The following is a 51269-nucleotide window of genomic DNA, read 5'->3' as shown; positions in this document are numbered from 1 at the left end:
GCTCGACGTCCTCAGCCGCCAGCACAGCGGCGAAGGCGGCCACCTCCAGATGAAGCAGGTCGCCGACGCCGTCGTCCTCAGCCAGAGCGCCACCACCCGGCTCGTCACCCGCCTCGAAGACCGTGGCCTGCTCTCCCGCTACCTCTGCCCCACCGACCGCCGCGGCATCTACACCGACATCACCGAAGCAGGCCGCCGCCTCCTGGAAGCGGCACGGCCGACCAATGACAAGGCCCTGCGCGAGGCCCTCGACAAGGCCGCGGAGAACCCCCAGCTGGCCCCGCTGGTCCGCGTCGTGGAGTCGCTCTCGGCGCCCGCATAAGGTGCGGTCATGGGAGATCTTGAGATACGAGCCGCCGTCGCCGATGACATCCCCGCGATCGTCGGCATGCTCGCGGACGATCCGCTGGGCGCCCAGCGCGAGTCAACGGACGATCTGACGCCGTACCTGACCGCATGGGAAAGGCTCAGCAGCGACCCGAACCAGCACCTGGTCGTCGCCCTCCGCGAGGGCCGCGTCGTCGGCACGCTCCAGCTCACGGTCATTCCCGGGCTCTCCCGCAAGGGCGCGACCCGCTCCATCATCGAAGGCGTGCGCATCCACACCGACGAGCGCGGCAGCGGCCTGGGCACGGAACTCATCGAGTGGGCTGTCGCTGAATCCCGGCGTCAGAACTGCCAGTTGGTGCAGCTGACCTCCGACAACACCCGTACTGACGCCCACCGCTTCTATGAGCGTCTCGGCTTCACGGCCTCACACGTGGGCTTCAAGCTCCAGCTGTGACCCGGAGAGGTGCCTGTTTCACGTGAAACAGGCACCTCTCCGGACCGTCAGAACGAACCGCTCCCCCGCCACCCGTCCGGATCCACTCCGCCCGGCACGGCAGCCCCCTCGTCGTACGGCTGGCGCGTGAAGACGAACGACCCGAGGTCCAGGTGGTCCACCGCCCCGTCCGGGCGTCGTACAGCCTTCAGGAGCTCGCCGGCGTAGTACCCCTCCAAGCCCGTCCATGTGCCGTCACCGTTGGGCCGGAATCGCGAGCGGCGCCCCTTGCCGGACAACGGCTCCAGCGAGACCAGTCCGTCGGCGGTCAGTCGCAGGGCGAAGGCATACGTCCCCCAGTACCACTGGCCGGCCAACTCCAAGAGTCCCGCGTCGGCTTCGGGCATCGGGCGCCAGGGCTCGGGGATGCGCGGCTCGGCGTCGGCGACGATACGGACCAGGTCGGCGGCGACCGAGAACGCGAGGGGCCCCGATGTGCAGTTGGCCATGACGACGGCGGCCAGGTCGTCCTCCACGCTCACCATGAGGCAGGCGAGGAAACCCGGGAGCGATCCCGTGTGGCCGACGAGGGTCCTGCCGTCCTGATGCCGGATCTCCAGTCCCAGGCAGTACGCATAGCCACTCGCCACGTCCGCCGCCTCCGGCGGAGCCGCCGGCGTCCTCATCTCCCGCAGCGAATCGGCGCTCAGCACACGGTCGTCGCCCTTGATCAGGAAGGCCGCGAACCGGGCCAAGTCATCGGTCGTCGACCACAGTTGACCAGCCGGTGCCATACGGCCGAGGTCTTCGATGGGCTCGGGCATCATCACATCGGCCCAGGGATGCACCGCCCAGCCACCCGCGTGCGGCGCCTGCGGCCGTGTACTCGTCCGGCTCAGCCCCAGCGGTTCGAGCACCTCACACCGGAGCACGTCCTCCCACGAGGCCCCTCTCACCTTCTCGACCAGTGCGCCCAGCAACGTGTAGCCGGGGTTCGAGTAGTGGAAGCGGCGGCCGGACGGATGCACGAAAGGCTGTTCACCCAGGACATCGGAGAGCTCGGGCCGTAGGGATCCAGGGGTCCGTTCCCACCAGGGCCCTGGTGACTCGGCCGCCAACCCGCTGGTATGTGCGAGCAGTTCGGCAATGGTGCACTCCCCGGCACCGGTGCCCGGAAGGTGCTTCTCCAGCGGGTCACCGAGGTCCAGCAGGCCCTCGTCACGTAGTCGCATGACGAGAACGGCGGTGAAGGTCTTGGTGATCGAGCCGATGCGGTACTGCACGTTCTCGTCCGGGGCGTGCCCGTCCATCGAGGTACGCGATCCATGCCACACCGCGCGGCCGTCCCGAACAACCGCGGCGACCAGCGAGGGCGCACGTCCTTCGGCCTGGGCCACGGCGATACGGTGCAGCAACGCCCGGCGCGTGGCGGGGAGCAGCGCTTCCTGAGGTGTCGTCATTCCCCCAGTCCACCCTGCCGGCCAGAGGGAGTCGAGTTCATATACCGAAGCTGGATCCGGGAACTCATACTGCCGGGTGCGGTCCGCGATCAGGTCTGCGCCATGTCCACGAATCGTGAGTAGTGGCCCTGGAAGGCAACCGTGATCGTCGCCGTGGGGCCATTACGGTGCTTGCCCACGATGATGTCCGCCTCGCCTGCCCGGGGCGACTCCTTCTCGTAGGCGTCCTCGCGGTGCAGCAGGATCACCATGTCGGCGTCCTGCTCGATGGAGCCGGACTCACGCAGGTCGGACACCATCGGCTTCTTGTCCGTGCGCTGCTCGGGGCCACGGTTGAGCTGCGAAAGCGCGATCACCGGGACCTCGAGCTCCTTCGCCAGAAGCTTGAGGTTACGGGACATGTCCGAGACCTCCTGCTGACGGCTCTCGGAACGCTTCGAACCACCGGCCTGCATGAGCTGCAGATAGTCGATGATCACGAGCTTGATGTCATTGCGCTGCTTCAGCCGACGGCACTTCGCTCGGATCTCCATCATCGACAGGTTCGGGGAGTCGTCGATGTAGAGCGGCGCCGCCGAGACCTCGGGCATCCGGCGCGCCAAGCGGGTCCAGTCCTCGTCCGTCATGGTGCCGGAGCGCATGTGGTGCAGGGCCACGCGCGCCTCGGCCGACAGCAGGCGCATGGCGATCTCGTTGCGCCCCATTTCCAGGGAGAAGATGACGCTCGCCAGGTTGTTCTTGATCGACGCCGCCCGCGCGAAGTCCAGCGCGAGCGTGGACTTACCCATGGCGGGACGGGCAGCGATGACGATCATCTGGCCCGGGTGCAGGCCGTTGGTGAGCGAGTCGAGGTCCGTGAACCCGGTGGGCACCCCGGTCATCTCACCGGTGCGGGAGCCGATCGCCTCGATCTCGTCGAGCGCGCCCTCCATGATGTCGCCGAGCGGCAGATAGTCCTCGCTGGTGCGCTGCTCGGTGACCGCGTAGATCTCCGCCTGGGCGCGGTTGACGATCTCGTCGACGTCGTCGTCGGCCGCGTACCCCATCTGCGTGATGCGGGTGCCGGCCTCGACGAGTCGGCGCAGGACGGCCCGCTCGTGGACGATCTCCGCGTAGTACTCGGCGTTCGCCGCCGTCGGCACCGTCTGGACGAGGGTGTGGAGATACGAGGCACCGCCGACCTTGTTGATCTCGCCGCGCTTGGTGAGTTCAGCGGCGATCGTGATGGGGTCGGCCGGCTCGCCCTTGGCGTAGACGTCGAGGATCGCCTGGAAGATCGTCTCGTGCGCAGGCTTGTAGAAGTCGTGGCCCTTGAGGACCTCGACGACATCGGCGATGGCGTCCTTGGACAGAAGCATGCCGCCGAGAACGGACTGCTCGGCGTCAAGGTCCTGCGGCGGCACTCGCTCGAAGGCCGAACCGCCGCCGTCCCACTGACCGCTGTCCCGGCCGCGATCATGCTGCTCGTCGCGTCCCCGGCCACCGTCACCACGCCGGCGGGAGGCGGGCAGACGATCACTGGGACCGCTGTCGGCCCACGGGTCGTCCAAGGGCTCGGAAATACTCACCGAGCCACCTCCTCCCGTCCGCCGAGCGGACCTCGCCGTGCCCCTCAGTTCTACGGCACGCCACTGACATTCGAGAGGCCCAACTCTGGTTCTGGCACGTCGGTTTTGTGAGGGTTTCCCGGCCGACGGACGGAGTGGGCGCCGGACCACGGTAGGCCCGCGGGCACCGTCAGCCAATCTGGTTATCCACAGGCCATGTGGACGACGGCCCGGATGCTGTGGAGAACTCCGCAAAACCTGTGCACGACACGGTGGACAGCCCTGTGAACAAGCTCCGATCGATTCCCACACTGCACCTCTGACCTGCGTGTTTACCGTCCACCGGCTGTGCAGAAGAAAAACTTTCCCGGTCGGACCAAGATCCCTTCGAACAGTGCGCGGAAGGACACACAACGAGACGTCAAGTAAGGGTCAGAACATCATTGCATCTCTTACCTGTGGACGATTAGATTGGTGGTCATGACACAGGCTCCCGCGACCCCCAAGGCCGCCCGGCGACAGCACGACCGAGAGATCGTCGCCTTGGCCGTTCCGGCCTTCGGCGCACTCGTCGCCGAGCCCCTCTTCGTCATGGCCGACAGCGCGATCGTCGGCCATCTCGGCACTGCACAGCTCGCCGGCCTCGGGGTCGCCTCAGCCCTTCTCATGACAGCCGTCAGCGTCTTCGTCTTCCTCGCCTACGCCACCACAGCGGCCGTTGCCCGACGCGTAGGAGCCGGCGACCTCCAGGCCGCCATCCGCCAGGGCATGGACGGTATCTGGTTGGCCCTGCTGCTCGGCTCCGTCGTCGTCGCGGTCGTCCTGCCCACGGCACCGTTCCTCGTGGAACTCTTCGGCGCCTCGGACACAGCGGCCCCGTACGCAACCACCTACCTACGGATTTCCGCACTCGGCATCCCGGCCATGCTCGTCGTGCTGGCCGCCACCGGCGTCCTGCGTGGACTACAGGACACCAAGACACCGCTCTATGTCGCCGGAGCAGGCTTCGTCGCCAATGCCGTCCTCAATGTGGTCCTCGTCTACGGCGCCGGCCTCGGCATCGCGGGATCCGCCTGGGGCACCGTCATCGCCCAGTACGGCATGGCCACGATATATCTCATGGTCGTCGTTCGCGGTGCCCGCGAGCATGGTGCCTCCCTGCGCCCCGACGCGGCGGGGATAAGGGCCTGCGCACAGGCCGGCGTACCCCTGCTGGTCCGCACCCTCTCACTGCGGGCGATCCTCATGATTGCCACGGCCGTCGCGGCGCGACTCGGAGACGCCGACATCGCCGCTCACCAGATCATCCTGTCGCTGTGGAGCCTGCTCGCCTTCGCACTGGACGCCATCGCCATCGCCGGGCAGGCCATCATCGGCCGGTACCTCGGCGCCGGCGATGCCGAGGGCGCCCGGGCCGCATGTCGCCGCATGGTGGAGTGGGGCATCGCAGTCGGCGTCGCACTTGGACTACTCGTGGTGATCTCGCGGCCGCTCTTCCTGCCCCTGTTCACCAGTGACGCGGTCGTCCAGGACACGGCCCTGCCCGCCCTTCTCATGGTGGCGATCTCCCAGCCGATCTGCGGCATCGTCTTCGTCCTGGACGGCGTCCTCATGGGCGCCGGCGACGGCCCCTACCTCGCCTGGGCGATGGTGCTCACTCTGGCGGTGTTCGCTCCGGTCGCGCTGCTCGTCCCGGCGCTCGGCGGCGGCCTGACCGCGATCTGGGCGGCCATGACGCTGATGATGACGATGCGCATGCTGACGCTCTGGATGCGCTCCCGCTCGGGCCGTTGGATAGTCACGGGCGCGACGCGCTGACTGTTTCACGTGAAACACGCTGTTTCACGTGAAACAGACGCGCTTCTGCTGCCTGGGACACAGTCCGCTCTCCACACAGCGAAGGGGCCGTACCCGAGCGGGTACGGCCCCTTCATTCAGCTGTACAAGCCGAACGCAGCGGTCAGGCCGCGACGACCTCGATGTTGACCTTGGCGGCAACCTCGGGGTGCAGACGCACGGACGTCTCGTGAGCGCCCAGGGTCTTGATCGGCGTGCCGAGCTCGATGCGGCGCTTGTCGACCTCGGGGCCACCAGCAGCCTTGATCGCGGAAGCGATGTCGGCCGGGGTGACGGAACCGAAGAGACGACCGGCGTCGCCGGAGCGGACGGCCAGACGAACCTTGACCGCTTCGAGCTGGCCCTTGACCTGGTTGGCCTGCTCGATGGTCTGGATCTCGTGGATCTTGCGAGCACGACGGATCTGCTCGACGTCCTTCTCGCCACCCTTGGTCCAGCGGATAGCGAACTTCCGCGGGATCAGGTAGTTGCGAGCGTAACCGTCCTTGACGTCAACGACGTCGCCCGCGGCGCCGAGGCCGGAGACCTCGTGGGTGAGGATGATCTTCATGTCTCGGTCACCCTTCCCTTATCGCGCGGTGGAGGTGTAGGGCAGCAGCGCCATCTCACGGCTGTTCTTGACGGCCGTGGCGACGTCACGCTGGTGCTGCGTGCAGTTGCCGGTCACGCGGCGGGCACGGATCTTGCCGCGGTCGGAAATGAACTTCCGCAGCATGTTCGTGTCCTTGTAGTCCACGTACGTGACCTTGTCCTTGCAGAAAGCGCAGACCTTCTTCTTAGGCTTGCGCACAGGCGGCTTCGCCATGGTGTTTCTCCTGTGTGATCAAGAAGTTTGGGTACGACCCGCCCTTTGACCCGGACCGGCCCGCAGGCCTGGCCCGAAGGCCTAGAAGGGGGGCTCGTCCGAGTAGCCGCCGCCACCGCCGCCGCCGGAGTTTCCACCCCAGCCGCCACCGCCGCCGCCCTGCTGGCCACCGGCGGGAGCACCGGTCGCCCACGGGTCGTCGGCGGGAGCACCGCCACCGCCCTGCTGGCCGCCACCGGAGCCACCGCCCCAGCCGCCGCCACCGCCGCCGTAACCACCCTGGCCACCGCGAGCGCCACCGGAGGTCTTGGTGACCTTGGCCGTGGCGTTGCGGAGGCTGGCGCCGACTTCCTCGACGTCCAGCTCGTAGACCGTGCGCTTGACGCCCTCACGGTCCTCGTAGGACCGCTGCTTCAGCCGGCCCTGCACGATGACGCGCATGCCTCGCTGGAGCGACTCGGCGACGTTCTCCGCCGCCTGACGCCAGACCGAGCAGGTCAGGAAGAGGCTTTCGCCGTCCTTCCACTCGTTGGTCTGACGGTCGAAGGTGCGGGGGGTGGACGCGACACGGAACTTCGCGACCGCCGCACCGGACGGGGTGAAGCGCAGCTCGGGGTCATCGACAAGATTGCCGACGACCGTGATGACGGTCTCGCCTGCCATGGGGGAACCTCTCGGCGGGTTTGCTGCTGGCTGCTTGTGCTGCTACTCGAATCCCGAGATCAGCTGAGCGGGAAAGCTCAGTGGGTCTCGGGGCGGAGGACCTTGGTCCGGAGGACCGACTCGTTCAGGTTCATCTGGCGGTCGAGCTCCTTGACGACCGCAGGCTCGGCCTGCAGGTCGATGACCGAGTAGATGCCCTCAGGCTTCTTCTTGATCTCGTACGAGAGACGACGACGGCCCCAGGTGTCGACCTTCTCGACCTTCCCGTTGCCCTCACGGACGACGGAGAGGAAGTTCTCGATCAGAGGGGCGACAGCGCGCTCCTCCAGATCGGGGTCGAGGATGACCATCACCTCGTAGTGACGCATGTGGAACCCACCTCCTTTGGACTCAGCGGCCACGGTCGTTCCGTGGCAGGAGGGTCGTGATGCGTACGCAACGGTATCGGCCGCCACTGACAATCGGGGGTGACCTCGCGGTTTCCCCGAGCTGGCCCGGGCAGACACCGGTGCAGACGCTACACAGTACCCGCACACCGGCGTCCGGTTGAAATCCGGCCGCTGTCGCCCACAATCTGTACACATCGGGTGTGTATGGCGCTACGATGCGCCGCCTTCCGCAGGAGGTGCCCTATGGCACAGGCATTGCGACCCAACACCGTCGGAGGTCTTTTCGCCACGGACGGAAAGCCCCACCCTCTCCAGGACACCCTGCTCGTGGTGACCCTGGTGCTGGGCATCACGGCCTTCGTCACGGCGATGTTCCACAACCTGCACCTGCTCAGCTCCTGGACCGGCCTGGTGGGAATCCTCACCGGCGCGTACGGGCAGTGGATCTCGGTGACGACCCGCGAACGCTTCGGACTGATCATCGGCCTCGGCGCCTCGGCGGTCGGCTTCTTCCTCGGCATGGCGCACGGCGGCCTCTTCGGCGGGGTCTTCTGACGCCAGGGGCACTGCTCTCCCCACACCGGCCACGGAGTTTGTCCTCCGAACACCGGTAGAACACCGAATAGCGCTCCATCGAACGCCTCGGCGGCCACCAGGCCGGGGCGAAGCTGCCGTACGCCCAGTCGGGGCGCTCGAAAGGCGCAGTAGGCTTCGGCGCGAGAGCCGGAGCCCCTGTACCCATGGGGACACACCAGCCCGAGGAGCGCCCCGAATGAGCCTGACCCTGAGGACGATCAGTCGCGAGCAGCATCTGGCATACATCCAGAGCCTGCCGTCGGCGAGCCACATGCAGGTCCCGGCCTGGGCGGACGTCAAGGCGGAGTGGCGCTCGGAGAGCCTCGGTTGGTTCGACAAGAGCGGTGAACTCGTCGGCGCGGGGCTCGTCCTCTACCGGCAGCTGCCCAAGATCAAGCGCTATCTCGCCTATCTGCCCGAGGGCCCGGTCATCAACTGGTTCGCGCCGAATCTGACCGACTGGCTGGAACCGATGCTCGCGCATCTGAAGAACCAGGGCGCCTTCTCCGTGAAGATGGGCCCGCCGGTGATCATCCGGCGCTGGGAGGCGGGCTCCATCAAGCAGGGCATCCAGAACCCGGACGTGAAGCGGCTGCGCGACATCGAGGCCGACTTCATCGAGCCGCGCGCCTTCGAGGTCGCCGACAAGCTGCGTCGTATGGGCTGGCAGCAGGGCGAGGACGGCGGGGCCGGCTTCGGCGACGTACAGCCCCGCTATGTCTACCAGGTGCCGCTGGCCAACCGGTCCCTGGAAGAGGTCCACAAGAACTTCAACCAGCTGTGGCGGCGCAACATCAAGAAGGCCGAGAAGGCCGGCGTCGAGGTCGTCCAGGGCGGTTACGAGGACCTCGCGGAGTGGCAGCGCCTGTACGAGATCACGGCCGTGCGCGACCACTTCCGGCCGCGCCCGCTGTCGTACTTCCAGCGCATGTGGACGGCCCTCAACACCGAGGACCCCAACCGCATGCGGCTGTACTTCGCCCGGCACAACGGCGTGAACCTGTCGGCGGCGACCATGCTGATCGTCGGCGGACATGTCTGGTACTCCTACGGCGCCTCCGACAACATCGGCCGTGAGGTCCGGCCCTCGAACGCGATGCAGTGGCGGATGCTGCGAGACGCCTACGCGCTCGGCGCGACCGTCTACGACCTGCGCGGCATCTCCGACTCGCTGGACGAGACCGACCACCTCTTCGGCCTGATCCAGTTCAAGGTGGGCACCGGCGGGCAGGCTGCCGAGTACCTCGGGGAATGGGACTTCCCGCTCAACAAGCTGCTCCACAAGGCGCTCGACATCTACATGTCGCGTCGCTGACCTCGCGCTCTCTGCTTCGATACCGTCAGCAGCTGCACCGTCGATAGCTTCCATACCTCTGATACACCGCAGCCACGAGAAAGGTTCCAGGTCCGGCCATGGCGCTCACGCTCTACGTCGACACCGCGCGCTGGCGGGCGCATCACAAGCACGTGCAGGAGCAGTTCCCGGGCCTCGTCCCGGTCTGCAAAGGCAACGGCTACGGGTTCGGGCACGAGCGGCTGGCGGAAGAGGCCACGCGTCTGGGTTCCGAGGTCCTCGCCGTCGGCACGACGTACGAGGCCGCGCGCATCAAGGACTGGTTCGGCGGCGACCTGCTCGTGCTGACGCCGTACCGGCGCGGCGAGGAGCCGGTGCCGCTGCCGGACCGGGTCATCCGCTCGGTGTCGTCGGTGGACGGCGTGTACGGCCTCGTGGGCGCCCGTGTCGTCATCGAGGTGATGTCCTCGATGAAGCGGCACGGAGTCAGCGAGCACGAGCTGCCGCAGCTGCACGCCGCCATAGAGAACGTCCGGCTCGAAGGCTTCGCCATCCACCTGCCGCTGGACCGCACCGACGGCTCGGACGCCGTCGAGGAGGTCATCGGCTGGATGGACCGCCTTCGGGCGGCCCGGCTGCCGCTGCACACGATGTTCGTCAGCCACCTGAAGGCCGAGGAACTCGCCCGCCTCCAGCAGCAGTTCCCGCAGACCCGCTTCCGCGCCCGCATCGGCACCCGGCTGTGGCTGGGGGACCACGAGGCCACCGAGTACCGCGGCGCGGTGCTGGACGTCACGCGCGTCTCCAAGGGTGACCGCTTCGGCTACCGGCAGCAGAAGGCGGCCTCCGACGGCTTCCTGGTGGTCGTCGCGGGCGGTACGTCGCACGGGGTGGGTCTGGAGGCCCCCAAGGCCCTGCACGGCGTCATGCCGCGCGCCAAGGGCGTGGCCCGGGCCGGCCTCGCCACGGTCAACCGGAACCTTTCGCCCTTCGTGTGGGGCGGCAAGCAGCGCTGGTTCGCGGAGCCGCCGCACATGCAGGTCTCCATCCTGTTCGTCCCCGCGGACGCCCCCGAGCCGAAGGTCGGCGACGAGTTGGTCGCCCATCTGCGCCACACCACGACGCAGTTCGACCGGCTCGTCGACCGCTGAGCGTCCGCCGCTCGGAACGCCGTAACAGCGAAAGGCCGTACACGGAGGAACCCGTGTACGGCCTTTCGCGTCTGCTCCCTACGACCTGTTCGCTCAGAGCGAACCGTCGCTCGTCGCCCCCCGGCCGCCCCACTCCACAGGCGGCCCGTCGAAGTGGGCCGCGTGCCGCGGAGGATGGGCCGCGGGGCCGAGCACGAACACGTCCTCCGCCCTGTCGAGGACCCCGCCCGAGGGATCGTCGTCGCCGCTCCGGCGCACGGGATCGCGCTCCGGCATGAGGATGTCCCGTACGACGACGGCACACAGGTACAGCGTCCCCAGCAGGTGTACGGCGATGGCCCAGTGGTAGCCGTCGGGCGGCAGTCCCTTGTGGGCGTTCCCGCTGGTCGTGTACGCGAGGTACAGCCAGATCCCGAGGAAGTACGCCACCTCGCACGCCTGCCAGATGAGGAAGTCCCGCCACCTCGGCCGGGCCAGCGCGGCCAGAGGGACCAGCCACAGGACGTACTGCGGCGAGTAGACCTTGTTGGTGAGGATGAACGCCGCGACGATCAGGAAGGCCAGCTGGGCGAAACGTGGACGTCGCGGCGCGGTGAGCGTCAGCGCGGCGACGCCGACACAGCACAGCAGCATCAGCAGTGTGGCGAGCGTGTTGACGGTCTCCGTGCTCAGCGGATCGGTGGAGTTCTGGGCCATGATCAGCCAGAAGGAACCGAAGTCGACGCCCCGCTCCTGGCTGAACCGGTAGAACTGCGACCACCCGTCCCAGGCGAGGAGCATCACCGGGAGGTTCACGACCAGCCAGGCGACGACGGTACCGCCCAGCGCCTTCCCGAAGTCCCGCCACTTGCCCGCACGCCAGCACAGGACGAGCAGCGGGCCCAGCAGGAAGACGGGATAGAGCTTCGCGGCCGTGGCGAGCCCCAGCAGGATGCCGAAGGCGAGAGCGCGGCCGCGCGACCACATCAGCATCGCGGCTGCCGTCAGGGCGACGGCCAGCAGGTCCCAGTTAATGGTCGCGGTCAGCGCGAAGGCGGGCGCCAGGGCGACCAGCAGTCCGTCCCAGGGGCGCCGGGCGTGCGTGCGCGTCACGCAGACCGCGATGGCGGCCGCGCACGCCATCAGCATCCCGGCGTTGACCATCCAGTACCACTGCTCCTGGTGCTGGATGGTGCCGCTACCGGTCGTGAGCCAGGAGGCGACCTCCATGAACACACCGGTCAGCACCGGGTATTCGAGGTACTCCATGTCGCCGGGGAGCTTGTCGAAGTACGGCACGAGCCCGTCAGCGAAGCCACGCCCCTGGAAGAGGTGCGGGATGTCCGAGTAGCAGGCATGCGTGTACTGCGAGCTGGCGCCGAAGAACCAGGCGCCGTTGTAGCAGGGCGCCTTCTGGACCAGGCCGAGGGCGAACATGCCGATCGCCACGAGCGCGATGATCCGCACGGGAGTCCACCAGGACGTCCCGAGCAGGGCACGCCGCCCGATGGGGCCGCCGATCAGCTCACTCCCGTTGGCGGCGACCTCGTCCTCCTTGGTCGGCCGCACCATGTCGGGCTCGTGCACGCTCGTGGGCGTCGTCTCTGCACTGGGCATGGGGCACATCCTGCCGTACCAGTCTGAGAACAGTGCGGGGGCGATGGGCGCGCGATGGCTGAGTGTTTCACGTGAAACCGACGTTTCACGTGAAACAGGCCGCCGTCTGGTGGGCCGTAGGAGCGGCAAAGGCCGGTGGCCGGCACCCTGTGTCGTGGGTGCCGGCCACCGGCCTTCTCGCGTCGCGTGAGCCTGCCGATCTAGCCTGACGACCCGCCGAAGATGCCTCCGTTGCCGTTGGCATTACCTCCCGAGTTGTCTGTCTCCGTCTCCGTGGGTGTCGGCGATGAGGTCGCGCCCCCGTCTGAGCCGCCGTTCTGTCCGCCGTTGGCGTTGTTGCACTGCCAGTCGAACTCGCCGCAGGTCTCGGTCGCCGTAGGCGACGGCGACGTCAGCGACTCGGACGGCGTCGGCGTGGGGCTCGGACTCTCCTCCACGGTTTCCGTGGGAGTCGGAATCGCGCTCGGGGTCGGGGTGTCGTTGATGATTTCACCGATGGGCTGGGCCGGCGGGAAGGCCTCGGGAGTGACTCCCTTCATGGCCTCGACCATGTAGTCCTTCCAGACCTGTGCCGGGATGTCACCACCGTGGATGGACGTCACACCACCCGTGCCGTTCATGGACAGCAGCTTGCCCTTGGCGGGGTCCGTGCGGAACAGCGTCACGGCCGTGGACAGTTCCCTGGTGTAGCCGACGAACCACGCCGACTTGTTCTCGTCGGTCGTACCCGTCTTGCCGGCCACCGGGAAGCCGATGTCCGCGACCTTCTTGCCGGTGCCGTTCTGGACCACGTTCTCCAGGACGTCCGTCACGTTGTGCGCGACGTTCGCCTCCATGGCGGGCTGCTCCTCGGGCTTTTCGAACCCTTCGAGCGGCTTACCCTCGTGGACCACCTTCGTGACGGAGTACGGCTCGAAGTGCTTGCCGTCGTTAGCGAAGGCGCCGTACGCGTCCGCCATACGGATGGCGCTGGGCGTCGACGTACCGAGCGAGAAGGACACGTTCCTGAGGTTGGCCTTGTCGAAGAAGGCCTCCGAGATGCCCATGTCCTTGGCCATCTCCTGGGTCCTGGTCAAGCCGACGTCGATACCCAGCTGCGCGAACGGGCTGTTGATCGACTGCTCCATGGCCTTCCTGAGCGTCACCTCGCCCCAGGCGGTGGTGCCCTCGTTCTTCTGGCGGAACGGCTTTCCGTTATCGCCCATGATCGGGTCGCCGTTCTGGTCCTTGATCTCAAGGAGGTCGTTGCCGTTGTACTTGGCCAACGGCGAGAGTGCCTTTCCGTTGGTCTCGTACGTCCCGTACTTCATCGCGGCGGCCAGGACGATGGGCTTCCAGGTCGATCCGACCGGCACACCCAGGGTGTTGGCGTTGTTGGAGTAGTGCCCCTTGTTGTAGCCCTCTCCGCCGTACAGCGCGACGATGGCTCCGGTCTTGGGGTCGACCGACGCGCCGCCGAACTGGACGTACTTGTCCTTCTCGCGCTTCTTGGGGTCGAGGAAGCTCTTCTGCGTCTTCTCGACGGCCGCCGCCAGCTCGTTGACCTTCTGCTTGTCGAAGGTCGTGTAGATGCGGTAGCCGCCCTTCTCCAGGTCCTCGGGGGACAGACCCGCCTTCTTGGCGACGTACTCCTTGGCGATGTCGATGAGGTAGCCGGACTGACCGGACAGGTTGGAGCTCTGCTTCTTGAACGTGGGGAAGTCGCCGACCTCGGCCCGCTCCGCCGGAGTCATGCGCTTGACCTCGACCATGCGGTCCAGGATCCACGCCCAGCGTTCCTTGGCCCGCTTGGTGTTTGCCTCCTTGGAGGCATTCGCTCCCACACCGCCGTCGGGGTTGTAGAAGTTCGGGCCCTTCAGTACGGCAGCGAGGAAAGCGCACTGCGAGGGAGTGAGCTTCTCGGCGTCCACACCGAAGTACGCCTGGGCCGCAGCCTGGATGCCGTAGGCGTTGCGGCCGTAGTAGGCGGTGTTGAGATAACCCGCGAGGATGTCGTCCTTGGTCATCTTCTGGTTCACCTTGATGGAGATGAACAGCTCTTTGAACTTCCGGGAGAGCGTCTGCTCCTGGCTCAGGTAGGCGTTCTTCACGAACTGCTGGGTGATGGTCGAACCACCCTGCGTCTCGCCACCCCTCGCCATGTTGGCGACGGCCCGCGCGATACCGGCCGGGTCGATGCCCTTGTCGTCATAGAAGGACGCGTTCTCGGCGGAGACCACCGCGTTCTTCATCTCTTTCGGGATCTCGCCGTTGCTCACGAGCTGGCGGTTCGTCTGACCGCCGGTCGCCGCCATCTGCTTGCCGTTGGACCAGTAGAAGACGTTGTTCTGCGCAAGGGCGGTGTCCTGGGCCTTCGGGATGTCCACCATCGCGTAGCCCATGCCCGCCGCAGCGACCAGGCCACCCATGAAGGCGAGGAAGATGCCCGTGATCAGCCGCCACGACGGCACCCAGCGCGCCGCGCCGTACTTGCCCGCGCGTGGATAGTCGATGAGCCGCTTCTTGTCGGGCGGGCCCCCACGGCCTCTGCCGCGCCCGGGGCCGTTCGGCCCGCCGGGAGCGCCACGGCGGCCGCCCCGGGCCGGTTCGGCCGCTCTACGGCGGCTGCCTCCGCCTCTCTGGGCAGCGCGCCGTGCCTCGGCGCGTCCGCCATACGGACGTTCCTCGCCATCCGAACCGCTGGTACCCGACCCGTACGAGTCGGAAGGAGATCCGGTGGCGCCTCGCGGTGCCGCTCGGCGGCCGGAGGACAAGCCGGCCTGGCCGCGTCGGGTCGCGGCACGTCCGCCTCCCTGCGGCTGCGGCGGTTTGCGACGGTGCTCGCTCATCGAACGACTACTCCTCGGGCAGGCGCACCCCTGCGCGCCTGACAACGGCGGCTGATTTCCGGTCCCCCCGAAGTACGGATGCGGTCGGTTCCGCATTCACCCGTACTGCACCAAGGACGACGACGCCCTCAGGCGTCACTCGGTTCCCAGTGCTGTGCATGGCGCACAGACTACGCACCGTCAAAGCCCCACTAGCCCCGAACTTCACCCCAAATCAGGCAACTCGCTCCACATGAATCGTTGATGTGATCCCGTTCACCGTTCCCCCACTTGTCGCGTCCGGGAGGCCGTTCTATCGTCTTGATGTATCGAGTCGATACATCAGCGCGAGATATGACGAGGAGGCGAGGGGATGAGCCGACGTTCCGGGATCCTCGAGTTCGCCGTCCTCGGACTGCTCCGCGAATCCCCGATGCACGGCTACGAGCTGCGCAAACGACTCAATACGTCGCTGGGCGTGTTCCGTGCGTTCAGCTACGGCACGCTCTATCCCTGCCTCAAGACGCTGGTCGCCAACGGCTGGTTGATCGAGGAACCGGGGAGCACCACCGAGGACGCCCTCGCCGCACCACTCGCAGGGCGTCGCGCCAAGATCGTCTACCGGTTGACGGCAGAAGGTAAGGAGCACTTCGAGGAACTGCTCTCGCAGACCGGCCCTGACGCGTACGAGGACGAGCACTTCGCTGCCCGATTTGCCTTCTTCGGACGCACCCCGCAGGACGTGCGCATGCGCGTGCTGGAGGGCCGTCGCAGCCGGCTGGAGGAGCGCCTGGAGAAGATGAGCGCCTCTCTCGCCCGCACGCGGGAGCGCCTCGACGACTACACGCTTGAGCTCCAGCGCCACGGGATGGAGTCCGTGGAGCGCGAAGTGCGCTGGCTGAACGAGCTCATCGAGAGCGAGCGGGCCGGGCGGGACCTGAAGGGTTCCGCTTCCGGGGGGCCCACTCAGCAGGACACCACATCTGGAGAGCCGGGCGATCTGCCCCGTCCCGGGGATACCCCCGGGACGGATTCGCCCGGCGACACCGCCACGTGAGAGCCCAGTCAGGGCCTCACTCGTACACACAGGGAGCAACCGGAATGGGTTCGGTTCGCGTAGCCGTCGTCGGCGTCGGCAACTGCGCCGCGTCGCTGGTTCAGGGAGTCGAGTACTACAAGGACGCCGACCCGGCGTCCAAGGTCCCCGGCCTGATGCATGTCCAGTTCGGCGAGTACCACGTCCGTGACGTCGAGTTCGTCGCCGCCTTCGATGTCGACGCGAAGAAGGTCGGCCTCGACCTCGCGGACGCCATCGGCGCCAGCGAGAACAACACCATCAAGATCTGCGACGTGCCGCGCACCGGCGTGACCGTCCAGCGCGGCCACACCCTCGACGGCCTCGGCAAGTACTACCGCGAGACCATCGAGGAGTCTGCCGAGACCCCGGTCGACGTCGTCCAGATCCTCAAGGACAAGCAGGTCGACGTCCTCGTCTGCTACCTGCCCGTGGGCTCCGAGGACGCGGCGAAGTTCTACGCCCAGTGCGCCATCGACGCCAAGGTCGCCTTCGTCAACGCCCTGCCGGTCTTCATCGCCGGTACGAAGGAGTGGGCGGACAAGTTCACCGAGGCGGGCGTCCCGATCGTCGGCGACGACATCAAGTCCCAGGTCGGTGCCACGATCACGCACCGCGTCATGGCGAAGCTGTTCGAGGACCGCGGTGTCGTCCTGGACCGCACGATGCAGCTGAACGTCGGCGGCAACATGGACTTCAAGAACATGCTCGAGCGCGACCGCCTGGAGTCCAAGAAGATCTCCAAGACGCAGGCCGTCACCTCGCAGATCCCCGACCGTGAACTCGGCGAGAAGAACGTCCACATCGGCCCGTCCGACTACGTTGCCTGGCTCGACGACCGCAAGTGGGCCTACGTCCGCCTCGAGGGCCGCGCCTTCGGTGACGTCCCGCTGAACCTGGAGTACAAGCTCGAGGTCTGGGACTCCCCGAACTCCGCCGGCGTCATCATCGACGCCCTGCGCGCCGCGAAGATCGCCAAGGACCGCGGCATCGGCGGCCCGATCCTGTCGGCGTCGAGCTACTTCATGAAGTCCCCGCCGGTCCAGTACTTCGACGACGAGGCGCGCACGAACGTCGAGAAGTTCATCAAGGGCGAGGTCGAGCGCTAAGCCGACGGCGCCGCACTAGAACGCTCCTGCCAGAGCTGTTGAGGGTCCCCGGGGTTGTACCGCCCGGGGACCCTCCCCATATGTGAGGCTGTGCCCCATGTCCGTCGTACGCGACCTGCGGGTCCTGCTGCGCTTCCGGAACTTCCGGCGCCTGCTCGTCGTACGTCTGCTCTCGCAGGGCGCGGACGGCGTCTACCAGACCGCGCTCGCCACCTACGTCGTCTTCTCCCCGGAGAAACAGACCTCGGCCGCCGCGATCGCCTCCGCGATGGCGGTACTGCTCCTGCCGTACTCCCTGGTGGGCCCCTTCTCCGGCGTCCTCCTGGACCGCTGGCGCCGCCGCCAGGTGCTGCTTTACGGCAGCTTGTCGCGCACCGTACTGGCCTCGGCGACGGCCGCCCTGATCATCACCGAAGTCCCGGACTGGCTCTTCTACGTCTCCGCCCTGTGCGTCACCGCCGTCAACCGCTTCGTCCTGTCCGGCCTGTCCGCGGCACTGCCGCGCGTCGTCGACGAAGAGCGGCTCGTGATCGCCAACTCCCTTTCCCCGACCGCCGGAACGCTCGCCGCGGCCGCGGGCGCCGGCCTGGCCTTCGTCGTACGGCTGGTGGCGTGGGACTCCGATGCGGCCGTGGTCCTTCTGGGAGCCGTGCTGTACCTGTGCGCAGGGCTGGCGTCGCTGCGCATGTCACCGGAACTGCTCGGCCCCGATCGCGAGTTGGTGCAGCCGGGGCTCGCGGCGGCCCTGTCCGGCACAGCGCGCGACCTGGCGGCGGGCGTACGTCATCTCGCCACCCCGCCTCGCCGAGAGGCCGCCTGGGCTCTGTTCACGATGACCCTGATGCGCTTCTGCTACGGCGCCCTGCTGGTCATGCTGCTGATGCTCTGCCGGTACGCCTTCTCTTCGAACGCCGATGACGGACTCGCATTGCTGGGGCTGGCGTTGGCGATGTCGGCCGCCGGCTTCTTCACTGCGGCGGTGGCGACCCCTTGGGCTGTGGGACGGCTGGGCTCGGGCGTCTGGATCGCCGTGTGCGCGGGGGCCGCCGCGCTCCTGGTGCCCGCACTCGGCCTCCCGTTCGCCGCAACTCCCATGCTGGTGGCGGCATTCGTGCTGGGCCTGACGACCCAGGGGGCGAAGATCGCGACGGACACGATCGTGCAGTCCTCGGTCGAGGACGGCTTCCGTGGCCGGATCTTCTCCGTCTACGACGTGCTGTTCAACGTCGCCTTCGTCGGCGCCGCAGGTGTAGCCGCCCTGATGCTGCCGCCGGACGGCCGCTCCGTGCCGCTCGTGGTCACAGTCGCCGTTATCTACGCGGCAGTTGCTGCGACTATGGCCCGCTTTGAACGCCAGTCCGTGTCACATCAATGACACAGAGCCACTCCTGGCGACTCCGGTGTCAGAGGGGACCGGTAACTTACGTGCGTCTTATTTCCGCGCTTAGTTCGCGCCACGCACCCACGTTCTAGGGGGATCCCCAAGTGACCACTCCGCCGCCCCAGGGCAACCCGTTCGCCCAGGGCCAGAACCCGTACGGCCAGCCCCAGGCCCAGGCACCGTACCCGCCCCAGGGTGGCTACCCGCAGCAGCCGGGCCAGCCCGGGTTCCCCCAGCAGGGCGCGGCGCCGTATGCGCCGGTTCCGCCACAGCAGCCGGGTCGCAGGGTCAGCTTCAAGACGATCAAGACCGTCGGCGCCGTTGTGATCGTCGCCGGCATGATGATCGTCGGCTACATAATGAGCCAGGACGACGCCAAGAACGCCGCCGTGGGCGACTGCCTGAAGGCCCCGTCGTCGTCCGTATCGGACGACGCCCTGGAGGTCGTGGACTGCTCCTCCTCCGACGCCGAGGTGAAGGTGCTCAAGAAGGTCAAGGGTCACTACACGCAGCTCACCGCCGAGACCGAGTGCGGCAAGGTCGAGGGGGCCACCAGCTTCTACACCGAGACGATGAAGACGGGCACCAGCGACGACGAGTTCCTGCTGTGCCTCAAGAGCGTCTGATCTGACTCAGGCTGCTTCTGGCGGCCGTCGTTGCACGCGTCGTCGTTTCACGTGAAACATCGAAGAGCGGCGCCATGTTTCACGTGAAACATGGCGCCGCTCTTCGCGTGTCGGCTCGATTCAGGCCTCCGACTCCTGCGCCCACCATTCCTTGAGCGCCGCCGCTGCCTCGTCGGGCCCCATCGGCCCGTTCTCCAGCCGCAGCTCCAGCATGTGCTTGTACGCCCGCCCGATGACCGGCCCTGGCCCGACACCGAGGATCTCCATGATCTGGTTGCCGTCGAGGTCGGGGCGGATGGCGTCCAGTTCCTCCTGCTCCTGGAGCTGAGCGATCCGCTCCTCCAGTCCGTCGTAAGCACGGGACAACGCGGCCGCCTTGCGCTTGTTACGCGTGGTGCAGTCTGAGCGGGTCAGCTTGTGGAGGCGGTCCAGGAGCGGGCCTGCGTCACGGACATAGCGGCGAACTGCGGAGTCCGTCCACTCTCCCGTGCCGTAGCCGTGGAACCGCAGGTGGAGTTCGACCAGACGTGAGACGTCCTTCACCAGCTCGTTGGAGTACTTCAGCGCGGTCATGCGCTTCTTCGTCATCTTCGCGCCGACCACCTCGTGGTGATGGAACGAGACCCGGCCGTCCTTCTCGAAGCGGCGCGTGCGGGGCTTGCCGATGTCGTGGAGCAGCGCGGCCAGCCGGAGGGTCAGGTCGGGCCCCTCCTCCTCCAACGCCATCGCCTGCTCCAGAACGATCAGCGTGTGCTCGTACACGTCCTTGTGCCGGTGGTGCTCGTCGCTCTCCAGACGCAGAGCCGGCAGCTCGGGCAGCACGTGGTCGGCCAGCCCGGTGTCGACCAGCAGGGCCAAACCCTTGCGTGGGTGGCCCGAGAGAATCATCTTGTTCAGCTCGTCCCGCACCCGCTCCGCCGAGACGATCTCGATACGGCCGGACATGTCCTTCATGGCCGCGACGACCTCGGGAGCCACCTCGAAGTCGAGCTGTGCCGCGAAGCGCGCCGCCCGCATCATGCGCAGCGGGTCGTCCGAGAAGGACTCCTCGGGAGTGCCCGGCGTACGCAACACACGCTCCGACAGGTCCTCCAGACCGCCGTGCGGGTCGACGAACTCCTTCTCCGGAAGCGCGACGGCCATCGCGTTCACGGTGAAGTCACGCCGGACGAGGTCCTCCTCGATCGAATCGCCGTACGACACCTCGGGCTTGCGCGAGGTCCGGTCGTACGCCTCCGATCGGTAGGTGGTCACCTCGATCTGAAAGCACCGATCAGCGTCGCCGACGCGGGCTTCCTTCTGTACGCCGACCGTACCGAAAGCGATACCGACCTCCCACACGGCATCCGCCCACGGGCGCACGATCTTCAACACGTCCTCGGGACGGGCATCGGTCGTGAAGTCCAGGTCATTGCCGAGCCGGCCGAGCAGCGCGTCCCGGACCGACCCGCCGACCAGGGCGAGTGAGAACCCGGCCTCCTGGAAACGGCGGGCGAGGTCGTCGGCGACAGGGGCAACCCGCAGCAGTTCACTCACCGCACGGTGCTGCGCCTGACTCAGGGCGCTGGGCTTGTCTTCGTTGGCGTTCGGCACAACAAAAGAGGGTACGTGGCCCGGGCGACCGGGAGCGCCTCCATTAAAGGTGCACATCCGAGGGCACAGACAGCTCCGTCAATACACGCACAATGCCTGCCCTTGCGACGTACGAAAACGCTCCCCTTTATAGGGGCACATACGGGACACGACGACGGTCCGAACCGATCTTGTGGTGGAGACCGCGGCACTTCCCCTCAGCGCGCATCGTTACCATGCGTGGACGCACATTCCGACGACCACTGACGACGACGAGGGACGGGCGAGCGCGTGGCCGAGGCGGCAGACTTCCAGGGGATGACTCCCTCACCTGCCCGCCGGTGGATGCGGCGCACCGGAGCACTGCTCGCCGGGGCGCCTCTGCTGGCAGGCATGCTCCAGCTGTCCGCCCCCGCCCCGACGTACGCCGCCGGGCAGGACTCCTTGAAGGCCGCTTCCGGCTCGGGCTCGGTGGCTGTCGCTGTGGACTCGCTCACTCCCACCGTCCCCGGTGACGGCGACACGTTGACCGTGTCCGGCACGGTGACCAACCAGGGCAAGCAGGCGGTCACGAAAGCACAGGTGGACCTGCGCCTGGGGGCGCCCCTGAACACCCGCTCGGCCATCGACACGGTCGCCGCGCGTACCAGCTACCAGGAGGGCCTCGACGGAGCCCCGGTGGGCGGAAAATACTCCCAGGAGTTCTCCAAGCTCACTCCAGGCGTCTCCCAGCCCTTCAGCATCTCCGTGCCGGTCGACAAGCTGGACCTGGGAGAGGACGGGGTCTACCAGTTCGCCGTCTCGCTGTCCGGCGAGACGTCCGCTCAGCCGTGGGACCAGGTGCTCGGCATCCAGCGGACGTTCCTGCCATGGCAGCCAGACGAAGCCGGCACGAAGACCCGGACGACCGTTCTGTGGCCGCTCGTCTCCTCCTCCCACATGACCGCGCAGACGGGGTCGGACGAGTCACAGACACCGGTCTTCCGTGATGACGACCTCGCCAAGGAGATCTCCCCGGGCGGCCGACTGCAGCAGCTCGTGTCGCTGGGCAAGAAGCTCGACATCACCTGGGTGATCGACCCCGACCTGCTGGCCTCTGTGGATGCCATGACAGAGAGCTATCGCGTCCAGGGCGAGGGCGATACGACCAGGCCGGGCGGCTATCGGACGGTCGCCGCGCAGTGGCTGGCCGAACTGCAGGAGGCGGTGCAGGACAAGGAAGTCGTCGCCCTGCCCTTCGCCGACCCCGACCTGGCCTCCCTGGCGCACAACGGCACCAACGTCACCGGTTCCCTGAACCACCTCAAGGAGGCCACCGACGTCGCCGCCGACACGGTCGACTCGATCCTCCACGTGCAGCCGACCACCGACTTCGCCTGGCCGGTGAACGGCGCCGTCGACCCGTCCATCGTCAAGGTCGCCACCTCCGCCGGCGCGGACAAGGTGATCGCTCGCAACGACAGCCTCGTGGAGACGGGCGGCCTGCCCTACACGCCCTCCGCGGCCCGCCCCATCGGCGGCGGTACGACGGCGGTCGTCGCGGACGCACGGATGTCGACGGCATTCCAGGGCAACCTGACGAAGGCATCGAGTTCGACGCTCGCCGTGCAGAGGTTCCTGGCCCAGAGCCTGGCCCTCGACCTCCAGACGAACAAGCAGCGCAGCATCGTCGTAGCCCCACAGCGGATGCCGACGACGAGCCAGGCCCAGGCGATGGCCGAGGCGGTCTCGGCGCTCCAGGACGGCACGTGGTCCCAGTCCCAGGACCTCACGACCGCGGCCACGGCCAAGCCGGACTCCAGCGCCACCACGAAGGTGCCGGCGGCCTCCACCTACCCGTCTTCGCTGCGCAAGCAGCAGCTGCCGCGATCGGCCTTCGAGCAGGTCGCCACGACACAGGACAAGCTCGACAAGTTCAAGGTGATCCTCACCAAGCAGTCCCGGGTGGTGACCCCCTTCGGGCGGGCCATGAACCGCGAGATGTCCACGTCGTGGCGCGGCCGCTCCGCGGAGGCAGCGGACTACCGCAACGGCATCGAGGCCTACGTCGACTCGTTGGCCGGGCAGGTCACGCTGATCGAGAAGTCGGAGACCAAGCTCTCCGGCCGCAGTGCCATGATCCCCGTGACCGTGCAGAACAATCTCGTCCAGGGCGTCGATCACCTGGTGCTGCGGCTCACCTCGCAGAGCCCGCGGCGCCTCGAGATCGGCGGCGAGTCCTTCGACGAACAACGCGTCACGGTCTCCGGCGGACACAGCCAGACCGTGAAGTTCACCACGTCGGCTCAGGCCAACGGCCAGGCCAGGGTCGTCGCCCAGCTGTTCACGGAGGACGGCCAGCGCTACGGCGCACCCGTCACCTTCGACGTGAAGGTCACCGAGTTCACGGCCACCGTGATGCTGGTCATCGGCGGCGGTTTCCTTCTGCTCGTCCTCGCCGGATTCCGTATGTACACGCAGCGCAAGCGCGCGGCGGCCCGCGCGGCCGAGGAGGACGGTTCCCAGGAGGCGAGCGAATCCGACGGCGATCCGGAGAACCCGGAAGGCCCCGGGCACGGTCTCACGCCCGAGGAACTCCGCAAGGAAGAGTCGGACACCGGTACCCGGGCAGACGCCCCGGAGCAGCCGAGTGACCCTGCACCGGACACCGCAGCGGAAAGCGCCGACCCGTCCGGCACGGGTGAGAGAGTGGACCGTTGAGCGATGTCGTGGCCGGTGGGCCCGGGACGATGAGGTGGGGTAACCATGAACGCGCCGTACGACGGTGACCGCGGCCAGCCCGCGGGCCCCACGGGGCACCCCGAGGGCCCGCCGCCCGAGCACGGCCAGGTACCGCCGCAACACCCCGCGGACATGTACCTCCAGGACGCCTACGACCAGGACCCCTACCGGGCGCAGGACCTCTCCGCCCAGGACCCGGTCGCCGAGGCGCTGTACGACCGCGCCGCCCACCCGCCGCCCCCACCGGGCACGTACCAGCCGCCCGAGTCGCTCTACGCCCAGCCGCCCCAGTCGCCGTACGCCCCCGACCCGCACGTGTGGGCGCAGACCCCGGCGCCCGAGCCGGAGGGCCCGACCCAGTACCTGCCGTACGGCGACGACCCCCGCACGACCCAGTACGTGGGCGTCGACGACCTCGTCTCGCACTCCGCCGAGGAGCGCCCCGAGCACGACGCCTTCGCGCACCTCTTCCGGGACCAGCAGCAGGGCGGTCATCCGCAGTACCAGCCGCCGACGGTTCCGGGGCCTTCCCCGGCGCCCACGGCGGGGCCGTATCAAGGGCCTACGCCGCCTGCCGCCACCGAGCCCTCGGCGCCCGCCCAGGCACCTGCTCCGGCGTCCGCGCCAGCGTCCGCGCCGAAGAAGGGCGGGCGGGCCGCAGGACTGATGAAGTCGAGCGCCGTGATGGCGGCCGGCACGATGGTGTCCCGGCTCACCGGGTTCGTCCGCTCCATGATGATCGTCTCGGCACTGGGCCTCGGCCTGCTGGGTGACTCGTTCCAGGTCGCCTACCAGCTGCCGACGATGATCTACATCCTGACCGTGGGCGGCGGCCTCAACTCCGTCTTCGTGCCGCAGCTGGTGCGTGCCATGAAGGACGACGAGGACGGCGGCGAGGCCTACGCGAACCGCCTGCTGACCCTGGTGATGGTGGCGCTCGCCGCACTCACCGCACTCGCGATGTTCGGCGCGCCGCTCCTGGTCAGGGCCCTGTCCACCCCCGTCGCCAACGACCCCGCCGCCAACGAGGTGGCCGTCACCTTCACCCGTTACTTCCTGCCCTCGATCTTCTTCATGGGCGTCCACGTGGTGATGGGACAGATCCTCAACGCCCGCGGCAAGTTCGGCGCGATGATGTGGACGCCCGTCCTGAACAACATCGTCATCATCGTGACGCTCGGGATGTTCCTCTGGGTGTACGGCACCGCGGAGCGCTCCGGCATGGCCGTCACGAACATCCCCCCGGAGGGCCAGCGACTCCTCGGCATCGGTGTCCTGCTCGGCCTGGTCGTCCAGGCCCTTGCGATGATCCCGTACCTGCGTGAGACGGGTTTCCGGCTGCGGCTGCGCTTCGACTGGAAGGGCCACGGTCTCGGCAAGGCGGCGATGCTCGCCAAGTGGACGATCCTCTTCGTCCTGGCCAACCAGGCGGGTGCCCTCGTGGTCACCCAGCTGTCCACCGCCGCCGGAGTCGACTCCGACGTCGACGGAACCGGCTTCGCCGCCTACGCCAACGCCCAGCTCATCTGGGGTCTGCCGCAGGCCATCATCACCGTCTCCCTGATGGCCGCCCTGCTGCCGCGCCTCTCGCGCTCGGCGGCGGAGGGCGACAGCGGTGCCGTACGCGACGACATCTCCCAGGGGCTGCGCACGACGGCGGTGGCGATCGTCCCCATCGCCTTCGGATTCCTGGGCCTGGGCATCCCGATGTGCACGCTGATGTTCGGCTCCTCGGGCACCAGCGAGGCCACCAACATGGGCTACATGCTGATGGCCTTCGGCCTCGGCCTCATTCCGTACTCCGTGCAGTACGTGGTCCTGCGCGCCTTCTACGCCTATGAGGACACCCGGACCCCCTTCTACAACACGGTGATCGTGGCGGCCGTCAACGCCGTCGCGTCGGCCGCCTGCTACTTCGTCATCCCGGCCCGCTGGGCCGTGGTGGGCATGGCCGCCTCGTACGGCCTGGCCTACGCGATCGGCGTCGGCGTCGCCTGGAGCCGACTGCGCAAGAAGCTCGGCGGCGACCTCGACGGCGCCCGCGTGATGCGGACATACGCCAGACTCTGCATCGCCTCGGTGCCGGCGGCGCTGCTGAGCGGTGCGGCCTGCTACGGCATCGCCCAGACCCTGGGACAGGGCGTTCTCGGCTCGTTCGCCGCACTGCTGGCCGGTGGAGCCGTGCTGATCGGGATCTTCTTCGTCGCCGCCCGCCGGATGCGGATCGAGGAGCTGAACTCGCTGGTCGGCATGGTCCGCGGGCGCCTGGGCCGCTGAGGCGGGGGTACGCGCACAACCATCGTCCGCCATCGTGTGTCGTGCATAGCGGCGGACTGTGGGCACAATTGGTTCGGCGTCGGACGGCGCGCACGGAGTCGAACGGCGCGCAATGGATGGGGAGGCAGGAACGACGGTGGCGGAACGGAGCACGGCTGCCGTCGACGTGGCAGACAACAGCGGCGACGAGCCGCTGACCGCTCAGGCGGACCAGTCCACGGCCGACGGGGTGGCCAAGAATCGGGAGCAGGACACGGACATCGACGAGGCACAGGGGAGTGGCGGGACCGAAGGTCCCGGAAAAGCCTCACCGCCCGAGCTGCACAGCGGCCACAAGCTCGCCAGACGCTACCGCCTCGAGGAGTGCGTCACCCGTCTGGACGGTTTCAGCAGCTGGCGTGCGGTCGACGAGAAGCTCCGTCGCGCCGTCGGCGTCCACATCCTGCCCGCGGACCACGCCCGGGCCCGGTCCGTTCTGGCCTCGGCCCGCTCCTCCGCGCTGCTCGGTGACCCCCGATTCGTCCAGGTCCTCGACGCCGTCGAGGAGAACGACCTCGTCTACGTCGTCCACGAGTGGCTCCCCGACGCCACCGAACTGAGCACGCTGCTCGCCCCGGGCCCGCTGGAGGTGTACGACGCCTACCAGATGGTCACCCAGGTGTCCGCAGCCATGGCCGCCGCCCACCGGGAGGGCCTGGCCCATCTCCGCCTCAACCCGAACGCCGTGCTGCGCACGTCGACCGGCCAGTGGCGCATCCGCGGTCTCGCGGTGAACGCCGCGCTGCGCGGTGTCAGCTCCGACACCCCGCAGCGCACCGACACGGAGGCCATCGGCGCCCTGCTGTACGCCGCGCTCACCCAGCGCTGGCCGTACGAGAGCGACGCATACGGCTTGTCGGGGCTGCCGAAGGACGTCGGCCTGATCGCCCCCGACCAGGTGCGCGCCGGCGTCCACCGTGGCCTGTCCGAGCTGGCCATGCGTGCCCTCGTCAACGACGGTGCGACGGCGTCCCGGCACGAGTCCGCGTGCACGACGCCGGAGGAGCTGGTGAAGGCGATCGGCGAGATGCCGCGCATTCGCCCACCGGAGCCCGCGTTCACGGCCCCGCCGGACTATCAGCGCACGACGTACCAGCAGGGCACCTACGGCCGCCAGGCGCCACATCCGGGTGCCACGCAGCCGGTACCGACTCCGCCGCCCCCACTCCAGAGCCGCACCGGCAGGGCGCTCAAGTGGGCCGTCTCGGCCCTCCTGATCGCTGCCCTGGGGCTCGGCAGCTGGCAGCTCGCGGACGCGCTCATGGACCAGGGCGGCAAGTCCGAGGACGGCAACCAGACGCAGACGACGGACGACAACGACAAGAACAGCGACAAGGCCAAGCCGGTCAAGCCGATAAAGATCCAGAACGCCCAGGAGTTCGTCGCCAAGGGCGGGGCCCAGGCGCCGGAGGACGTGGGCAAGACGTACGACGGCGACAGCTCGACGTACTGGCGCAGCAAGAGCTTCATCGACGGTCCGGACATCACCGCCTACAAGTCGGGGGTCGGCATCGTCTACGACCTCGGCTCGGCTCAGACGGTGTCAGCCGCTTCGATAGGGCTTCTGTACCCCGGCGATCACACGACCGTCTCCCTCTACGCCTCGGACTCCCTGACACCCTCGTCGCTGGACTCGATGGAAAAGATCGGCAGCGTCACGACGAGCGGCACCAGTGCGACGGTGAAGGTCACCAAGCCGGTGAAGACCCAGTACGTTCTCGTATGGCTGACCGCCATGCCCCATGCGAACGGGGACCAGTACAGCGGCGCCGGATACAAGCAGGCCGTCACCGACCTGAAGTTCACCGGCTAGAACTCACGAGATCCAAGGGGAGGGGGTCCGATGGCAGATGGCACCGCTCACCGCGACGCGAGCGACCGGGATCTCCTAGCCCTCCACGTGAAGGGCGACCCCGACGCCTTCGGTGAGCTCGTGCGGCGTCACCGCGATCGGCTCTGGGCGGTGGCCCTGCGTACGCTCGGCGACCGCGAGGAAGCCGCTGACGCCGTCCAGGACGCCCTCGTATCCGCCTACCGGGCCGCCCACACCTTCAGGGGCCAGTCGGCGGTCACGACGTGGCTGCACCGGATCACCGTGAACGCCTGCCTGGACCGCGCCCGCAAGGCGGCCTCCCGGAAGACCTCCCCCGTCGACGACACCGAGCGCTTGGAGCAGTTGCTGGAGCCCCACGAGGAGGCGTCCGCTCCGGCCGAGCGCAACGATCTGCACCGGCAGCTGCTGGAGGCACTCGGCACGCTTCCGCCGGACCAGCGTGCGGCGCTCGTCCTGGTGGACATGCAGGGATACCCGGTCGCGGAAGCCGCCCGGGTCCTCGATGTACCGACCGGCACGGTCAAGAGCCGATGCGCGCGAGGTAGAGCCAGACTCCTGCCGCTCCTGACCCATCTACGGCCGGAAAGCGCCGGCGGGGGCAAGGACTCCGGCGAGAGGCGGAACCGGACGCAGGGGACATCCGTCCCACCGGCAGCGGGTCCACATCCCACGGGGCCACCGGCCACGGATCCGCGAGATACCGGGCCGAGTGATTCAGCTGCAGTGAAGGGCGGAGGTGGGCGAGCGTGACTTCCACGACGGACACGGCCGGGCACCCGGACGTCGCCGAGATCTCCGACCTCACCGAGGGCCTTCTCCCTCCGTCCAGGACAGCAGACCTACGGCGGCATCTGGACCAGTGCGAGTTGTGCGCGGACGTCCACGCCTCCCTGGAGGAAATCCGGGAACTGCTCGGCACCCTGCCCGGCCCCGCACGTATGCCTGCCGATGTCGCCGGACGCATCGATGCCGCGCTCGCCGCGGAGGCTCTGCTGAACGCCACGGCGCCCGATGACACCGAAGCGACACTCCTCCTCGGGGACGCCCGCCCGGCCTCGGGCGCCGGCGACAGCGTCCATGTTTCACGTGAAACATCGGCTACAGCAGACCGCCCCGCAGGCCACGCCCGCTCCTCGACCACCGGTCCCGGCCGCAAGAATCGTAAGAAGGCCGGACGTCGCAAGGTGGCCATCCTCGGCGCCGCCTTCACGGCCGCCGCCCTGGGGCTCGGCTCCGTGCTGCTGACCTCACTGATGGGTGGAGGGGCCGGCCCATCGGCCGACGGCGGGCAGACCGGCAACGACACCTTCTCCGCGGCGAAGCTGGAGAATCAGGTCGCCGACCTTCTCGCCAAGAGCGAGGGCTCTTCGGGTGACTCCCGTAAGCCGGAACGCAGTCTGGGTGCGGTAGGCGAGCCCGACACCGAGAGCCCTCAGATCCTGCGCGAGATCACAGTGCCCGAGTGTGTCAGGAAGGGCATCGGCCGCGACGACGCGGCGCTCGCCACTGAGGAAGGCGTCTACCAAGGCAAGGACGCTCTGCTCGTCGTGTTGCGGGATGCCGCCAATGACAGCCGAGTCACGGTCTACGTCATGGATGCGACCTGTGTGAAGCAGGCATCATCCACCACGGCCAAGGTGCTGCTGAAGGACTCCTACCCGCGTTCCTGAGCACCCGGCGATTCGTCTCCGTCCTGAGTTGGACCCCCACGGTGTGGCATGACCGTGTGCCCGGACACAGTGGGAATGCGCGCCCCTTAGGATCCGTTGGGTGGGGTGAGAGTTCTGAAAGGGGCTCCCCCGGTCCGACGACGCAGTCCAGAGACGAGGAATCAAGCCGTGAGCGATGTCCGTAACGTGATCATCATCGGTTCCGGGCCCGCCGGCTACACGGCGGCGCTCTACACCGCGCGCGCGTCGCTGAAGCCGCTTGTGTTCGAGGGTGCCGTCACCGCCGGTGGTGCGCTCATGAACACGACCGAGGTGGAGAACTTCCCTGGCTTCCAGGACGGCATCATGGGCCCCGAGCTCATGGACAACATGCGCGGCCAGGCCGAGCGCTTCGGAGCCGAGCTCGTCCCGGACGACATCGTGAACGTGGACCTGAGCGGTGAGATCAAGACCGTCACGGACACCGCCGGCACGGTCCACCGGGCGAAGGCCGTCATCGTCGCCACCGGCTCGCAGCACCGCAAGCTCGGCCTGCCGAACGAGGACGCCCTCTCCGGCCGCGGCGTCTCCTGGTGTGCCACGTGCGACGGCTTCTTCTTCAAGGACCAGGACATCGCTGTGATCGGCGGCGGCGACACCGCGATGGAGGAGGCCACCTTCCTCTCGCGCTTCGCCAAGTCGGTGACCATCGTCCACCGCCGCGACACCCTGCGCGCCTCGAAGGCGATGCAGGACCGCGCCTTCGCCGACCCGAAGATCAAGTTCGTCTGGGACAGCGAGGTCGCCGAAGTCCAGGGCGAGCAGAAGCTCTCCGGTCTGAAGCTGCGCAACGTCAAGACCGGCGAGCTCTCGGACCTGGCGGTCACCGGCCTGTTCATCGCGATCGGCCACGACCCGCGTACCGAGCTGTTCAAGGGCCAGCTGGAGCTGGACGGGGAGGGCTACCTCAAGGTCGACGCCCCCTCCACCCGCACCAACCTGACCGGTGTCTTCGGCGCCGGCGACGTGGTCGACCACACATACCGTCAGGCGATCACCGCGGCCGGTACCGGCTGCTCCGCCGCTCTCGACGCCGAGCGCTTCCTCGCCGCCCTCGCGGACGAGGAGCAGGCCGAGCCCGAGAAGACCTCTGTCTGACCCCCGCCTGACCCCCATCCGCCCCACGCATCAACCAGTTAAGGAGCCCGCCGTGGCCGGCACCCTGAAGAACGTGACCGACGACTCCTTCGAGCAGGACGTCCTCAAGAGCGACAAGCCCGTCCTGGTGGACTTCTGGGCCGCCTGGTGCGGACCCTGCCGCCAGATCGCGCCGTCCCTTGAGGCGATCGCCGCCGAGCACGGTGACAAGATCGAGATCGTCAAGCTCAACATCGACGAGAACCCGGGTACGGCCGCCAAGTACGGCGTCATGTCCATCCCGACGCTGAACGTCTACCACAACGGCGAAGTCGCCAAGACCATCGTCGGCGCCAAGCCGAAGGCCGCGATCCTCCGCGACCTTGAGGACTTCATCGCCGAGTGACGTTTCACGTGAAACACGAGTGGGCCAACCCGAGGGGGTTGGCCCATTCGCTTTAGCGGCGCCTGCTCTGGAACGCCCTAGCTCTAGAGGGGCCTCAACGCCGGTTCCTTCTGCACGGCCCCGAGCAGCCGGTCGATCGCCATCTCCACGTCTTCCTTCCAGGACAGCGCAGTCCGCACTTCCAGCCGCAGACGAGGAAAGGCGGGGTGCGGGCGCACCGTCTTGAAGCCGACGGCCAGGAGATGGTCGGCAGGCAGGACACACCCCGGCTCCTTCCAGCGCGCGTCTCCGAAGGCCTCGATCGCCTTGAAGCCCCGCCGCAGCAAGTCCTTGGCGACCGTCTGGACCATCACTCGCCCCAGTCCCTGGCCCTGGTAGCCCGGCATGATGAACGCGGTCATCAGCTGCACCGCGTCCGGCGACACGGGACTCGTGGGGAACGCCGTCGCGCGGGGGACGTAAGCCGGAGGCGCGTAGAGCACGAAGCCCACTGGCACATCGTCGACGTAGACGACCCGACCACAGGAGCCCCAGTCCAGCAGGACGGCGGAGATCCAGGATTCCTTCTCCAGGGCGGCGGTTCCGGCTCTTACCGCGGCTTCACCGCTGACCGGGTCCAACTCCCAGAAGACACACGCGCGGCAGCGCTTGGGAAGGTCCGGAAGGTTGTCCAGCGTGAGCGGTACGAGCCGACGCCCCATGAAGGCTGATCCTCGCTTCCTTCGCCCGCGGCTTCGCGAGCGGCTGTCAGGGCGCTCCGTTCCCTGAGCAGGCTGCCGACGAACCCGCCGACCGCGCCCAGCCCAAGACCCGCGCTCACCAGTCCGGTGCGACTCACCGTTCGCATGGACCCCGCCTCCCCTAAGAGGTCTTGCCAGGTGGATGCGCCATACCCGAACGCATCGTATCCACGAAGCGATTCCATCGATACCGTCAGAAAGCAAAGGTGCGGGCCGTGTTCCGGTACACACCGGACACGGCCCGCGTGGGTAGGCCGGAAGGACACCCCGAGACCGAGCTCAGAGCTCGGCTTCGTCCGCGTCACCGTCCAGGAGACTCTTCTGAAGCGCCAGCTTCTCGCCCGGAGCGAGCGTGCTGAGGATCCGCTCAAGGTCGTCCGGGGAGGCGAACTCGACGGTGATCTTGCCCTTTTTCTGGCCCAGTTCGACCTTCACCCGCGTCTCGAAGCGGTCCGAGAGCCGGGTCGCGAGGTCGGACAGCGCCGGAGAGGGGACAGAGCCGGCCCGCGGCCCTCTGGAGCGCTGGGTCTTTTGCGGGCGGGAGCCCATCAGGGTCACGATCTCTTCGACGGAGCGGACCGAGAGCCCCTCGGCCACCACTCGGTAGGCCAGCCGCTCCTGCTCCTCCGGGTCGTCGACGGAGAGAAGCGCCCGCGCGTGTCCGGCGGAGAGCACACCGGCGGCGACCCGGTTCTGGACCTTGGGCGAGAGCTTCAGCAGACGCAGAGTGTTGGAGACCTGCGGGCGAGAACGGCCGATGCGGTCTGCCAGCTGGTCATGCGTGCAGTTGAAGTCCTTCAGCAGCTGATCGTAGGCAGCCGCCTCTTCGATGGGGTTCAGCTGAGCGCGGTGCAGGTTCTCCAGGAGGGCATCCAGGAGGAGCTTCTCGTCGTCCGTGGCCCGCACGATCGCCGGGATCACTTCGAGCCCGGCCTCACGGCAGGCCCGCCAGCGCCGCTCGCCCATGATGAGTTCGTAGCGTGCGGGGCCGATCTGCCGTACGACGATCGGCTGGAGGAGCCCGACCTCCTGGATGGAGGTGACGAGTTCTTGCAGCGCATCCTCGTCGAAGACCTCACGCGGCTGCCTCGGGTTGGGCGTGATCGCGTCGAGGGGGATTTCCGCGAAGTGGGCGCCCATGGGAGGTGCGGGCGCCTCGACGGCGCCGTTGAGCACCGGCTCCTCGGTTTCATGTGAAACAGGCGGCAGTGTGGCCACCTTGGCCGCGGCCACCCCACGGTCACTCAGCACCGGTACAGCGGCCGGGGACGTGGAAGCAGCGCCCCCCATCGCAGCCGGGGGCACCGTCTTCTCCGTCGGTGCAGCAGGGATCAGTGCGCCGAGACCACGGCCCAAACCCCTCCGTCGCTCGCTCACTGGATGCCCTCCGCCATGCTCGGGTTGCTCTGGGCGCCGATGTGGGCGTGCGTCGGGTCGTAATTGACCCCGACACCCTTCAGCGCGATTTCGCGTGCCGCCTCAAGATACGACAGGGCACCGCTCGATCCTGGATCGTAAGTCAGCACCGTCTGGCCATAGCTCGGCGCCTCGGAGATACGCACCGAGCGGGGAATGCTCGTCCGCAGCACCTCGTCACCGAAATGAGTCCGTACCTCGTCCGCGACCTGGGACGCGAGCCGCGTCCGGCCGTCGTACATGGTGAGCAGGATCGTCGAGACGTGCAGAGTGGGGTTGAGGTGCCCCCGCACCAGGTCGACGTTGCGCAATAGCTGGCCCAGGCCCTCCAGCGCGTAGTACTCGCACTGGATCGGGATCAGGACCTCCTGCCCGGCCACCAGCGCGTTGACCGTCAACAGGCCGAGCGAGGGCGGACAGTCGATGAGGATGTAGTCCAGCGGCTGTTCGTATGCCTGGATCGCCCGCTGGAGTCGGCTCTCGCGTGCCACCAGAGACACCAGCTCGATCTCCGCACCGGCGAGATCGATCGTGGCAGGGGCACAGAAGAGGCCCTCGACATCAGGGACCGGCTGAACGACTTCAGCGAGCGGCTTACTCTCGACCAACACATCGTAGATGGAGGGGACTTCTGCGTGGTGGTCGATCCCCAGAGCAGTGGAGGCATTGCCCTGCGGGTCGAGGTCGATGACCAGCACCCGGCCGCCGTGAAGGGCCAGCGACGCGGCAAGGTTGACGGTCGTCGTCGTCTTGCCCACGCCCCCCTTCTGGTTGGCGACCACCATGACGCGGGTCTGCTCGGGCCGTGGCAGGCCCTCGCCGGCGCGGCCTAGAGCCTCCACCGCCAGTTGGGCAGCACGACCGATGGGAGTGTCGTCCATCGGGGGCGGTGTTTCACGTGAAACATCCTCCCCCATCGACTCGGTACGGGGACCGGGGACCGGATCGGTCATCGGTCCCGCGATGTTGGCGTCGGACCGCAAGGATTCACTCTCCTCGACTTCAGGCTCGCAATGAACAGAGCCTCCCATGCCTTCGGGGTCGTGAACCAGTGAGGCCTGGTGTTCTGTGGAGAAATCCACCTCTGTGGACAACTCCATGCCCCTCAGGGGGGACGGAGCGTCGTCAGAAGCCCCCTCTCCGAGAGAACCGAGGGGCTTTCGGTCTCGAGGTTCGGCCGCGGCGCGGCCGCGACTGATGATGCCGTGCAGCAGTGAGCGACGTTTCACGTGAAACACGATGCCAGCGTCATCCCAAAATGCTTCACGACACTCCACCCTGAGTAGTTTTGTACCCTTTTACGGAGTACACCCTGAGCGTCGACAGAGTGTCACCATCCCCGCCCAGCCGCCACATATGAGACCTCTGCCACAGCCGGCACCCCCTCGCAGGGCGGGACGATCGCGATCTTTCGGGAAGAAACGCCCTCGCACCATACAACCCAAATGCACCTCAAGGTATTTATCGTGAGAATTTCGACGGGGAATCAACGAGGTAGGGTGTGAAATGAATCGGGGGGCACCGGACGTCGACCAATCCGGCACCATTTACGGGTAGTACATTCGCGCGCTCTCCGCTTCATCGAATTGATCAAAGAAAAGCATTACGGGGAGCACCATGAAGACCAGGAATGTCGCGCGCACGGCTGCCGTAGTCATCGGCATCGGAATGCTGACCGCCACCACGCCGGCCTTCGCCGACCAGGACGTCAAGGCCATCTGGGGACAGGCGTACCGCACCAACGCTGACCACGGCGTTGCCGCCGTCAAGGACCTGGCCGACGACGACAACGAGGTCTACGTGCAGTACACGCGCAGCGGCCACGGAAGCAGGATTTTCACCCTGTGGAACAAGAAGGGCAAGGGCACCACGACGTACAGTGGTGACGGCGGCACGGTGACCATCAAGCGGGTCTGCCGCTCCATTTCCCTGGCTTCGGACTACTGCGTCGACCGGTAAATTCGGGGTCTGTTGTTTTAGTAGTCCGGAAACACAAAAAAGAGGTGCCCTTCCCTGGGGAAATCCCCGGGAAGGGCACCTCTTTTGCCCAGAACTCGATACGCGGCTCTTGCCCTCCGTCAGCGCCTGCGTCGTGCCCGGCTCGACCGGGCCGCCTTCGCACGCTTCGCTGCGAAACGGACACCTCCCGGGCTCTCCCCGACCTCCACGCGGACGACGGTGGACATCGGATCCACCACTCCCTCGCCCACATGCAGGATGGACGTCTCCACAGCACCGAGTTTGCTCAGCGCCGTGGACGCGCTCTTGAGCTCCTCCTCGGCGGTGTCGCCCTTGAGGGCGAGCATCTCGCCGTACGGTCGCAGCAGAGGGATTCCCCAGGTGGCCAGTCGGTCCAGCGGCGCCACGGCTCGTGCGGTGACAACATGCACCGGGGTCAGCTTCCCCATGACCTCCTCCGCACGGCCGCGCACCACCGTCACATGATCGAGGCCCAACAGTTCCACGACCTCGGTCAGGAAGTTGGTGCGCCGGAGCAGTGGCTCAAGCAGCGTGATCTTCAGGTCCTCCCGGACGAGGGCCAGAGGGATGCCGGGCAGGCCGGCGCCCGAGCCGACATCGCACACGGTCACCCCCTCCGGCACGACCTCGGAGAGCACCGCGCAGTTCAAGAGGTGCCGCTCCCACAGGCGGGGCACTTCACGCGGGCCGATCAGACCGCGCTGCACACCCGCCTCGGCGAGCAGCTCGGCGTAGCGGACCGCATCAGCGTAGCGATCGCCGAACACCTCACGTGCCTGCTCGGGCGCAGGGGGAAGCTCCGCTGCCTCCGTCACGGGGGACCGTCCTTCCGTATGCGCCGGCGCACCGAGCGCCGACACCAGAACCACCAGAACTATCAGGCTGACAAAGTTCGGCCCCGCCTGCGGGCAGACGGGGCCGGGGGAACGAACGGGCCGATCAGGCGGGGAGCACGACGACGAACCGCTGCGGTTCCTCGCCCTCGGACTCGCTGCGCAGGCCCGCGGACTTGACCGCGTCGTGCACGACCTTGCGCTCGAACGGCGTCATCGGCTTCAGCTTCACGGGCTCGCCCGTGTTCTTGACCTCGGCGGCTGCCTTGGCACCCAGCTCGGAGAGCTCGGCGCGCTTCTGGGCCCGGTAGCCCGCGATGTCCAGCATCAGCCGGCTGCGGTCCCCGGTCTCCCGGTGCACGGCCAGGCGCGTGAGCTCCTGCAGTGCCTCCAGCACCTCGCCGTCACGCCCGACCAGCTTCTGCAGGTCTCGGCCGCCCGCGTCGCTGATGATCGAGACAGCGGCGCGGTCGGCCTCGACGTCCATGTCGATGTCGCCGTCGAGATCGGCGATGTCGAGCAGACCCTCGAGGTAGTCCGCCGCGATCTCGCCCTCCTGCTCCAGGCGGGTCAGGGTGTCTGCACCCTCGGCGGCGGCGGAGGTGGTGCCTTCCGTCACGGGATGGGCTCCTTCTTACTTCTTGGACGGGGACTTGGGGCGCTGCGGGCCACCCTTGCGCTGCCCGGACTGGGCCTTGCTGCGGGTGCTGCCGCCGGGCTTCTGCGTGGTCTTCTTGGCAGCGCCGGGCTGGGCGTCCTCGGGCTCGTCGGACTTCTGGAGCGAGGTGGTCGGCTCACCGGCCTGCTTCGCACTGCCGGACTGGCGCTGGGACTTGCTCTGCCGCTTCGGCTGCTGACGCTTGGGGGCACCAGCCGCGGTCGGCGTACCGTCCTCGGTCACGGTGGCGACGGAACTCTCGCCCTGCACCACGCTGCCGTCGGCCTGCGCCACGAGACCCGCCTTGGTCAGGCCGTTGATGAACTTGCGCTCGTACTCGTTACGGTCGCGGCCCTTGGCGACGATCGCCTTGACGATGACACGCTCACTGCGCTTGCGGGCCTTGCCGTGCTGCGTGACGTGCTTGGTGAGCCGCTCCAGGTACGCGGCCTGGGCCTTGGAACCCGGAGTCGGGTTGTTGCGGATGACGTACATCTGCTGGCCCATCGTCCACACGTTGGTGGTCAGCCAGTAGACCAGGACACCGACCGGGAAGTTGATGCCGAAGACGGCGAACATGACCGGGAAGACGTACATCAGCATCTTCTGCTGCTGCATGAACGGCGTCTTCACCGTGGTGTCGACGTTCTTCGTCATCAGCTGACGCTGCGTGTAGAACTGCGACGCCGACATCAGGACGATCATGACCGCGGTCACGATCCGGACCGTGGTCAGCGAGGCCTCGAGCGCCGCGACGTCCGCGGAGCTGTCGGTGAACTTCGCGGCCAGCGGAGCCCCGAAGATGTGCGCCTTCTGCGCGCTCTCCAGCAGGCTCTGGTTGATGACACCGATGGTGTCGTTGTTGGCGATGCTGTTGAGCACGTGGTAGAGGGCGAAGAAGAACGGCGACTGCGCCAGGATGGGAAGGCACGAGGAGAGCGGGTTGGTGCCCGTCTCCTTGTACAGCTTCATCATCTCTTCGGACTGACGCTGCTTGTCGTTCTTGTAGCGCTCCTGGATCTTCTTCATCTCGGGCTGCAGCGTCTGCATGGCCCGGGTCGCCTTGATCTGCTTCACGAAGAGCGGGATCAGGCAGATACGGATCAGGATCACCAGGGACACGATGGACAGGCCCCAGGCCCACCCGGTGTTGTCGCCGAAGATGGCGCCGTACACCTTGTGGAACTGGACGATGACCCATGAGACGGGTGTCGTGATGAAGCTGAAGAGGCTGGCAATCGTGTCCACTAATCATGCTCCTTGGGCATGGGGCGAGGTCTCTGCGGCCGGGCCCGAAGGAACATTCTCTTCGGTGGCCGTTTCCGCGGCGGAGGGCCCGCCCTTGCGTGCGCGCCAAGCGTTGCGCAGCAACTCGTGCCACCGCGGGCGCTTGCGTGGCGGTACATGGTCCACACCGCCCAGCGACCACGGATTGCACCGCAGGATGCGCCAGGCTGTGAGCGCCGTGCCCTTGATCGCACCGTGCCGGTCGATCGCCGTGTATCCGTAATGGGAACACGACGGGTAGTACTTGCACACCGGCCCGAGCAGCGGACTGATCGTCCACTGGTACAGCTTGATCAGGGCCAGCAGTGGGTACTTCATCGCGCGCCCCCTCCCAGGAGCCGCTGCAAAGCGGCATCCAGGTCTCGGGCCAGCTGTGCATGGTCGGCGTCACCCGCACCGGGCAGCGCTCGTACGACTACCAGGCTACCGGGGGGCAGCTGGTCGACTCGGTCGCGCATCAGATGGCGAAGCCTGCGCTTCACCTTGTTCCGCACGACCGCACCGCCCACAGCCTTGCTCACGACGAAACCCGCACGCGTCGGGGGAGCGCTCTCCCCAGGCGCGTGCGGGTCCATGGCACCGCTACGAAGGTGGACGACGAGGTGCTGGCGTCCTGCCCTGCGTCCTCGTCGGACCGCGGTCGCGAAGTCCTCGCGCCGCCTCAGCCGGTTGTCGGTGGGCAGCACGACGTCATGACCTGATCGGGATCAGGCGGACAGGCTGGCGCGGCCCTTGCTGCGACGGTTCGCGAGAATCGCGCGGCCGGCACGGGTGCGCATCCGCAGGCGGAAGCCGTGGGTCTTCGCGCGACGACGGTTGTTCGGCTGGAAGGTGCGCTTGCTCACTCGGGGGCTCCAGAAAGAAATCGGTGTTGGCGGGTGCCGTCCTGGCTGTCACCGTGCGCCCACGAGGTAGCTCGCGTTACGCCCGAGTGCACCGCTTCCCGATCACCCGAGGCGATCTGTGCCCATCGGAGGCAGGCGGCAGCAGCCATCGACAACTCGACCTGGTTACGGTACGCGCGGCTACGCCATCCGGTCAAACCAGAGGTCACGGGGAGACACTATCCACAGCCTGGGGACAACAACTTGAACCGCACCCGCCGCCCTGACTACCGTGGCTGAACTCCGATTCGTTCCCTTGTCCCCTTGAATCTGGCTCCATCCCTTTTGAATCCCGACCCGTCCCACCATCACACGTTCGTGGGACCCGTGAGAGAGCGTGCCCTGTGGCTGACGTACCTGCCGATCTTGCCGCAGTGTGGCCACGAGTACTCGAGCAACTTCTCGGTGAGGGCCGCGGGCAGGGCGTCGAGGTGAAGGACGAGCACTGGATCCGGCGCTGCCAGCCGCTCGCGCTGGTCGCCGACACCGCTCTCCTCGCCGTACCGAACGAATTTGCGAAGGGCGTACTGGAGGGCCGTCTGGCCCCGATCGTCAGCGAGACCCTGAGGGGGGGGCCCCCCACCCCCCGCCCGACCCCCCCCCCACCCCCCGGGGGGGGCCCCCCCGCCCCCCCCTGCCCCGCCCCAACCGCGCTACGAGGAGCCCGAGCTCCCCTCGTACGACGGCTACGGCCGCCACCGCGCCGACGACCGCGGGAGCGCGCCCAACGACCCGCTGCCCACCGCCCGCCCGGCCTACCCGAGCGAGTACCAGCGCCCCGAGCCCGGCCCCGGCAGCTGGCCCCGCCCGACCCAGGACGAGTACGGCTGGCAGCAACAGCGGCTCGGCTTCCCGGAGCGGGACCCGTACGCCTCGCCGTCGCAGGACTCCTACGCACAGGACTCCTACGGCGCGCCCACCCAGGACTACCGCCCGCAGCCGATGGAGCGGCAGTCGTACGACGGACACCGCCCCGACTACGAGCAGCACCGTCCTGACTACGAGCAGCACCGCCCCGAGTACGAGCAGCAGCGGCCGGACTACGACCAGCCGCGCTCCGACTACGACCGCGACGCCCGCCGCGACCGGCCTGAGCCGCCGTCCGGCTCCGGCCATGTGCACCGCGGCGGCCCCGTCGGCTCGAACCTGCCGACCACCGGCGCGCCCGGCCCGCTGGCGGCGCAGCCCGCGCCGGCGCCCGGGCCCGGTGAGCCGACCGCACGTCTGAACCCGAAGTACCTCTTCGACACGTTCGTCATCGGCGCGTCCAACCGCTTCGCGCACGCGGCCGCGGTGGCGGTCGCCGAGGCGCCCGCGAAGGCGTACAACCCCCTGTTCATCTACGGGGAGTCGGGGCTCGGCAAGACGCACCTGCTGCACGCGATCGGGCACTACGCGCGCAGCCTGTATCCCGGCACGCGCGTGCGTTACGTGAGCTCGGAGGAGTTCACCAACGAGTTCATCAACTCCATCCGCGACGGCAAGGGCGACAGCTTCCGCAAGCGCTACCGCGAGATGGACATCCTGCTCGTCGACGACATCCAGTTCCTGGCGGACAAGGAGTCGACGCAGGAGGAGTTCTTCCACACCTTCAACACCCTCCACAACGCGAACAAGCAGATCGTGCTCTCCAGCGACCGGCCGCCGAAGCAGCTGGTCACGCTGGAGGACCGGCTGAGGAACCGTTTCGAGTGGGGTCTGATCACCGACGTCCAGCCGCCCGAACTGGAGACGCGCATCGCGATCCTCCGCAAGAAGGCGGTCCAGGAGCAGCTCAACGCCCCGCCGGAGGTGCTGGAGTTCATCGCCTCCCGCATCTCGCGCAACATCCGCGAGCTGGAGGGCGCGCTGATCCGGGTGACGGCGTTCGCCTCGCTGAACCGGCAGCCGGTGGACCTGGGCCTCACGGAGATCGTCCTCAAGGACCTGATCCCCGGCGGCGACGACGCGACACCGGAGATCACCTCGACGGCCATCATGAGCGCGACCGCCGACTACTTCGGCCTCACGGTCGAGGACCTGTGCGGCAGCTCGCGCGGCCGCCAGCTCGTCACGGCCCGCCAGATCGCCATGTACCTGTGCCGTGAGCTGACGGACCTGTCGCTGCCGAAGATCGGCGCGCTGTTCGGCGGCCGCGACCACACCACGGTGATGCACGCCGACCGCAAGATCCGCAATCTGATGGCCGAGCGGCGCTCCATCTACAACCAGGTCACCGAGCTGACCAACCGCATCAAGAACGGCTGACGGAGCGTGCCGACGAGCGGCCTGAGACTGGCCTGAGGGCGGCCGCAAGAGCCGTCGTACGACGCCGAGGGCGCCCCCGGAGGAGGTTCCGGGGGCGCCCTTCGTCATGCCGTTCGTGGTGCCGCTCGCGATGCCGTGGCCGAACGTCCGGACACCGGCTGTTCGATTAGCTGCCGAGTTACGGCCACTCTCCACAGATTTGGTGACTTTCTCGCGTCCACACCCTGGGGACTGGGAAGTTGTCCAGACTGTGTCCACAGCGGCACCTGCTGAGCGACCATCAGACCAGGTCAACCGCATGTGGATTCGTGGACGAACGATCTCCACAGCCTGTGGACAGCGAAAAGATCCACAGGCTGTGCATCGAGTTGTCCACCGGCAACCCACAGGATGCGGCCGGTTGTCCCCAGCAATCCCCAGCTTCTCCACATCGCTGTCCACTGTTCGGCAACGCGACGCGCCCTCTCACCGACCCGAGTGAAAGGCGTCACACGAAGGTGCCGGGTTGGCCTGTGGGAAAGGTGGGTAAAGCTGGGGACGGCGCTGGGGAGAAGTCGCCTCGACCTGTGCACGGGGTGTGCAGAACTTTCTGTTCTCCACAGATACGCCCGGTTGTCCACCGCCGTCGCCCACAGGACCCGTGGACAAAATTTCCGCTCTGAGCTGGGAAAACGGGGTTATCCACGGTATCCACAGGCCCTACTACTACTCCCAACTAGAGAGAGCTGGGAATCCGTTTCGAAGTGGGTCCTGTGCACAACTCGCTGTCCGGCTCCCGGCTGCCCCTCGTCACGACTTGACCCCGAGAGGCACCTACTGTCAGTGGGGTGCGTCAGACTGTTCCCGGTGTCCTTCCCCTCACTGGGGCCGACGACACCGAGACAGACGACGAAGCCAGGCAGGCCGAGAAGCGCCGGCAACAGCAGGAGGCGGCAACAGTGAAGATCCGGGTGGAACGCGACGTACTCGCGGAGGCCGTGGCCTGGGCGGCGCGCAGCCTCCCGGCCCGTCCGCCGGCGCCTGTCCTCGCCGGCCTCCTCCTCAAGGCCGAGGACGGCCAGCTGAGCCTGTCCAGCTTCGACTACGAGGTCTCCGCGCGCGTGTCCGTGGAGACCGAGGTGGACGAGGAGGGCACGGTCCTGGTCTCCGGCCGCCTGCTGGCCGACATCTGCCGCGCTCTCCCCAACCGGCCGGTGGAGATTTCCACAGACGGTGTACGGGCGACCGTGGTCTGCGGCTCCTCGCGGTTCACACTCCACACCCTGCCTGTGGAGGAGTACCCGGCACTGCCGCAGATGCCGACCGCGACCGGCACCGTGCCCGGTGAGGTCTTCGCCTCCGCCGCCGCCCAGGTCGCCATCGCGGCCGGTCGCGACGACACGCTGCCCGTCCTCACCGGCGTGCGCATCGAGATCGAGGGCGACACGGTGACGCTGGCGTCGACCGACCGCTACCGCTTCGCGGTCCGCGAGTTCCTGTGGAAGCCGGAGAACCCGGAGGCCTCGGCGGTCGCCCTGGTCCCCGCCAAGACGCTCCTGGACACCGCCAAGGCGCTCACCAGCGGTGACAGCGTCACGCTGGCGCTGTCCGGCTCGGGTGCGGGCGAGGGCCTGATCGGTTTCGAGGGCGCCGGTCGTCGTACGACGACCCGTCTCCTGGAGGGCGACCTCCCGAAGTACCGCTCACTGTTCCCGACGGAGTTCAACTCCGTGGCTGTCATCGAGACCGCCCCCTTCGTGGAGGCCGTCAAGCGTGTGGCGCTGGTTGCCGAGCGGAACACCCCGGTGCGGCTCAGCTTCGAGCAGGGCGTGCTCATCCTGGAGGCCGGTTCCAGCGACGACGCACAGGCTGTGGAGAGGGTCGACGCCCAGCTGGAGGGCGACGACGTGTCGATCGCCTTCAACCCGACCTTCCTGCTGGACGGCCTGAGCGCCATCGACTCCCCGGTGGCCCAGCTGTCCTTCACGACCTCCACGAAGCCCGCGCTGCTCAGCGGCAAGCCGGCGCTGGACGCCGAGGCGGACGAGGCCTACAAGTACCTGATCATGCCGGTGCGACTGAGCGGCTGACCTGCTGCCGTTGGCGTCGCGGTTGTCCACAGCGTCCCCAGGTCCGGTGGATCACCGGACCTGGGGACGACCTGTCGGATGAAGACGCAGGTGAGGGCGTACGTATGAGCGCCTATGCCCACGGATGTGCGCGTGCGTCCGGGTTTAGGCTCGTACGTGGGCACGCAGGTGCCCCACACGCCACAGCAACCTAAGGAACAACTGATGGAGCTCGGTCTCGTCGGCCTCGGCAAGATGGGCGGCAACATGCGCGAGCGGATACGCCGCGCCGGCCACACCGTCGTCGGATACGACCGCAACGCGGACCTCGCGGACGTCCACAGCCTGGAAGAGCTTGTGGGCAAGCTCCCCGGGCCGCGCGTGGTCTGGGTGATGGTCCCGGCCGGTGCCCCGACCCAGTCGACCATCGACGAGCTCGCCGAGCTGCTGGAGCCCGGCGACGTCGTCGTGGACGGCGGGAACTCCCGCTGGACGGACGACGAGAAGCACGCCGAGGAACTGGCGGCCAAGGGCATCGGTTTCGTCGACTGTGGCGTCTCCGGCGGCGTCTGGGGCCTGGAGAACGGCTACGCGCTGATGTACGGCGGCGACGCGGAGCACGTCGCCAGGGTGCAGCCGGTCTTCGACGCCCTCAAGCCGGAGGGCGACTTCGGCGCGGTGCACGCCGGCAAGGTCGGTGCGGGGCACTTCGCGAAGATGGTCCACAACGGCATCGAGTACGCGATGATGCAGGCCTATGCCGAGGGCTGGGAGCTGCTGGAGAAGGTCGACTCCGTGACCGACGTCCGGGAGGTCTTCCGGTCCTGGCAGGAGGGCACGGTCATCCGTTCCTGGCTGCTGGACCTCGCGGTGAACGCCCTCGACGAGGACGAGCACCTGGACAAGCTCAGGGGTTATGCACAGGACTCCGGTGAGGGACGCTGGACTGTGGAAGCCGCCATCGACCACGCGGTGCCGCTCCCGGCGATCACCGCGTCGCTGTTCGCGCGGTTCGCGTCCCGCCAGGACGACTCCCCGCAGATGAAGATGATCGCGGCGCTGCGGAACCAGTTCGGCGGCCACGCGGTCGAGTCGAAGTAACCGTCGAGAACCATCGTCGGAAACGGCCGTCGGGAACGACCGTCGGAAATGAGAAGAAGTAATCCACACCCTGGGGATGGCACCCTGGCACCCTCGGGAGTGACCCGGTTGTCCACAACTGGGGAAAGCTGAAGCACACGTTGGGGGAGGTCGGCGAACGACCATGCACGTCACGCATCTGTCGCTGGCCGACTTCCGCTCGTACGCCCGGGTCGAAGTACCGCTGGACCCGGGCGTCACCGCCTTCGTCGGTCCCAACGGCCAGGGCAAGACCAACCTCGTCGAGGCCGTCGGCTATCTCGCCACCCTCGGCAGCCATCGCGTCGCCTCCGACGCTCCCCTCGTCCGCATGGGCGCCGACCGGGCGATCATCCGGGCGCAGGTGCGGCAGGGCGAGAGGCAGCAGCTGGTCGAGCTGGAGCTCAACCCGGGCAAGTCCAACCGGGCCCGCATCAACAGGTCCTCGCAGGTCAGACCGCGTGACGTACTGGGGATCGTACGGACCGTCCTGTTCGCGCCCGAGGACCTCGCCCTGGTCAAGGGCGACCCCGGCGAGCGGCGCCGCTTCCTCGACGAGCTGATCACCGCCCGCTCCCCGCGCATGGCCGGCGTCCGCTCCGACTACGAGCGGGTGCTCAAGCAGCGCAACACCCTCCTGAAGTCGGCCGCGCTGGCCCGTCGGCACGGCGGCCGGTCCATGGACCTGTCCACCCTCGACGTCTGGGACCAGCATCTCGCGCGCGCGGGCGCCGAGTTGCTCGCCCAGCGTCTCGATCTGATCGCCGCGATCCAGCCACTCGCCGACAAGGCGTACGAGCAGCTGGCGCCCGGCGGCGGCCCCGTCTCCCTGGACTACAAGCCGTCGGCTCCCGGCGAGGCGCACACGCGCGACGATCTCTTCGAGCAGCTGATGGCGGCGCTCGCCGAGGCCCGCAAGCAGGAGATCGAGCGGGGCGTCACCCTCGTAGGCCCGCACCGTGACGATTTGCTTCTCAAACTCGGTCAGCTGCCCGCCAAGGGATACGCCTCGCACGGCGAGTCCTGGTCCTACGCGCTGGCGCTGCGTCTGGCCTCCTACGACCTGCTGCGGGCCGAGGGTAACGAACCGGTACTGGTCCTCGACGACGTCTTCGCGGAGCTGGACACCCGGCGCCGCGAGCGCCTGGCCGAGCTGGTCGCGCCCGGCGAGCAGGTCCTGGTGACCGCCGCGGTCGACGACGACGTACCGCACGTACTGACCGGGGTGCGGTACACGGTGGCCGAGGGGACGGTGGAGCGCGTATGAGCGAGAACTCGTCCCACGGTCCGTCCCCCAGCCCGTCCGACCGGCCGTCCGACAAGGCGTCCGAGAACGCCCCGAAGAAGACCCCCGAGCCCTCCGGCGTCGACCTCGCGCGCGTGGCGCTCAGGGCGGCCAAGGAGCAGGCACGCGCGCGTGGGGACGCGGCGCGGCAGAAGAAGCAGGCGCGGCGCGGCGGCCTGCGCTCCGGCGCGCGGGCAGACGGCCGCGACCCCGTGGCGCTCGGCTCCGCCATTAACCGCTTGATCACCGAGCGGGGTTGGGAGACCCCGGCCGCGGTGGGCGGTGTGATGGGCCGCTGGCCACAGATCGTCGGCGAGGACGTCGCCAAGCACTGCGTGCCGGAGAAGTACGACGAGGACGAGCGAATCCTGGTCGTGCGCTGCGACTCGACGGCCTGGGCGACGAACCTGCGGCTGCTCGCCCCGACGCTGGTCGCCCGCCTCAACGAGGACCTCGGCCATGGCGCGGTGCGGCAGATCAAGGTGCAGGGCCCCGGCGGTCCTGCTCGCCGCTACGGCCCTCTGCGTGCGCCTGGCAGCACGGGGCCCGGCGACACCTACGGGTGACGGGCGCCAGGTATCGGGTGACGCGTGACGGGTGATCGGCCTGTCCGCGAAGGGCGGGTTCCGCGCAGAGCGGGGCCGGGCCAGGGCCGGCCGAGCCGCCGTCACAGAGGCCCCCGAAGCCCCGTAAGCCACAGGTGACCGACATCACATCAGTAGTTGTCGGCGGTCCCGAAGTGCCGTCGGCGACCTCCTCGTCGTACTACCGCACGCGGTCGCGAATCGCGACCTGACTCCGAAGTAGCCAAGGGTTGACGGCCGGAAGCGCTGAGTGGCTCTGTGAGCCTCTTTGAGCCCCCATCCGCATATCGGGAGTCGGCCGAGCCAGGTTCAGGGCGGCACATGCGGACTCAGGTACCGGCAAACCCCCATCACTGTCGGCGCTACCGGTAGACTGGAGGCTAATCCCGCCCCAATCGTGGGGACCGTCCGGGACAAGCTGAGCAACGCTGATCAAGGCTTACCAACGCAACATGCCGCAGCCGCTCCGGCAACCCGCCGACGAGCTTGGCTGGTGCTGTGCCAGAAAGGGCGCTTCGTGGCCGATTCCGGCAACCCCAACGAGAACATCCCGTCCACCGACGCCGGCGCCAACGGCGCGGTCACCTCGTCGAACGGCGAGGTCACCGCCTCGTACGACGCCAGCGCCATCACCGTCCTCGAGGGTCTGGACGCGGTCCGCAAGCGACCCGGTATGTACATCGGCTCCACCGGTGAGCGCGGACTTCACCACCTGGTGCAGGAGGTCGTCGACAACTCCGTCGACGAGGCGCTGGCCGGGCACGCGGACACGATCGACGTGACGATCCTCGCCGACGGCGGTGTACGGGTCGTGGACAACGGCCGTGGCATCCCGGTCGGCATCGTGCCGTCCGAGGGCAAGCCGGCCGTCGAGGTCGTGCTGACCGTGCTGCACGCGGGCGGCAAGTTCGGCGGCGGCGGTTACGCGGTCTCCGGCGGTCTGCACGGTGTCGGCGTGTCCGTGGTGAACGCCCTGTCGACGAAGGTCGCCGTCGAGGTCAAGACCGACGGCTACCGCTGGACGCAGGACTACAAGCTCGGCGTCCCGACCGCCCCGCTCGCCAAGCACGAGGCCACCGAGGAGCACGGCACCTCGGTCACCTTCTGGGCCGACCCGGACATCTTCGAGACCACCTACTACTCCTTCGAGACGCTCTCGCGACGTTTCCAGGAGATGGCGTTCCTCAACAAGGGTTTGAGGATCAAACTCACCGACGAGCGGGAGTCGGCCAAGGCGACGTCCGGCGCGGACGAGGCGGGCGCGGACGAGAGCGCCGAGGTCAAGTCGGTCGACTACCACTACGAGGGCGGCATCGTCGACTTCGTGAAGTACCTCAACTCCCGCAAGGGAGACGTGGTGCACCCCACCGTCATCGACCTCGAGGCCGAGGACAAGGAGCGCAGCCTCTCCCTCGAAGTCGCGATGCAGTGGAACAGCAGCTACACCGAGGGCGTGTACTCCTTCGCGAACATCATCCACACCCACGAGGGCGGTACGCACGAAGAGGGCTTCCGGGCCGCGCTGACCTCGCTGATCAACAAGTACGCGCGCGACAAGAAGCTGCTGCGCGAGAAGGACGACAACCTCACGGGTGACGACATCCGCGAGGGTCTGACCGCGATCATCTCGGTGAAGCTGAGCGAGCCCCAGTTCGAGGGGCAGACGAAGACCAAGCTGGGCAACACCGAGGTGAAGACCTTCGTCCAGAAGGTCGTCTACGAGCACCTCAACGACTGGCTGGACCGCAACCCGAACGAGGCGGCGGACATCATCCGCAAGGGCATCCAGGCGGCCACCGCGCGCGTGGCGGCCCGCAAGGCCCGTGATCTGACGCGTCGTAAGGGCCTGCTGGAGACCGCGTCCCTGCCGGGCAAGCTCTCCGACTGCCAGTCGAACGACCCGACCAAGTGCGAGATCTTCATCGTCGAGGGTGACTCCGCCGGCGGCTCGGCCAAGTCCGGCCGCAACCCCGAGTACCAGGCGATCCTCCCGATCCGAGGCAAGATCCTCAACGTCGAGAAGGCGCGGATCGACAAGATCCTCCAGAACCAGGAGATCCAGGCGCTGATCTCGGCCTTCGGCACCGGAGTCCACGAGGACTTCGACATCGAGAAGCTGCGCTATCACAAGATCATCCTGATGGCGGACGCCGACGTCGACGGCCAGCACATCAACACCCTGCTGCTGACCTTCCTGTTCCGCTTCATGCGGCCGCTGGTCGAGGCCGGACACGTGTTCCTGTCCCGTCCCCCGCTCTACAAGATCAAGTGGGGCCGGGACGAGGTCGAGTACGCGTACTCCGACCGCGAGCGCGACGCGCTGCTGGAGATGGGCCGTCAGCGCGGCAAGCGCGTCCGCGAGGACTCGATCCAGCGCTTCAAGGGTCTCGGTGAGATGAACGCCGAGGAGCTGCGCATCACGACGATGGACCAGGAGCACCGGGTCCTCGGCCAGGTCACCCTGGACGACGCCGCGCAGGCCGACGACCTGTTCTCGGTCCTGATGGGCGAGGACGTCGAGGCCCGCCGCCAGTTCATCCAGCGCAACGCCAAGGACGTCCGCTTCCTCGACATCTGAGTCGGTCTCAGCTGACCGCACCAGGAAGGATCTTCACCAGCAATGGCCGACGAGAACACCCCCCTCACGCCTGAAGAAGGCGGCGACATCGCCCAGCGCGTCGAGCCCGTCGGGCTCGAGACGGAGATGCAGCGCTCGTACCTGGACTACGCGATGTCCGTCATCGTGTCCCGTGCGCTGCCCGACGTCCGGGACGGCCTCAAGCCCGTCCACCGCCGCGTCCTGTACGCGATGTACGACGGCGGCTACCGCCCCGAGCGCGGCTTCTACAAGTGCGCCCGCGTGGTCGGCGACGTCATGGGCAACTACCACCCCCACGGCGACTCCTCCATCTACGACGCCCTGGTGCGCCTCGCCCAGCCGTGGTCGATGCGCATGCCGCTCGTCGACTCCAACGGCAACTTCGGCTCTCCGGGCAACGACCCGGCGGCGGCCATGCGCTACACCGAGTGCAAGATGGCGCCGCTGTCGATGGAGATGGTCCGTGACATCGACGAGGAGACCGTCGACTTCACGGACAACTACGACGGCCGCTCCCAGGAGCCGACCGTCCTGCCCGCCCGCTTCCCGAACCTGCTGATCAACGGCTCGGCCGGGATCGCGGTCGGCATGGCCACCAACATCCCGCCGCACAACCTGCGCGAGGTCGCGGCCGGCGCCCAGTGGTACCTGGAGAACCCGGAGGCCTCGCACGAGGAGCTGCTCGACGCCCTCATCGAGCGCATCAAGGGCCCCGACTTCCCGACCGGGGCACTCGTCGTCGGCCGTAAGGGCATCGAAGAGGCCTACCGGACCGGCCGCGGCTCCATCACCATGCGCGCGGTCGTCGAGGTCGAGGAGATCCAGAACCGCCAGTGCCTGGTGGTCACGGAGCTGCCCTACCAGGTCAACCCCGACAACCTCGCGCAGAAGATCGCCGACCTGGTGAAGGACGGCAAGATCGGCGGTATCGCGGACGTCCGGGACGAGACCAGCTCCCGTACCGGTCAGCGCCTCGTCATCGTGCTCAAGAGGGACGCGGTCGCCAAGGTCGTACTCAACAACCTCTACAAGCACACGGACCTGCAGACGAACTTCGGCGCCAACATGCTGGCGCTCGTCGACGGCGTCCCGCGCACCCTCTCCCTGGACGCGTTCATCCGCCACTGGGTGACGCACCAGATCGAGGTCATCGTCCGCCGTACGAGGTTCCGTCTGCGTAAGGCCGAGGAGCGGGCGCACATCCTGCGCGGCCTCCTGAAGGCCCTGGACGCCATCGACGAGGTCATCGCGCTGATCCGGCGCAGTGACACCGTCGAGATCGCGCGCGGGGGCCTGATGGAGCTCCTGGAGATCGACGAGATCCAGGCCAACGCCATCCTCGAGATGCAGCTGCGCCGGCTGGCCGCCCTGGAGCGCCAGAAGATCATCCAGGAGCACGACGAACTCCAGGCGAAGATCACCGAGTACAACGAGATCCTGGCCTCGCCGGTCCGCCAGCGCGGCATCGTCAGTGCGGAACTCGCCGCGATCGTCGAGAAGTACGGCGACGACCGCAAGACCATGCTGGTGCCCTACGACGGTGACATGTCCATCGAGGACCTGATCGCCGAGGAGGACATCGTCGTCACGGTCTCGCGCAGCGGCTACGTCAAGCGCACCAAGACCGTCGACTACCGCGCGCAGAAGCGGGGCGGCAAGGGCGTACGCGGAACGAAGCTGAAGGAAGACGACATCGTCGACCACTTCTTCGTCTCGACGACGCACCACTGGCTGCTGTTCTTCACCAACAAGGGCCGCGTGTACCGGGCCAAGGCGTACGAGCTCCCGGATGCCGGCCGTGACGCGCGTGGCCAGCACGTGGCGAACCTGCTCGCCTTCCAGCCGGACGAGGCGATCGCCGAGATCCTCGCGATCCGTGACTACGAGGCGGTGCCGTACCTGGTGCTCGCCACGAAGGGCGGACTTGTGAAGAAGACGCCGCTGAAGGATTACGATTCGCCCCGCTCCGGCGGCGTGATCGCGATCAACTTGCGTGAGCGCGAGGACGGTTCCGACGACGAACTGATCGGCGCCGAACTGGTCTCGGCCGACGATGATCTGCTTCTGATCAGCAAGAAGGCCCAGTCGATCAGGTTCACGGCCACGGACGAGTCGCTGCGTCCCATGGGCCGTGCCACTTCCGGTGTCAAGGGCATGAGCTTCCGAGAGGGAGACGAGCTGCTCTCGATGAATGTTGTTCGAACCGGTACGTTCGTGTTCACTGCCACCGACGGCGGGTACGCGAAGCGGACCCCCGTCGACGAGTACCGCGTCCAGGGTCGCGGCGGCCTCGGCATCAAGGCCGCCAAGATCGTCGAGGACCGCGGTTCGCTCGTCGGTGCGCTGGTGGTCGAGGAGACCGACGAGATCCTCGCCATCACGCTGGGCGGCGGTGTGATTCGCACGCGAGTCAACGAGGTCAGGGAGACGGGCCGTGACACCATGGGCGTCCAACTGATCAACCTGGGCAAGCGCGATGCCGTCGTAGGTATCGCACGTAACGCCGAGGCGGGACGCGAGGCGGAGGAGGTCGACGGCGACGTGGCCGTCGACGAGACCGCCGAGGGTGCCGTCGAGACCATCGGCACGGACGAGGGTGAGGCACCCTCGGCCGAGTAGCACGAGGAGTGAGTCATCGTGAGCGGAGCCACGGGCGCCGGATCGTCCGGAACCTCGACCGGTTCTACGGCCGGTAAGGAGACGGACGGCGGCGGCCGTGGCTCCGCCGCGCGTGCGGCGGACACGCACACCACCCAGCTGAAGGCGATCAAGTCGCCGGCGAAGGACTCGCCCTCGTCAGGCGCACCTGGATCCCAGGGGGGAACCGTGACGGACACCCGAGGCTCGCAGCCCCA

43 protein-coding genes and 1 pseudogene (1 of these 44 cut by a window edge) are annotated in these 51269 nt (G+C 67.8%); 26 read left to right on the top strand and 18 right to left on the bottom strand.

Translation table 11 applies throughout. From position 1 onward, the window contains the following. Together ADK36_RS10790 and ADK36_RS10785 are read left to right on the top strand one after the other, a co-directional pair. The coding region (locus ADK36_RS10790) for a MarR family winged helix-turn-helix transcriptional regulator (RefSeq protein ID WP_053197111.1) at window positions 1-322 on the top strand (322 nt) is incomplete at its 5' end. Between the two features lie 9 nt (window positions 323-331). Next, window positions 332-784: a GNAT family N-acetyltransferase gene (locus ADK36_RS10785; RefSeq protein WP_048581470.1), complete on the top strand. Its 453-nt coding sequence runs from the start codon at window positions 332-334 to the stop codon at window positions 782-784. A gap of 47 nt (window positions 785-831) precedes the next feature. Here the strand turns inward: ADK36_RS10785 and ADK36_RS10780 are convergent, their stop codons facing one another. Both ADK36_RS10780 and dnaB read right to left on the bottom strand, forming a co-directional pair. Continuing rightward, complete coding sequence (locus ADK36_RS10780; protein ID WP_053197109.1) at window positions 832-2223, bottom strand: serine hydrolase domain-containing protein; 1392 nt, start codon at window positions 2221-2223, stop codon at window positions 832-834. Window positions 2224-2312: 89 nt separating this feature from the next. Further along, window positions 2313-3791, bottom strand: coding sequence for a replicative DNA helicase (gene dnaB / locus ADK36_RS10775; RefSeq protein ID WP_030049433.1), 1479 nt, complete (start codon window positions 3789-3791; stop codon window positions 2313-2315). 459 nt (window positions 3792-4250) lie between these two features. On the opposite strand from dnaB, the gene ADK36_RS10770 reads away from it, so the two are divergent. Then, window positions 4251-5588, top strand: coding sequence for an MATE family efflux transporter (locus tag ADK36_RS10770; RefSeq protein ID WP_048581478.1), 1338 nt, complete (start codon window positions 4251-4253; stop codon window positions 5586-5588). A gap of 142 nt (window positions 5589-5730) precedes the next feature. On the opposite strand, the gene rplI is transcribed toward ADK36_RS10770, so the two are convergent. The 4 genes from rplI to rpsF all read right to left on the bottom strand — a co-directional run bounded on the left by rplI (window position 5731) and on the right by rpsF (window position 7463). Continuing rightward, window positions 5731-6177, bottom strand: coding sequence for a 50S ribosomal protein L9 (gene rplI, locus ADK36_RS10765; protein WP_048581468.1), 447 nt, complete (start codon window positions 6175-6177; stop codon window positions 5731-5733). Window positions 6178-6195: 18 nt separating this feature from the next. Continuing rightward, window positions 6196-6432: a 30S ribosomal protein S18 gene (gene rpsR / locus ADK36_RS10760; RefSeq protein ID WP_003949403.1), complete on the bottom strand. Its 237-nt coding sequence runs from the start codon at window positions 6430-6432 to the stop codon at window positions 6196-6198. Between the two features lie 81 nt (window positions 6433-6513). Then, window positions 6514-7095: a single-stranded DNA-binding protein gene (locus ADK36_RS10755; protein WP_053197107.1), complete on the bottom strand. Its 582-nt coding sequence runs from the start codon at window positions 7093-7095 to the stop codon at window positions 6514-6516. A 77-nt stretch (window positions 7096-7172) separates the two neighbouring features. Then, the gene (gene rpsF / locus ADK36_RS10750) at window positions 7173-7463 is read right to left on the bottom strand and encodes a 30S ribosomal protein S6 (RefSeq protein WP_005482942.1); all 291 of its coding nucleotides are present in this window, start codon (window positions 7461-7463) and stop codon (window positions 7173-7175) included. A 264-nt stretch (window positions 7464-7727) separates the two neighbouring features. Here rpsF and ADK36_RS10745 point away from each other — a divergent pair, with 264 nt between their 5' ends. The 3 genes from ADK36_RS10745 to ADK36_RS10735 all read left to right on the top strand — a co-directional run bounded on the left by ADK36_RS10745 (window position 7728) and on the right by ADK36_RS10735 (window position 10505). Then, complete coding sequence (locus ADK36_RS10745) at window positions 7728-8039, top strand: hypothetical protein (protein WP_048581466.1); 312 nt, start codon at window positions 7728-7730, stop codon at window positions 8037-8039. Window positions 8040-8256: 217 nt separating this feature from the next. After that, a complete protein-coding gene (femX, locus tag ADK36_RS10740) occupies window positions 8257-9375 on the top strand; it encodes a peptidoglycan bridge formation glycyltransferase FemX (RefSeq protein ID WP_048581465.1) in 1119 nt (372 codons plus the stop codon). 98 nt (window positions 9376-9473) lie between these two features. Further along, the gene (locus ADK36_RS10735; RefSeq protein ID WP_048581464.1) at window positions 9474-10505 is read left to right on the top strand and encodes an alanine racemase; all 1032 of its coding nucleotides are present in this window, start codon (window positions 9474-9476) and stop codon (window positions 10503-10505) included. A 93-nt stretch (window positions 10506-10598) separates the two neighbouring features. Here the strand turns inward: ADK36_RS10735 and ADK36_RS10730 are convergent, their stop codons facing one another. Then, a complete protein-coding gene (locus ADK36_RS10730; protein WP_048581463.1) occupies window positions 10599-12101 on the bottom strand; it encodes a glycosyltransferase family 87 protein in 1503 nt (500 codons plus the stop codon). A gap of 200 nt (window positions 12102-12301) precedes the next feature. Continuing rightward, the gene (locus ADK36_RS10725) at window positions 12302-14929 is read right to left on the bottom strand and encodes a transglycosylase domain-containing protein (RefSeq protein WP_078916201.1); all 2628 of its coding nucleotides are present in this window, start codon (window positions 14927-14929) and stop codon (window positions 12302-12304) included. A gap of 352 nt (window positions 14930-15281) precedes the next feature. Between ADK36_RS10725 and ADK36_RS10720 the strand changes: the two genes are divergently transcribed. From ADK36_RS10720 to ADK36_RS10705, 4 genes are all read left to right on the top strand, one after another. Next, window positions 15282-15965, top strand: coding sequence for a PadR family transcriptional regulator (locus tag ADK36_RS10720; protein ID WP_048581461.1), 684 nt, complete (start codon window positions 15282-15284; stop codon window positions 15963-15965). Between the two features lie 44 nt (window positions 15966-16009). Continuing rightward, window positions 16010-17092, top strand: a complete 1083-nt coding sequence (locus ADK36_RS10715) for an inositol-3-phosphate synthase (protein ID WP_053197105.1) — start codon at window positions 16010-16012, stop codon at window positions 17090-17092. A gap of 97 nt (window positions 17093-17189) precedes the next feature. Beyond that, window positions 17190-18467, top strand: a complete 1278-nt coding sequence (locus tag ADK36_RS10710; RefSeq protein ID WP_053197103.1) for an MFS transporter — start codon at window positions 17190-17192, stop codon at window positions 18465-18467. 110 nt (window positions 18468-18577) lie between these two features. Then, window positions 18578-19099, top strand: a complete 522-nt coding sequence (locus ADK36_RS10705) for an LppU/SCO3897 family protein (protein ID WP_048581458.1) — start codon at window positions 18578-18580, stop codon at window positions 19097-19099. Between the two features lie 120 nt (window positions 19100-19219). Here ADK36_RS10705 and ADK36_RS10700 read toward each other — a convergent pair whose 3' ends face one another. Then, window positions 19220-20692: a CCA tRNA nucleotidyltransferase gene (locus ADK36_RS10700; RefSeq protein ID WP_053197100.1), complete on the bottom strand. Its 1473-nt coding sequence runs from the start codon at window positions 20690-20692 to the stop codon at window positions 19220-19222. 270 nt (window positions 20693-20962) lie between these two features. Here ADK36_RS10700 and ADK36_RS10695 point away from each other — a divergent pair, with 270 nt between their 5' ends. The 7 genes from ADK36_RS10695 to trxA all read left to right on the top strand — a co-directional run bounded on the left by ADK36_RS10695 (window position 20963) and on the right by trxA (window position 30734). Beyond that, entirely contained in the window at window positions 20963-23371 is a 2409-nt protein-coding gene (locus ADK36_RS10695) for a DUF6049 family protein (RefSeq protein ID WP_053197098.1), read from the top strand. 45 nt (window positions 23372-23416) lie between these two features. Further along, window positions 23417-25669: a murein biosynthesis integral membrane protein MurJ gene (gene murJ / locus ADK36_RS10690; protein WP_053197096.1), complete on the top strand. Its 2253-nt coding sequence runs from the start codon at window positions 23417-23419 to the stop codon at window positions 25667-25669. 136 nt (window positions 25670-25805) lie between these two features. After that, on the top strand, window positions 25806-27521 hold the full coding sequence (locus ADK36_RS10685; RefSeq protein ID WP_053197094.1) for a protein kinase family protein: 1716 nt from the start codon (window positions 25806-25808) through the stop codon (window positions 27519-27521). Window positions 27522-27551: 30 nt separating this feature from the next. After that, complete coding sequence (sigM, locus tag ADK36_RS10680) at window positions 27552-28292, top strand: RNA polymerase sigma factor SigM (protein WP_048581453.1); 741 nt, start codon at window positions 27552-27554, stop codon at window positions 28290-28292. Next, a complete protein-coding gene (locus ADK36_RS10675; protein WP_048581452.1) occupies window positions 28289-29212 on the top strand; it encodes a membrane protein in 924 nt (307 codons plus the stop codon). The genes sigM and ADK36_RS10675 overlap by 4 nt, the downstream gene beginning before the upstream one ends. A gap of 168 nt (window positions 29213-29380) precedes the next feature. Next, the gene (gene trxB / locus ADK36_RS10670) at window positions 29381-30349 is read left to right on the top strand and encodes a thioredoxin-disulfide reductase (RefSeq protein WP_048581451.1); all 969 of its coding nucleotides are present in this window, start codon (window positions 29381-29383) and stop codon (window positions 30347-30349) included. 52 nt (window positions 30350-30401) lie between these two features. After that, complete coding sequence (gene trxA, locus ADK36_RS10665; protein ID WP_031484651.1) at window positions 30402-30734, top strand: thioredoxin; 333 nt, start codon at window positions 30402-30404, stop codon at window positions 30732-30734. 83 nt (window positions 30735-30817) lie between these two features. Here the strand turns inward: trxA and ADK36_RS10660 are convergent, their stop codons facing one another. From ADK36_RS10660 to ADK36_RS10650, 3 genes are all read right to left on the bottom strand, one after another. Next, window positions 30818-31435, bottom strand: coding sequence for a GNAT family N-acetyltransferase (locus ADK36_RS10660; RefSeq protein ID WP_048581450.1), 618 nt, complete (start codon window positions 31433-31435; stop codon window positions 30818-30820). A 318-nt stretch (window positions 31436-31753) separates the two neighbouring features. Further along, window positions 31754-32851 carry a ParB/RepB/Spo0J family partition protein gene (locus tag ADK36_RS10655; RefSeq protein ID WP_048581449.1) on the bottom strand — a complete coding sequence of 366 codons (1098 nt, stop codon included), beginning with the start codon at window positions 32849-32851 and terminating at the stop codon, window positions 31754-31756. Then, the gene (locus ADK36_RS10650) at window positions 32848-33921 is read right to left on the bottom strand and encodes a ParA family protein (RefSeq protein ID WP_078916202.1); all 1074 of its coding nucleotides are present in this window, start codon (window positions 33919-33921) and stop codon (window positions 32848-32850) included. The genes ADK36_RS10655 and ADK36_RS10650 overlap by 4 nt, the downstream gene beginning before the upstream one ends. Window positions 33922-34507: 586 nt before the next feature. Between ADK36_RS10650 and ADK36_RS10645 the strand changes: the two genes are divergently transcribed. Beyond that, on the top strand, window positions 34508-34849 hold the full coding sequence (locus ADK36_RS10645) for a hypothetical protein (protein WP_048581447.1): 342 nt from the start codon (window positions 34508-34510) through the stop codon (window positions 34847-34849). 119 nt (window positions 34850-34968) lie between these two features. Here ADK36_RS10645 and rsmG read toward each other — a convergent pair whose 3' ends face one another. The 6 genes from rsmG to rpmH all read right to left on the bottom strand — a co-directional run bounded on the left by rsmG (window position 34969) and on the right by rpmH (window position 38493). Continuing rightward, window positions 34969-35685: a 16S rRNA (guanine(527)-N(7))-methyltransferase RsmG gene (gene rsmG, locus ADK36_RS10640; RefSeq protein WP_048581446.1), complete on the bottom strand. Its 717-nt coding sequence runs from the start codon at window positions 35683-35685 to the stop codon at window positions 34969-34971. Window positions 35686-35809: 124 nt separating this feature from the next. Then, a complete protein-coding gene (locus ADK36_RS10635; protein WP_048581445.1) occupies window positions 35810-36322 on the bottom strand; it encodes a protein jag in 513 nt (170 codons plus the stop codon). Between the two features lie 15 nt (window positions 36323-36337). Continuing rightward, window positions 36338-37609, bottom strand: coding sequence for a membrane protein insertase YidC (gene yidC / locus ADK36_RS10630; protein WP_048581444.1), 1272 nt, complete (start codon window positions 37607-37609; stop codon window positions 36338-36340). A 3-nt stretch (window positions 37610-37612) separates the two neighbouring features. After that, the gene (yidD, locus tag ADK36_RS10625) at window positions 37613-37966 is read right to left on the bottom strand and encodes a membrane protein insertion efficiency factor YidD (protein WP_048581443.1); all 354 of its coding nucleotides are present in this window, start codon (window positions 37964-37966) and stop codon (window positions 37613-37615) included. Next, window positions 37963-38334 (bottom strand): ribonuclease P protein component, encoded by a 372-nt coding sequence (rnpA, locus tag ADK36_RS46050; RefSeq protein WP_078916200.1) that lies wholly within the window; start codon window positions 38332-38334, stop codon window positions 37963-37965. The genes yidD and rnpA overlap by 4 nt, the downstream gene beginning before the upstream one ends. A 21-nt stretch (window positions 38335-38355) precedes the next feature. Next, entirely contained in the window at window positions 38356-38493 is a 138-nt protein-coding gene (gene rpmH, locus ADK36_RS10615; protein ID WP_005482975.1) for a 50S ribosomal protein L34, read from the bottom strand. Between the two features lie 383 nt (window positions 38494-38876). On the opposite strand from rpmH, the pseudogene dnaA reads away from it, so the two are divergent. From dnaA to ADK36_RS10575, 8 genes and pseudogenes are all read left to right on the top strand, one after another. After that, window positions 38877-40779: pseudogene (gene dnaA, locus ADK36_RS10610) on the top strand (chromosomal replication initiator protein DnaA). A 938-nt stretch (window positions 40780-41717) separates the two neighbouring features. Continuing rightward, complete coding sequence (gene dnaN, locus ADK36_RS10605; protein ID WP_030049463.1) at window positions 41718-42848, top strand: DNA polymerase III subunit beta; 1131 nt, start codon at window positions 41718-41720, stop codon at window positions 42846-42848. A 204-nt stretch (window positions 42849-43052) separates the two neighbouring features. After that, window positions 43053-43928: a phosphogluconate dehydrogenase (NAD(+)-dependent, decarboxylating) gene (gene gnd / locus ADK36_RS10600; protein WP_048581440.1), complete on the top strand. Its 876-nt coding sequence runs from the start codon at window positions 43053-43055 to the stop codon at window positions 43926-43928. 163 nt (window positions 43929-44091) lie between these two features. Further along, entirely contained in the window at window positions 44092-45213 is a 1122-nt protein-coding gene (gene recF / locus ADK36_RS10595; protein WP_053197090.1) for a DNA replication/repair protein RecF, read from the top strand. Continuing rightward, the gene (locus ADK36_RS10590; protein WP_053197087.1) at window positions 45210-45797 is read left to right on the top strand and encodes a DUF721 domain-containing protein; all 588 of its coding nucleotides are present in this window, start codon (window positions 45210-45212) and stop codon (window positions 45795-45797) included. The genes recF and ADK36_RS10590 overlap by 4 nt, the downstream gene beginning before the upstream one ends. Before the next feature lie 511 nt (window positions 45798-46308). Further along, on the top strand, window positions 46309-48393 hold the full coding sequence (gene gyrB / locus ADK36_RS10585) for a DNA topoisomerase (ATP-hydrolyzing) subunit B (protein ID WP_048581437.1): 2085 nt from the start codon (window positions 46309-46311) through the stop codon (window positions 48391-48393). Between the two features lie 42 nt (window positions 48394-48435). Continuing rightward, window positions 48436-51033, top strand: coding sequence for a DNA gyrase subunit A (gene gyrA / locus ADK36_RS10580; protein WP_048581436.1), 2598 nt, complete (start codon window positions 48436-48438; stop codon window positions 51031-51033). 18 nt (window positions 51034-51051) lie between these two features. Then, window positions 51052-51269, top strand: partial view of a DUF3566 domain-containing protein gene (locus tag ADK36_RS10575; RefSeq protein ID WP_053197085.1) — the 5' end (the start) only. The gene runs 610 nt beyond the window's last position; only the first 218 of its 828 coding nucleotides appear in the window; it begins with the start codon at window positions 51052-51054; its stop codon lies off the right edge, out of view.

It is taken from the genome of Streptomyces viridochromogenes, from assembly GCF_001270495.1.
GTDB lineage: Bacteria > Actinomycetota > Actinomycetes > Streptomycetales > Streptomycetaceae > Streptomyces > Streptomyces viridochromogenes_A.
The sequence above is the reverse complement of the archived record's forward strand: the minus strand, read 5'-3'. Positions and strand labels throughout refer to the sequence as shown.

What these genes read in the sequence shown, in the direction of transcription:
- ADK36_RS10735 (WP_048581464.1), top strand. Translation starts at nt 9,474, where the DNA reads ATGGCGCTCACGCTCTACGTCGACACCGCGCGCTGGCGGGCGCATCAC.
- ADK36_RS10785 (WP_048581470.1), top strand. Translation starts at nt 332, where the DNA reads ATGGGAGATCTTGAGATACGAGCCGCCGTCGCCGATGACATCCCCGCG.
- gnd (WP_048581440.1), top strand. Translation starts at nt 43,053, where the DNA reads ATGGAGCTCGGTCTCGTCGGCCTCGGCAAGATGGGCGGCAACATGCGC.
- ADK36_RS10730 (WP_048581463.1), bottom strand. Translation starts at nt 12,101, where the DNA reads ATGCCCAGTGCAGAGACGACGCCCACGAGCGTGCACGAGCCCGACATG.
- ADK36_RS10755 (WP_053197107.1), bottom strand. Translation starts at nt 7,095, where the DNA reads ATGGCAGGCGAGACCGTCATCACGGTCGTCGGCAATCTTGTCGATGAC.
- ADK36_RS10645 (WP_048581447.1), top strand. Translation starts at nt 34,508, where the DNA reads ATGAAGACCAGGAATGTCGCGCGCACGGCTGCCGTAGTCATCGGCATC.
- ADK36_RS10780 (WP_053197109.1), bottom strand. Translation starts at nt 2,223, where the DNA reads ATGACGACACCTCAGGAAGCGCTGCTCCCCGCCACGCGCCGGGCGTTG.
- ADK36_RS10590 (WP_053197087.1), top strand. Translation starts at nt 45,210, where the DNA reads ATGAGCGAGAACTCGTCCCACGGTCCGTCCCCCAGCCCGTCCGACCGG.
- recF (WP_053197090.1), top strand. Translation starts at nt 44,092, where the DNA reads ATGCACGTCACGCATCTGTCGCTGGCCGACTTCCGCTCGTACGCCCGG.
- gyrA (WP_048581436.1), top strand. Translation starts at nt 48,436, where the DNA reads ATGGCCGACGAGAACACCCCCCTCACGCCTGAAGAAGGCGGCGACATC.
- ADK36_RS10715 (WP_053197105.1), top strand. Translation starts at nt 16,010, where the DNA reads ATGGGTTCGGTTCGCGTAGCCGTCGTCGGCGTCGGCAACTGCGCCGCG.
- ADK36_RS10770 (WP_048581478.1), top strand. Translation starts at nt 4,251, where the DNA reads ATGACACAGGCTCCCGCGACCCCCAAGGCCGCCCGGCGACAGCACGAC.
- ADK36_RS10725 (WP_078916201.1), bottom strand. Translation starts at nt 14,929, where the DNA reads ATGAGCGAGCACCGTCGCAAACCGCCGCAGCCGCAGGGAGGCGGACGT.
- ADK36_RS10650 (WP_078916202.1), bottom strand. Translation starts at nt 33,921, where the DNA reads ATGGGAGGCTCTGTTCATTGCGAGCCTGAAGTCGAGGAGAGTGAATCC.
- sigM (WP_048581453.1), top strand. Translation starts at nt 27,552, where the DNA reads ATGGCAGATGGCACCGCTCACCGCGACGCGAGCGACCGGGATCTCCTA.
- rplI (WP_048581468.1), bottom strand. Translation starts at nt 6,177, where the DNA reads ATGAAGATCATCCTCACCCACGAGGTCTCCGGCCTCGGCGCCGCGGGC.
- murJ (WP_053197096.1), top strand. Translation starts at nt 23,417, where the DNA reads ATGAACGCGCCGTACGACGGTGACCGCGGCCAGCCCGCGGGCCCCACG.
- yidD (WP_048581443.1), bottom strand. Translation starts at nt 37,966, where the DNA reads ATGAAGTACCCACTGCTGGCCCTGATCAAGCTGTACCAGTGGACGATC.
- rpsF (WP_005482942.1), bottom strand. Translation starts at nt 7,463, where the DNA reads ATGCGTCACTACGAGGTGATGGTCATCCTCGACCCCGATCTGGAGGAG.
- femX (WP_048581465.1), top strand. Translation starts at nt 8,257, where the DNA reads ATGAGCCTGACCCTGAGGACGATCAGTCGCGAGCAGCATCTGGCATAC.
- ADK36_RS10720 (WP_048581461.1), top strand. Translation starts at nt 15,282, where the DNA reads ATGAGCCGACGTTCCGGGATCCTCGAGTTCGCCGTCCTCGGACTGCTC.
- ADK36_RS10660 (WP_048581450.1), bottom strand. Translation starts at nt 31,435, where the DNA reads ATGGGGCGTCGGCTCGTACCGCTCACGCTGGACAACCTTCCGGACCTT.
- ADK36_RS10745 (WP_048581466.1), top strand. Translation starts at nt 7,728, where the DNA reads ATGGCACAGGCATTGCGACCCAACACCGTCGGAGGTCTTTTCGCCACG.
- ADK36_RS10710 (WP_053197103.1), top strand. Translation starts at nt 17,190, where the DNA reads ATGTCCGTCGTACGCGACCTGCGGGTCCTGCTGCGCTTCCGGAACTTC.
- rpsR (WP_003949403.1), bottom strand. Translation starts at nt 6,432, where the DNA reads ATGGCGAAGCCGCCTGTGCGCAAGCCTAAGAAGAAGGTCTGCGCTTTC.